The 57,671-nt window shown below is 41.1% G+C and carries 54 protein-coding genes and 1 tRNA gene (1 of these 55 running past the window's edge); 27 read left to right on the plus strand and 28 right to left on the minus strand.

The annotated features are described in order from the left end of the window. On the minus strand, nt 1–806 hold an 806-nt coding region (locus EC846_RS02755; RefSeq protein ID WP_123774090.1), incomplete at its 3' end, for a thioredoxin family protein. Nucleotides 807–1,036: 230 nt separating this feature from the next. On the opposite strand from EC846_RS02755, the gene EC846_RS02760 reads away from it, so the two are divergent. Together EC846_RS02760 and EC846_RS02765 are read left to right on the plus strand one after the other, a co-directional pair. Continuing rightward, a complete protein-coding gene (locus EC846_RS02760) occupies nt 1,037–1,255 on the plus strand; it encodes a DUF1653 domain-containing protein (protein WP_004772684.1) in 219 nt (72 codons plus the stop codon). 36 nt (nt 1,256–1,291) lie between these two features. Continuing rightward, complete coding sequence (locus EC846_RS02765) at nt 1,292–1,879, plus strand: O-methyltransferase (protein WP_123774091.1); 588 nt, start codon at nt 1,292–1,294, stop codon at nt 1,877–1,879. Here the strand turns inward: EC846_RS02765 and EC846_RS02770 are convergent. Continuing rightward, a complete protein-coding gene (locus EC846_RS02770) occupies nt 1,856–2,905 on the minus strand; it encodes a helix-turn-helix domain-containing protein (protein WP_123774092.1) in 1,050 nt (349 codons plus the stop codon). The two genes, EC846_RS02765 and EC846_RS02770, sit on opposite strands and share 24 nt — an antisense overlap. Nucleotides 2,906–3,026: 121 nt before the next feature. On the opposite strand from EC846_RS02770, the gene EC846_RS02775 reads away from it, so the two are divergent. Beyond that, nucleotides 3,027–4,220: an alkane 1-monooxygenase gene (locus tag EC846_RS02775; RefSeq protein WP_123774094.1), complete on the plus strand. Its 1,194-nt coding sequence runs from the start codon at nt 3,027–3,029 to the stop codon at nt 4,218–4,220. Between the two features lie 54 nt (nt 4,221–4,274). Here the strand turns inward: EC846_RS02775 and EC846_RS02780 are convergent, their stop codons facing one another. Beyond that, entirely contained in the window at nt 4,275–4,484 is a 210-nt protein-coding gene (locus tag EC846_RS02780) for a KTSC domain-containing protein (protein ID WP_003652651.1), read from the minus strand. A 253-nt stretch (nt 4,485–4,737) separates the two neighbouring features. Then, nucleotides 4,738–5,301 (minus strand): alkyl hydroperoxide reductase subunit C, encoded by a 564-nt coding sequence (ahpC, locus tag EC846_RS02785; protein WP_004772679.1) that lies wholly within the window; start codon nt 5,299–5,301, stop codon nt 4,738–4,740. A gap of 593 nt (nt 5,302–5,894) precedes the next feature. On the opposite strand from ahpC, the gene EC846_RS02790 reads away from it, so the two are divergent. The 3 genes from EC846_RS02790 (at nt 5,895) to EC846_RS02800 (ending at nt 12,176) form a co-directional block, all read left to right on the plus strand. Then, nucleotides 5,895–7,055 (plus strand): sterol desaturase family protein, encoded by a 1,161-nt coding sequence (locus EC846_RS02790; protein WP_123774097.1) that lies wholly within the window; start codon nt 5,895–5,897, stop codon nt 7,053–7,055. Between the two features lie 114 nt (nt 7,056–7,169). Then, entirely contained in the window at nt 7,170–11,024 is a 3,855-nt protein-coding gene (gene hrpA / locus EC846_RS02795; protein ID WP_123774099.1) for an ATP-dependent RNA helicase HrpA, read from the plus strand. A gap of 45 nt (nt 11,025–11,069) precedes the next feature. Then, nucleotides 11,070–12,176, plus strand: a complete 1,107-nt coding sequence (locus EC846_RS02800) for a beta-ketoacyl-ACP synthase III (RefSeq protein WP_123774101.1) — start codon at nt 11,070–11,072, stop codon at nt 12,174–12,176. A gap of 64 nt (nt 12,177–12,240) precedes the next feature. On the opposite strand, the gene lipA is transcribed toward EC846_RS02800, so the two are convergent. After that, nucleotides 12,241–13,254, minus strand: coding sequence for a lipoyl synthase (gene lipA / locus EC846_RS02805; RefSeq protein ID WP_004772671.1), 1,014 nt, complete (start codon nt 13,252–13,254; stop codon nt 12,241–12,243). 190 nt (nt 13,255–13,444) lie between these two features. Here lipA and sthA point away from each other — a divergent pair, with 190 nt between their 5' ends. Both sthA and EC846_RS02815 read left to right on the plus strand, forming a co-directional pair. Further along, nucleotides 13,445–14,860, plus strand: a complete 1,416-nt coding sequence (gene sthA, locus EC846_RS02810) for a Si-specific NAD(P)(+) transhydrogenase (RefSeq protein ID WP_004772670.1) — start codon at nt 13,445–13,447, stop codon at nt 14,858–14,860. A gap of 80 nt (nt 14,861–14,940) precedes the next feature. Next, nucleotides 14,941–15,414 (plus strand): DUF3465 domain-containing protein, encoded by a 474-nt coding sequence (locus EC846_RS02815; protein WP_123774103.1) that lies wholly within the window; start codon nt 14,941–14,943, stop codon nt 15,412–15,414. A 28-nt stretch (nt 15,415–15,442) separates the two neighbouring features. Here the strand turns inward: EC846_RS02815 and EC846_RS02820 are convergent, their stop codons facing one another. The 12 genes from EC846_RS02820 to EC846_RS02875 form a co-directional block, all read right to left on the minus strand. Next, nucleotides 15,443–15,856, minus strand: a complete 414-nt coding sequence (locus EC846_RS02820) for a hypothetical protein (RefSeq protein ID WP_123774105.1) — start codon at nt 15,854–15,856, stop codon at nt 15,443–15,445. A gap of 51 nt (nt 15,857–15,907) precedes the next feature. Next, entirely contained in the window at nt 15,908–16,360 is a 453-nt protein-coding gene (locus EC846_RS02825; protein ID WP_004772668.1) for a DUF962 domain-containing protein, read from the minus strand. 139 nt (nt 16,361–16,499) lie between these two features. After that, nucleotides 16,500–17,111, minus strand: coding sequence for a septal ring lytic transglycosylase RlpA family protein (locus EC846_RS02830; protein ID WP_004772666.1), 612 nt, complete (start codon nt 17,109–17,111; stop codon nt 16,500–16,502). A gap of 290 nt (nt 17,112–17,401) precedes the next feature. Then, nucleotides 17,402–18,403: a lytic murein transglycosylase B gene (mltB, locus tag EC846_RS02835; RefSeq protein WP_123774107.1), complete on the minus strand. Its 1,002-nt coding sequence runs from the start codon at nt 18,401–18,403 to the stop codon at nt 17,402–17,404. Nucleotides 18,404–18,422: 19 nt separating this feature from the next. Next, a complete protein-coding gene (gene rodA / locus EC846_RS02840; RefSeq protein WP_004772663.1) occupies nt 18,423–19,565 on the minus strand; it encodes a rod shape-determining protein RodA in 1,143 nt (380 codons plus the stop codon). Nucleotides 19,566–19,730: 165 nt separating this feature from the next. Next, nucleotides 19,731–20,390: a hypothetical protein gene (locus tag EC846_RS02845; protein WP_004772661.1), complete on the minus strand. Its 660-nt coding sequence runs from the start codon at nt 20,388–20,390 to the stop codon at nt 19,731–19,733. Between the two features lie 35 nt (nt 20,391–20,425). Further along, on the minus strand, nt 20,426–21,241 hold the full coding sequence (queF, locus tag EC846_RS02850; RefSeq protein WP_123774108.1) for an NADPH-dependent 7-cyano-7-deazaguanine reductase QueF: 816 nt from the start codon (nt 21,239–21,241) through the stop codon (nt 20,426–20,428). Further along, nucleotides 21,238–22,011, minus strand: coding sequence for an ABC transporter permease (locus tag EC846_RS02855; protein ID WP_123774110.1), 774 nt, complete (start codon nt 22,009–22,011; stop codon nt 21,238–21,240). The genes queF and EC846_RS02855 overlap by 4 nt, the downstream gene beginning before the upstream one ends. Then, nucleotides 22,008–22,943, minus strand: coding sequence for an ABC transporter ATP-binding protein (locus EC846_RS02860; protein WP_004772655.1), 936 nt, complete (start codon nt 22,941–22,943; stop codon nt 22,008–22,010). The genes EC846_RS02855 and EC846_RS02860 overlap by 4 nt, the downstream gene beginning before the upstream one ends. Nucleotides 22,944–23,081: 138 nt before the next feature. Continuing rightward, nucleotides 23,082–23,157, minus strand: a tRNA-Arg gene (locus tag EC846_RS02865). Between the two features lie 120 nt (nt 23,158–23,277). Further along, a complete protein-coding gene (locus EC846_RS02870) occupies nt 23,278–23,847 on the minus strand; it encodes a hypothetical protein (protein ID WP_123774112.1) in 570 nt (189 codons plus the stop codon). 138 nt (nt 23,848–23,985) lie between these two features. Beyond that, nucleotides 23,986–24,678, minus strand: coding sequence for a putative quorum-sensing-regulated virulence factor (locus EC846_RS02875; RefSeq protein ID WP_047428111.1), 693 nt, complete (start codon nt 24,676–24,678; stop codon nt 23,986–23,988). A 247-nt stretch (nt 24,679–24,925) separates the two neighbouring features. On the opposite strand from EC846_RS02875, the gene EC846_RS02880 reads away from it, so the two are divergent. Next, on the plus strand, nt 24,926–26,161 hold the full coding sequence (locus tag EC846_RS02880; protein ID WP_123774114.1) for an alpha/beta hydrolase family protein: 1,236 nt from the start codon (nt 24,926–24,928) through the stop codon (nt 26,159–26,161). A gap of 26 nt (nt 26,162–26,187) precedes the next feature. On the opposite strand, the gene EC846_RS02885 is transcribed toward EC846_RS02880, so the two are convergent. Further along, entirely contained in the window at nt 26,188–26,889 is a 702-nt protein-coding gene (locus EC846_RS02885; protein WP_123774116.1) for a hypothetical protein, read from the minus strand. Nucleotides 26,890–27,091: 202 nt separating this feature from the next. On the opposite strand from EC846_RS02885, the gene glyA reads away from it, so the two are divergent. Continuing rightward, nucleotides 27,092–28,345, plus strand: a complete 1,254-nt coding sequence (gene glyA / locus EC846_RS02890) for a serine hydroxymethyltransferase (protein WP_004772645.1) — start codon at nt 27,092–27,094, stop codon at nt 28,343–28,345. Nucleotides 28,346–28,394: 49 nt separating this feature from the next. Here glyA and EC846_RS02895 read toward each other — a convergent pair whose 3' ends face one another. The 4 genes from EC846_RS02895 to yiaA all read right to left on the minus strand — a co-directional run bounded on the left by EC846_RS02895 (nt 28,395) and on the right by yiaA (nt 31,297). After that, a complete protein-coding gene (locus EC846_RS02895) occupies nt 28,395–28,643 on the minus strand; it encodes a YfhL family 4Fe-4S dicluster ferredoxin (RefSeq protein ID WP_123774118.1) in 249 nt (82 codons plus the stop codon). A gap of 1 nt (nt 28,644) precedes the next feature. Continuing rightward, entirely contained in the window at nt 28,645–30,012 is a 1,368-nt protein-coding gene (gene yegQ / locus EC846_RS02900; protein ID WP_123774552.1) for a tRNA 5-hydroxyuridine modification protein YegQ, read from the minus strand. A 148-nt stretch (nt 30,013–30,160) separates the two neighbouring features. Next, a complete protein-coding gene (locus EC846_RS02905; protein WP_004772639.1) occupies nt 30,161–30,589 on the minus strand; it encodes a hypothetical protein in 429 nt (142 codons plus the stop codon). A 240-nt stretch (nt 30,590–30,829) separates the two neighbouring features. After that, nucleotides 30,830–31,297, minus strand: a complete 468-nt coding sequence (gene yiaA / locus EC846_RS02910) for an inner membrane protein YiaA (protein WP_047428096.1) — start codon at nt 31,295–31,297, stop codon at nt 30,830–30,832. Between the two features lie 327 nt (nt 31,298–31,624). Between yiaA and prfA the strand changes: the two genes are divergently transcribed. Beyond that, nucleotides 31,625–32,713 (plus strand): peptide chain release factor 1, encoded by a 1,089-nt coding sequence (gene prfA, locus EC846_RS02915; protein WP_123774120.1) that lies wholly within the window; start codon nt 31,625–31,627, stop codon nt 32,711–32,713. Continuing rightward, a complete protein-coding gene (gene prmC, locus EC846_RS02920; RefSeq protein WP_004772633.1) occupies nt 32,713–33,531 on the plus strand; it encodes a peptide chain release factor N(5)-glutamine methyltransferase in 819 nt (272 codons plus the stop codon). Before prfA ends, prmC begins: the two co-directional genes overlap by 1 nt. Here the strand turns inward: prmC and EC846_RS02925 are convergent. Further along, nucleotides 33,528–34,160 carry an FMN-binding negative transcriptional regulator gene (locus EC846_RS02925; protein ID WP_123774122.1) on the minus strand — a complete coding sequence of 211 codons (633 nt, stop codon included), beginning with the start codon at nt 34,158–34,160 and terminating at the stop codon, nt 33,528–33,530. The two genes, prmC and EC846_RS02925, sit on opposite strands and share 4 nt — an antisense overlap. A gap of 13 nt (nt 34,161–34,173) precedes the next feature. Continuing rightward, on the minus strand, nt 34,174–35,235 hold the full coding sequence (locus tag EC846_RS02930; protein ID WP_123774124.1) for an AraC family transcriptional regulator: 1,062 nt from the start codon (nt 35,233–35,235) through the stop codon (nt 34,174–34,176). A 143-nt stretch (nt 35,236–35,378) separates the two neighbouring features. Between EC846_RS02930 and EC846_RS02935 the strand changes: the two genes are divergently transcribed. Both EC846_RS02935 and EC846_RS02940 read left to right on the plus strand, forming a co-directional pair. Further along, a complete protein-coding gene (locus tag EC846_RS02935) occupies nt 35,379–36,149 on the plus strand; it encodes an SDR family NAD(P)-dependent oxidoreductase (RefSeq protein WP_004772629.1) in 771 nt (256 codons plus the stop codon). 163 nt (nt 36,150–36,312) lie between these two features. Next, the gene (locus EC846_RS02940; protein ID WP_123774125.1) at nt 36,313–36,879 is read left to right on the plus strand and encodes a hypothetical protein; all 567 of its coding nucleotides are present in this window, start codon (nt 36,313–36,315) and stop codon (nt 36,877–36,879) included. A 45-nt stretch (nt 36,880–36,924) separates the two neighbouring features. On the opposite strand, the gene EC846_RS02945 is transcribed toward EC846_RS02940, so the two are convergent. Beyond that, nucleotides 36,925–37,500 (minus strand): flavin reductase family protein, encoded by a 576-nt coding sequence (locus EC846_RS02945; protein ID WP_123774127.1) that lies wholly within the window; start codon nt 37,498–37,500, stop codon nt 36,925–36,927. 451 nt (nt 37,501–37,951) lie between these two features. Here EC846_RS02945 and EC846_RS02950 point away from each other — a divergent pair, with 451 nt between their 5' ends. Both EC846_RS02950 and EC846_RS02955 read left to right on the plus strand, forming a co-directional pair. Then, nucleotides 37,952–38,968 carry a lipase family alpha/beta hydrolase gene (locus tag EC846_RS02950; RefSeq protein WP_123774128.1) on the plus strand — a complete coding sequence of 339 codons (1,017 nt, stop codon included), beginning with the start codon at nt 37,952–37,954 and terminating at the stop codon, nt 38,966–38,968. A gap of 78 nt (nt 38,969–39,046) precedes the next feature. Next, complete coding sequence (locus EC846_RS02955) at nt 39,047–40,078, plus strand: lipase secretion chaperone (protein WP_123774553.1); 1,032 nt, start codon at nt 39,047–39,049, stop codon at nt 40,076–40,078. 202 nt (nt 40,079–40,280) lie between these two features. Here the strand turns inward: EC846_RS02955 and EC846_RS18610 are convergent, their stop codons facing one another. After that, nucleotides 40,281–40,496: a hypothetical protein gene (locus EC846_RS18610; RefSeq protein WP_416332307.1), complete on the minus strand. Its 216-nt coding sequence runs from the start codon at nt 40,494–40,496 to the stop codon at nt 40,281–40,283. Nucleotides 40,497–41,142: 646 nt separating this feature from the next. Here EC846_RS18610 and EC846_RS02960 point away from each other — a divergent pair. The 6 genes from EC846_RS02960 to EC846_RS02985 all read left to right on the plus strand — a co-directional run bounded on the left by EC846_RS02960 (nt 41,143) and on the right by EC846_RS02985 (nt 45,203). Then, entirely contained in the window at nt 41,143–41,871 is a 729-nt protein-coding gene (locus EC846_RS02960) for a HesA/MoeB/ThiF family protein (protein ID WP_227610468.1), read from the plus strand. Between the two features lie 56 nt (nt 41,872–41,927). Further along, nucleotides 41,928–43,226, plus strand: coding sequence for an ABC1 kinase family protein (locus tag EC846_RS02965; RefSeq protein ID WP_004772617.1), 1,299 nt, complete (start codon nt 41,928–41,930; stop codon nt 43,224–43,226). Between the two features lie 26 nt (nt 43,227–43,252). Further along, on the plus strand, nt 43,253–43,633 hold the full coding sequence (gene folB / locus EC846_RS02970) for a dihydroneopterin aldolase (RefSeq protein WP_062846206.1): 381 nt from the start codon (nt 43,253–43,255) through the stop codon (nt 43,631–43,633). Next, nucleotides 43,590–44,024 carry a 2-amino-4-hydroxy-6-hydroxymethyldihydropteridine diphosphokinase gene (locus tag EC846_RS02975; protein ID WP_123774130.1) on the plus strand — a complete coding sequence of 145 codons (435 nt, stop codon included), beginning with the start codon at nt 43,590–43,592 and terminating at the stop codon, nt 44,022–44,024. The genes folB and EC846_RS02975 overlap by 44 nt, the downstream gene beginning before the upstream one ends. Nucleotides 44,025–44,064: 40 nt before the next feature. Beyond that, nucleotides 44,065–44,616 carry a DUF2799 domain-containing protein gene (locus tag EC846_RS02980; protein ID WP_123774132.1) on the plus strand — a complete coding sequence of 184 codons (552 nt, stop codon included), beginning with the start codon at nt 44,065–44,067 and terminating at the stop codon, nt 44,614–44,616. A gap of 134 nt (nt 44,617–44,750) precedes the next feature. Then, nucleotides 44,751–45,203: a hypothetical protein gene (locus EC846_RS02985; protein WP_123774134.1), complete on the plus strand. Its 453-nt coding sequence runs from the start codon at nt 44,751–44,753 to the stop codon at nt 45,201–45,203. A 72-nt stretch (nt 45,204–45,275) separates the two neighbouring features. Here the strand turns inward: EC846_RS02985 and coq7 are convergent, their stop codons facing one another. Then, complete coding sequence (coq7, locus tag EC846_RS02990) at nt 45,276–45,911, minus strand: 2-polyprenyl-3-methyl-6-methoxy-1,4-benzoquinone monooxygenase (RefSeq protein WP_005258021.1); 636 nt, start codon at nt 45,909–45,911, stop codon at nt 45,276–45,278. 3 nt (nt 45,912–45,914) lie between these two features. Beyond that, complete coding sequence (locus tag EC846_RS02995; RefSeq protein ID WP_123774136.1) at nt 45,915–47,234, minus strand: MFS transporter; 1,320 nt, start codon at nt 47,232–47,234, stop codon at nt 45,915–45,917. A 162-nt stretch (nt 47,235–47,396) separates the two neighbouring features. Between EC846_RS02995 and EC846_RS03000 the strand changes: the two genes are divergently transcribed. The 5 genes from EC846_RS03000 to EC846_RS03020 form a co-directional block, all read left to right on the plus strand. Continuing rightward, nucleotides 47,397–50,108 (plus strand): autotransporter assembly complex protein TamA, encoded by a 2,712-nt coding sequence (locus EC846_RS03000; RefSeq protein WP_123774138.1) that lies wholly within the window; start codon nt 47,397–47,399, stop codon nt 50,106–50,108. A gap of 48 nt (nt 50,109–50,156) precedes the next feature. Continuing rightward, nucleotides 50,157–54,662, plus strand: a complete 4,506-nt coding sequence (locus EC846_RS03005) for a translocation/assembly module TamB domain-containing protein (protein WP_123774140.1) — start codon at nt 50,157–50,159, stop codon at nt 54,660–54,662. A 136-nt stretch (nt 54,663–54,798) separates the two neighbouring features. Then, nucleotides 54,799–55,269, plus strand: coding sequence for a DUF4124 domain-containing protein (locus tag EC846_RS03010; RefSeq protein ID WP_123774142.1), 471 nt, complete (start codon nt 54,799–54,801; stop codon nt 55,267–55,269). A gap of 104 nt (nt 55,270–55,373) precedes the next feature. Continuing rightward, a complete protein-coding gene (locus tag EC846_RS03015) occupies nt 55,374–55,733 on the plus strand; it encodes a hypothetical protein (protein WP_004772604.1) in 360 nt (119 codons plus the stop codon). Between the two features lie 259 nt (nt 55,734–55,992). Then, nucleotides 55,993–57,671, plus strand: the 5' portion of a protein-coding gene (locus EC846_RS03020; protein WP_005230954.1) for a bifunctional aconitate hydratase 2/2-methylisocitrate dehydratase. Its footprint extends 961 nt past the window's final position; the window shows 1,679 of its 2,640 coding nt (coding positions 1–1,679); the start codon lies at nt 55,993–55,995; its stop codon lies beyond the right edge, outside the window.

The raw sequence follows: 57,671 nt of genomic DNA on the forward strand, positions 1-57,671 counted from the left end.
GCAAACTTAGGGCCTACTGTTTTTTGCACCGTGGTAAAGTTTTCAATATCCATGGTATCCATCACCTGACCGCCAAAGCGTTCAGCCACGATACCTGTTTTAATGCCTTTACGTGCTGCATAGATTGCTGCTGTACCACCTGCAGGGCCACCACCAATCACCAATACATCAAACGCATCTTTGGCATTGATTGCCGCTGCATCTTTCTCAGCAGAGTTGGTATCTAATTTGGCAACGATTTCTTCCAAAGTCATACGACCTTGACCGATATGCTCATTGTCCTGAAATACCATAGGTACAGCCAAAATTTTGCGTTCTTCCACTTCATCCTGGAAGAAAGCACCATCAATCATGGTCGCTGTGGTATTTGGGTTGTTAATCGCGATCAAGTTGAGTGCTTGCACTACATCTGGACAGTTATGGCAGCTCAATGAAACAAACACATCAAAGTTTGCAGTCAAGTTTAAGCCCTTGATTTGAGTCAAGACTTCATCAGACACTTTTGGCGCATAACCAGAGACTTGTAACAATGCCAAGATCAAAGAGGTAAACTCATGTCCCATCGGTAAGCCAGCAAAGAATACACGCGGTTGTTCACCTGCTTTCGCTACACCAAAGCTAGGACGGCGAGCGTTTGAACCGTCAAAACGCGCCGTAACCTGATCAGAAAGTTCCGCGATTTCAGTCACCAGTTCTTTGATTTTTTCTGCTTTATCCGAGTCATCTAAAGCAGCAACCAGTTCGATCGGACTTTCTAAACGTTCTAAATAAGCTTTTAATTGAGTTTTAATATTTTGATCTAACATGTATTTCTCCAAACCCTAAGACTTTTAAATCAGTAAATTCATTCAATGAGGCTATAGTACGTAAAAACTATAAATAGGTAAAACAGTATGTTTTTATTATTTTGATCGGTTTTTTGAATTTTTAATTTATCCGTTGAATTTTGAAATGTATCTTTCGATAAAAAAATCAGTACAATCAAACTTGTTATACAACTGCAATCATTGCGTGGCATAAATAGAGGATAAGCAATATGGCATTACAGCGCGGCATCTATCAACATTATAAAGGGCAACTTTATCAGGTCTTTCATGTTGCTCGTCATAGTGAAACTGAAGAGGAGCTGGTCGTGTATCAATGCTTATATGGCGATTATTCAATGTGGGTACGCCCATTGGCAATGTTTACTGAAACGGTTCAACTGGCTGATGGACAAATCCAGCCCCGTTTTAAATTGATTCAAGCGACCTAAGCGTAATTTGCCGACTTGGCATTTGGGGAGTCAGAGATGACCAGTAGTGTATTCTTACAACGTATTTCTGATTTATATGATCAGTTCAAGCAACATGATGCTCAACAGTCTGATCGTCTGAGTCGCTATCGGAATATTGAAGCTGAGTCGGCAAAATTATTGGCAATGTTGATTCGTTGCCAGCAATCAAAACGTATTCTGGAAATCGGCACTTCTACTGGTTATTCAACCTTATGGTTGGCTGAGGCTGCCCAAGCAGTAGATGGCAACGTTCAAACTGTAGAAATTGATCCTTTACGCAGTGCTCAAGCGAAAAAATATGCAGAAGAATTTGAGTTAGAACAGCAAATTGATTTCTGGGTGGGAGATGCCGCGGATTTTCTGGCGCAAGCCAGTGAACCGTTTGATTTTATTTTACTGGATGCAGAGCGCATTCATTACGTCAGTTACTGGGCCGATTTAAAGCGTTTATTACAAAACGCGGGCAGTACCTTGATTATTGATAACGTAATTTCTCATGCTGCCGAAGTAAAAACCTTTCTGGAATTGATCAAGAATGATGGACATTACATGAGTACAACTTTGCCGATTGGAGCGGGCTTATGTATGGTGATCTTGAAGTGAATTGATTTTATCTTGGTGGTTTAAGCGATAAGCTTGTGGACTACAACCCACCACTTTATTAAAGGCACGGGTAAAATTGGCAGGGTTGGAATAACCCAATTCATAAGCAATCGCTGTAATGGTAAAGCAAGAATTCTCTAACAAATCAATGGCACGTTCAGTACTGATCTGCTGTTTTAATACCTGAAATTCAACACCTTGCTGCTGCAAATAGCGTTGCAGCGTTTTTGTAGAAATATTCAGGACTTTGGCACATTCAGTTAAGGTGGGGACTTGATTGGCTTGTCTGAGCATCATACTGACCCATTCCACAATTTCACCTTGATGATAAATCTTCTGGATTTGTTCCTGACAGCGTTGTTCAACTACTTTTAAACTATGCGCATCCGCCAAAGGTAAGGGCAGTGCAAGTTGTTGCTGGTCAATAACGACACGGATTCCTGAGAGCCAAGTGTAGTTAAAATGAAAATTGGCTTTGATTAAAGAGAGATAACGTTCTTGGTAACTCGGTTCAGGGATACTCAGATAAATTTGATAACGTTGCAACTGCTGACCAGCCAACTCGAGCAGACTGTAGTAAAAGGCTACCGCAATGGCTTCGATATGAAAGGCTAAACATTGTTTATTCATTTGCAAGATCGGTTCAAATAACAGTTCAACCTTTTGTTGATGGGCTGGCAACTGAATGCTGAGCTTAAAACTTGGCATAATCAATCTAAAATACTGGGCAATTAATTTGAGCGCATGCTCCAGATTCGGACTGGTCATCAGCGCATAACCCACCAGACTATGCGAGCTGAGTTTAAGATTTTTACCCAGTTCAAAGGCCAGATCTTGGGTATTGGGCAGACTTAAACCAATTTCAATAAATTGTTCAATCTGTTGAATGGACAACAGTTCTGTTGTTGCCAGTTGTTGCTGCAAAGCGATCAACACGTCATTGCTGTATTGATGAGTCGCGATCAATATTTCAATCAGTCGTGAATAATAACGTGATGGAATAACAGGAATCTGCTGCTTCTGCACAATAAAAACTCAGTAAAGTCTTAAAATGATAATAGCAAGTCTTAAAATGATAATATAGGGTTGCTGCAAAAGGACACAATCAATTCAAGCAAAACAGATGTGTTTGATTGAGGGAATTCTAATGAATATGCATACACAGCTTGATGTAGCGCAAGCAACGACAACATTTAAAGATAAAAAACGTCATTTGTGGTTATTGGGTTTGGCGGTTCCTGCGATTGCCATGAGTGGCTTGGCGGGTTATCAGTTTGGCCCGAAAAAAACTAAAAAATTCTTTGCTTCATTTGGCCCGTTATTTTTACATGGCGTGATTCCAACGCTGGATAAATTCATTGGTGAAGATACGGAAAACCCACCCGTAGAGGCGATTGCAGGTCTTGAGGCTGATCCGTATTACGCACGAATTGTGAAACTGTATATTCCACTGCAATATGCTGCAAATCTTTATGGGGCTTATCTTGCTAGTCGTAAAGATACCCCAGTCGCAGATCAGGTGTTATTGGGAACCTTGGTGGGCATGGTTAATGGCATTGCGATTAATACCGCACATGAGTTGAGCCACAAAACAGGGCGTCTGGAACACTATCTTTCGCATTTGGCTTTGGCGCCATCGGGCTATAACCATTTCCGAATCGAACATCCTTATGGACATCATCGTCGTGTTGCGACACCTGAAGATCCTGCATCGTCCCAATTTGGCGAAAGCTTCTGGAAATTTTTACCACGTACTGTGGTTGGCAGCTTTAAATCGGCGATCGAGATTGAAAAGAATCGCTTAGAACGCAAGAAACTGCCTTTTTTCTGTAAAGAAAATGAGTTGATTCATGGTTGGGCAATGTCGGCTGTGTACCATGCGGCGATGTTGAGCAAATTTGGTCTGCGTTCTGTGCCTTTTCAACTGACGCAAGCGGCTTATGCGATTACCTTGTTCGAGTCGGTAAATTATATTGAACACTATGGTTTGAAGCGTGAGAAAAAGGCCAATGGTCAATACGAAAGGACGTTGCCTGAGCATAGCTGGAACAATAATAATGTGGTGACCAATTTGTTCTTATACCAATTACAGCGCCACTCTGATCATCATGCCAATCCAACCCGAAGCTTTCAGACCTTACGCCACTTTGAAGATGCGCCGCAGTTACCAGCAGGGTATGGCGCAATGATTTTGCCCGCATTTATTCCATCATGGTGGTCAAAAATTATGGATGATCGTGTGGTACAGCACTATCAAGGCAATCTGGACAGAATCAATGTCTATCCCGAGGCCAAGCAGAAGATGTTAGACAAATATATTGAGCAGCAAGATGTGGCTTAAATGAGTCAGCGTTAAATAACAGATCAGCCCATAAGGGCTGATTTTTTCTATGCTTTAAGCTGAAATACAGAGTCGTTTAAAGTGCAGATCAAATTCAAGATATTTATGCACAAAGGCCGTTTTATCATTGGTGCGAAGCAAGTTATTGTAGATAAACTCTGGAACGGGATGGTAAAGCTCGCCTGAGCCATTGCTATAAAAGATTTTTAAATAGCGTGAAGAAACATCGTATTTCCAAGAGGTTACAACAACAGATTTTTCCATATATTCGTCCCCATATTGATTTGATCTTTTAGTACATATTTAACAACTCTGGTGTTCTATGATTTGACAGTACTCCAACTCCAATCATCTGACAATTGATAAATGAGACTGGCTATAAACTTATAAGTATAAGAATTGTAAAAAATTAGCTATAAAATTTAGGCGGGAGTAAGAGAGTATTTTTAAAGAAGGCAGACAAAAAGAAACCACCCTAAAAAGGGTGGTTTCTGACCATTGGGTCTAATCTAAATAATTAGATTTTACCAACTAAGTCGATAGATGGAGCAAGCGTAGCTTCGCCTTCTTTCCATTTAGCTGGGCAAACTTCACCTGGGTGAGCGTGAACGTATTGAGCAGCTTTTACTTTACGAAGAAGTTCAGATGCGTCACGGCCGATACCACCAGCGTTGATTTCAACGATTTGGATTTTGCCTTCTGGATCGATTACGAAAGTACCACGGTCAGCAAGACCAGCAGCTTCGATTAATACGTCGAAGTTTTTAGAAAGCGTCCAAGTTGGATCGCCGATCAATGGGTATTGGATTTTACCAATAACGTCTGAAGTGTCGTGCCAAGCTTTGTGCGTGAAGTGAGTGTCAGTAGACACGCCATAGATTTCAACGCCTAATTTTTGGAATTCAGCATAGTTGTCAGCAAGGTCGCCTAACTCAGTTGGACATACGAAAGTAAAGTCAGCTGGGTAGAAGAATACAACAGACCATTTGCCTTTAAGATCTGCTTCAGATACGTCAACAAATTGACCGTTGTGGTACGCAGTTGCTTTAAATGGTTTAACTTCAGTATTAATTAAGCTCATCATTGTCTCCATGATTGAGGTTTTATTGAGAGGCTAACGCCTTACTTGTTTACGAGGTCTAGAATAAATAATTTTTAGTTATTGGGGAAATAGTATTTTTACATGACTAAAATCGGAAAATTGAATAACTCAATCAAAACGACTTTCACCCAAAGATTTCTGCTCTATTTGACGACATAAAAATGAAGCAAACATGACAAAACATCTGAAAACTAATGTGCATAACAACATGAAGTCTACGCTGTTAAAATTCAAGGGTAAAATTGAAAAAATCTAAAAATATATAAAAAACCAAGATATACGCTTAAACTTTCTCCAATATTTACGGATGCTTTAGAGAATGAAGGATATAGACACCAATGGGATGAAACTGCACAAAATGTTATGTATTTATGTTCTTGTTGTTGAGTTAAGAATAGGAATAGCTGCCAAGACAGGAGGCTGATCATAGATTGATCTTGTGGTTCAATAAGTGTTTGTCTAAAATGAGCTGTAACTCTTTGAAATACTAAATAGTATCTATTTGAGAAAAATTATAATGTGATATGTATCAGCATGATGTGCTGACATCCAGAGTGAAATTTATACCGACAATGACTGATCAATTAAGAGCTAAATTTGAAAATCTGGAACTCAATGCGGGTTTGGGAAAAATTAGTGCATTTATTTCCCTGTCTTTAGGCCTACTTTGCCTGTTTGGTGCATTGTGTTTTCTGTTTCCTTCGGTGATGACCACACCTGAGTTACGACCATTTTACGCAAAAAATTATGATGTATTTTATTTTAGCCTCATGGGCGGCATTATTCTGAGTGTCGGTTTTGGCGCGTTTAGCTCCATTATTCGTCAGAACCGCTATGGCTTTTATGGTTTATGTTTTGCTCTGGTCGCTGCGATTTTAGGTTGTGGTGTGATCAAGGCGCCGATGTTACCCAGCGTGCCTTTTTATGCAGGAATTGATTATTTTGTCCTCACGCTGGTGATTCTGGCGCTGATTTTTATTCCTCTGGAAGGTTTTTTTGCCAAAAATCCCGAACAGAAAATCCTGAGAGTCGGCTGGGTGACGGATATGAAATATTTCATGTTCAGTCATATCGGCATTCAACTATTTAGCTTTTTAACTGTAATGCCGATCCAGTACTGGATTACTCATTTGCCGAATAACCCGATCGTACCTTATGTGCAGGCTCAGCCAATCTGGTTGCAATTTATTGAATTGCTGATTGTGGTGGATTTCGTGGTGTACTGGCTACATCGTGCCATGCATGAGGTCAATTTTTTGTGGCGTTTCCATGCCATTCATCATTCTACGGAATATATGGACTGGCTGGCTTCTTCACGCCTGCATGTGGTTGAAGTGTTGATGACCCGCTTTATTGCAACGTTGCCGATATTTTTATTAGGTTTCCATACGTCTGCTGTATTTGCCTATCTGATTTTTATTTCATTTCACGCGATTTTTATTCATTCCAATGTGCGTTTCCGTTTCCCATATTTACGTTGGTTGATTGCTACACCTGAGTTTCATCATTGGCATCATTCATCTGAAAAGCCTGCAATTGATAAGAATTATGCTGCATTTATCCCATTTTATGATGTGCTGTTTAAAAGTGTGTATATGCCGAATCATCTGGCAAGTGTTTATGGGACAGTGGGCTATAAAATCCCGAATAGTTTTGTGAAACAGTTCACTTGGCCGTTTAAAAAATATGTCAAACGCTTGCGGAAACGCTTCGACCAGTCACCGAAACCCTAAGCTGAATGGAGGGGACTGTATCAAGATCAGCAGGAGATTGATGCAGTTTCTTTGCATAGCAAGGCTTTAAGGCGTAAAATAGCCGATTAGTTTATTTTTCAGGAAAGCTGTTCAGTGCAGAGTCATTTAAATGTAGATCAATTGGTTATGGCACGTGACCGTCACCGTTTAAATCGACTGCGCAAAGATAAAAAAACACAACCAGCAGACATCGAAAAACTGTTTGAACAGTCTAACCACAAGGTCAAGCAACGCCTTGCACGCCTCCCAACGATTAAACTCAATCAGGATTTACCTGTTACTCAATATGCTGATCGTTTGATTGAAGCGATTCAAAAGCATCAGGTTATTATTGTGGCGGGTGAAACGGGTTCGGGTAAAACTACACAGCTTCCACAAATTGCTATGCTGGCAGGGCGTGGTCTTACGGGTATGATTGGTCACACCCAACCACGTCGTCTGGCTGCGCGTAGTGTTTCGCAGCGTATTGCTGAAGAGGTCGGTGAAAAACTCGGTGAATCTATCGGTTTTAAAATCCGTTTTAACGAGCAGGGCTCACAAGACTCGATTGTACGTTTGATGACCGATGGTATCTTGTTGGCTGAGCTGACCAATGACCGGTTCTTATCAAAGTACGACACCATCATTATTGATGAGGCACATGAGCGCTCACTCAATATTGACTTTATCATGGGCTATCTCAAGCAGCTTTTACCGAAGCGCCCTGATTTAAAAGTGATCGTCACTTCAGCAACGCTAGATGTAAATCGCTTCAGCCAGTATTTCTATGACGCACCGATTTTTGAAGTCGAAGGTCGTAGTTTTCCCGTTGAAGTGCGTTATCGTCCGATTTCAGAACTAAGCATCGTTGGCAGTGACGATGATGAGTTTGATGACTTCGAAGAAAATTTACCGCGTGCCGTGGTACAAGCTGTCGAAGAATGTTTTGCTGATGCGGAAAGCAAAGGCCATCCTGAGTATGCCGATATTCTAGTTTTCGCCAGTACGGAACAGGAAATTCGTGAATTACAGGAAACCTTACAGAAGTATGGCCCTCGTCATACCGAAGTGTTGCCTTTATATGCACGTTTGGCACTGGCTGAGCAGCAAAAGATTTTTAGTCCAAGCGGTAAAGGTCGCCGTATCATTATTGCGACCAACGTCGCTGAAACAGCACTGACAGTTCCGAATATTCGCTATGTGATTGATAGTGGTTTTGCACGTATTTCGCGTTATAACTATCGTTCGCGGGTTCAACGTCTTCCAATTGAAGCAATTTCACAGGCTGCTGCCAACCAGCGTAAAGGTCGTTGTGGTCGTATTGCGGCGGGTGTGTGTATTCGCTTATATAGTGAAGAAGACTTTTTAAGCCGTCCTGAGTTTACCGAGCCAGAAATTAAACGAACCAACTTGGCCTCTGTTATTTTGCAAATGCAAAGCCTTGGTTTAGGTAGTCTTGAAGATTTTGATTTTATCGAGCCACCTGATTTTCGTTTGGTCAATGATGGTCGTAAACTGCTGATCGAGTTGGGTGCACTGAGTGAGCGCAAGAATGATTTGACCAAAGTCGGCCAGATGATGGCTCGTATGCCGATTGATCCGCGTTTAGCCCGTATGATTATTGGTGGGGCTCATTTTGGCGTACTCAAAGAAACGTTGATTATTGTCAGTGCCTTGGCAATTCAAGATCCGCGTGAACGTCCTGCCGATAAACAAATGCAGGCCGATCAGAAGCATGCGTTATTCAAAGAAGCGGATTCAGACTTTTTATTCTATTTAAAGCTTTGGAATACGATACAAACCAGCCCGGATACGCAGACGGAAAATAAGCGCCGTCAATTTGCACGTCAGCATTTCTTAAGCTGGTTGCGTTTGCGTGAATGGAAACAGACCCATCAGCAACTGGTCGAGCTGGCAGAAGGATTAAAACTGAGTTTTAATGAAAAGGGCGCTAATTATGAAAATTTACACCGCGCTTTACTGACTGGTTTACTTTCATTCATTGCCAATAAAACAGATGAACGTAATACCTTTATGGCAGTACGCCAGCAGAAAGCCAAAGTGTTCCCAGCCAGTACCTTGCATAAAACCAATACCGCTTGGGTCATGGCCTTCGAGATGGTCGAAACCTCTCAGGTCTATCTGCGTACTTTGGCAAAAATTGATCCTGAATGGATTTTATTAGCTGCGCGTGATTTATTGAAGTACCACTATTTTGAACCGCATTGGTCAAAGAAAGCGGGTATTGTGAATGCCTATGCACAGATTTCGTTGTTTGGTTTAATCATTGAGCCGAAGCGTTTAATCAACTTTGAAAAGGTCGATCAGCCTGCAGCACATGAAATCTTTTTACGTGATGCTTTGACCACAGGTAATCTTGGAATTACACCGCCATTTTTAAAACACAACCTCCTTAAACTTGAGGAAGTTGAGCGCGTTGAAGATAAGTTGCGCCGTCGTGATTTAGTGGTCGATGAAGAAACCATTTATCAGTTTTATGCAGCGAAAGTGCCTGAGGAAATTGCCAGCCGTCGTAGTTTTGAAGATTGGCGTGCAACCGTCGAACCTGATCAGCCACGTTATCTATTTGTCGAAGACGATGCGTTATGGATGAATGATCGTCCGACCACGCAACAATTTCCTGACTATTTGCATAGTGGGCAATTGCGCTTGGCTGCTAGCTATCGATTTGACCCAAGCCATGATGAAGATGGTGCAACGGTTAAGATTCCTGTACAGGCATTACCGCAAGTCGATGAAAAGCAATGGTCATGGGGAATTCCAGGCTGGCGTCAAGACTTGATCGAAGCATTACTGAAAGCTTTACCTAAAGATAAGCGCCGTAATCTGGTGCCAATTCCTGATACTGCGAGAAAGCTGATGCAGGGCGTAGATGCAACGCATTTACGTGAACATCTGTTTAGTTATCTGGCTTTTGCTTTACGTGGTGAGCAGATTACGGAAAAAGATTTTTCTTTTGAACGGATTGATCAGTATCTAGTGCCTTTTATTAAGGTGCTGGATGAAAAAGGCAAATTGATTGCACAAGGGCGTGATCTGGATGAGCTAAAAGCACGCTGTCGTGTTGAAACCCATCGCCCAGTGAAACAGCAAAAAGGTGAATTTAAAACCTTCCCTGACAACTTTATTTTTGAAGCTTCGCAAAAAGTCACGGGTGTCGTGGTCAAGCAATATCAAGCGTTGGTACCAACCAAGCTTTTTGTCGAGCTGGATGCGAAAGATGAGTCGGGTGTGGTGATTCAAACCTTCAATGATCAGGATGAAGCGATCAAGCAACATCGTGAAGGGGTGATTCGACTGGTGCATATGCAGTTGGGGGATTTAATCCGTCAATTGAAAAAGCAGATTTCCAAGCCGCTGGCTTTGGCTTATTCGCCTTTAGGTGAGCGGGCAAAACTGGAACAAATGCTGGTTTATGCAACGTTGCAGGTTTCGATTCAGGAACTACCAAAAAATGCCGATGAGTTTCAACAGTTATTGACTGAAACCAAAAAGCAGTTTTTAGCAAATGGTCAACAGACATTAGCTGATTTAACTGAAATATTTACCCAATGGCAGCAAATTCGCCGTGAATTGCTGGTACTTGATCAAAGTATCTTTGGTCGCAGTGTGGATGATATTGAAGATCAGCTTGATTTAATGTCGTTGGCAGACTTTGTTTATAGTCAGTCACCTGAGATTTGGCAGGAATACCCGCGTTATTTGAAAGCACTGCTATTGCGTTTAGACCGATTGCCAAATAATCTACAACGTGATCTTGCTGCAATTGATGATGTCGATCCATGGATGGACAAAGTATTTAAATTTAAAAAAGATCCTAAAATCAAAGAATTGTATTTGATGTTGGAAGAACTCAGAATTTCCTTGTTTTCTCAACCGATGAAGACAAAGCTGCCTATTTCACCAACTAGATTACAAAAACTATGGGATCGATTAGCAATCGGTTAAACTGAGAAATATGAAAGTTAGAAGCATTCTTTACAGGAGTTTTACATGGGCATCCGTATAACAGGTACTGGGTTATTTCACCCAACCGAATCTATTTCCAATGAAGAGTTGGTTGAAAGTTTAAATGCTTATGTAGAACAATATAACCAAGACAACGCAGCTCAAATCGAAGCGGGCGAAATCGAGGCTTTACGTGGTTCAAGCCCTGAATTTATTGAAAAAGCATCAGGGATTAAACGTCGCTATGTAGTCGAAAAATCAGGTATTTTAGATCCAACACGCTTGCGTCCACGTTTGCAGGAACGTAGCAATGATGAGCTTTCACTTCAAGCAGAGTGGGGCGTGATTGCTGCAAAACAGGCGATGGAAAATGCAGGTGTAACCGCTGAAGACATCGATGTGGTGATTTTAGCGTGTTCAAACATGCAACGTGCTTATCCTGCGGTTGCGATTGAAATTCAGTCTGCACTTGGGATTCAAGGTTATGCTTATGATATGAATGTGGCATGTTCTGCTGCAACATTCGGTTTGAAGCAAGCGTATGATGCAGTGAAATGTGGAGCTCGCCGTGTGTTATTGCTCAATGTTGAAATCACGTCTGGTCATTTGGATTATCGTACCCGTGATGCCCACTTTATTTTTGGTGATGTTGCGACAGCGTCAATTATTGAAGAAACTGAAACAAAAACAGGTTTTGAAATTTTAGATATTCATTTGTTTACTCAATTCTCAAATAATATCCGTAATAACTTTGGTTTCTTAAATCGCAGTGAAGATGCGGTTGTAGATGACAAACTGTTCTGTCAAGACGGTCGTAAAGTATTTAAAGAAGTTTGTCCGCTTGTTGCAAAAATCATTTCTGCACAATTAGAGAAACTTGAATTAACCCCTGAGCAAATCAAGCGTTTCTGGTTGCATCAAGCCAATGCCAACATGAATGAACTGATTTTAAAATTGGTTGTCGGTAAAGATGCTGATCTTGAGCGTGCACCGATCATCTTGGATGAGTTTGCCAATACTTCATCTGCGGGTGTCATTATTGCGATGCATCGTACTGGTGAGCAGGTAGATAATGGTGAATTCGCTGTGATTTCTTCTTTCGGTGCTGGCTATTCAGTTGGCTCGATTGTGGTACAAAAGCATATTGCTTAAGCCTTTGTGCTAGAGCATAAAAAAACACCACGATTGTGGTGTTTTTTTATTGCCTTATGAAACTTTAAGCTTCAATCGCTTGAACTGCAATTTTCTTGGCAGGATCTGCTTTACGACGTACAGCTGGTACTGGTTCACCATGATATTGACGATCAGCAAAGTAGCTTGAACGAACCATTGGCGCAGACCAGATATTTCTGAAACCGAGCTTACGGCCATGTTCAGCATAACGCTCGAATTCTTCTGGTGTAACAAAACGGTCGATTGGTGCATGTTGCTTAGACGGTTGCAGATATTGACCAATGGTCACGTAATCCACATCGTGTGCACGAAGATCATCTAGTAATGAAATTACTTCTTCTTCGGTTTCACCAATACCCACCATCAAACCACATTTGGTTGGCACATCAGGGCAGTATTCTTTAAACATTTTTAACAGGTTTAAAGAGTGCTGATAGTCAGAACCTGGACGCATCGCTTTATAAAGACGAGGTACAGTTTCAATATTGTGGTTGAATACATCTGGCGGACATTCAGTCATGATACGTAAGGCGATATCCATACGACCACGGAAGTCTGGTACCAGAATTTCCAATAAGGTTTTTGGACTTAATGCACGCGCTTCTTTGATACAGTCAACAAAATGTTGAGCACCACCATCAAGAAGGTCATCACGGTCAACCGAGGTAATCACGGCATATTTTAAGCCCAGATTAGAAATGGTTTCAGCCATGTGACGAGGTTCATCAGGGTCCAATGCATTTGGACGACCGTGTGCAACATCACAGAATGGACAGCGACGGGTACAGATATCGCCCATGATCATGAAGGTTGCTGTACCACCACCGAAGCATTCAGGCAGGTTAGGGCAAGCAGCTTCTTCACATACGGTATGCAGTTTTTGTGAACGCAAGGTTGTTTTGATACGCTGAACTTCTTCTGGAGCGGTCATCTTGACTCGAATCCAGTCAGGTTTGCGAGGTACTTCAACCGTAGGGATAACTTTTACAGGAATTCTTGCGACTTTTTCCGCGCCACGAAGTTTTATACCCTGTTCAGGTTTACGGTGTTCAGACATATACTTCCTACAGCCTTTGATTTGAGATATGTGAATATTATAGTCAAATTTACTGCATTAAAGCAGGAAAAGTGGTATTCATTTTGAAAATGTAAATATATAAAAATATATAGTTGTGAAATACATCATCTCGCTGCATATTGGTTATCATATAGAGAGCAAAAACGGTTAAGAGACAAAGGAGCTTTGAATGCCACGTAAGAAAGAGGTCGTTGGTGGGAATATTGTTAAATATGATGCAGTAATTCTCGGTTCTGGCCCAGCTGGCGAAGGCGCGGCAATGAAGCTTGCAAAAGCAGGTAAAAAAGTTGCAATCGTTGATGTTCGTGATCAACTCGGCGGTAACTGCGCACATGTAGGAACAATTCCAAGTAAAGCTTTGCGTCAAACAGTTTCAAGTATCATTCGTTATCAACGTGATCCAATGTTTCAAAAAGTCGGTGAATGGAAACAATTCACCATGAAACAGGTATTACGTAATGCGCATAAAGTGATTCAACAGCAAGTTGACACGCATACACGTTTCTATGATCGCAATAAAATCGAAGTCTTTCATGGACGTGCTTATATTCAAGACAAGAATACGGTTCTGATTTTTGGTCAGGATGGCATCAAAGACACCATTATTTGCAAGCAGATTGTGATTGCAACGGGTAGCCGTCCATATCAACCAAAAGGTTTGGACTTCAATCACCCGCGTGTATTTGATTCAGACAAGATTCTTGATCTCGATTATGCCATTCAGAAAATCATCATTTATGGTGCAGGCGTGATCGGGTGTGAATATGCGTCGATTTTCATTGGATTAGATCATAAGGTTGATCTGATCAATACGCAGCAAAAGCTTTTAAGCTATCTGGATGATGAAATTGCCGATGCATTGTCATACCACTTGCGCGAACAAGGTGTGTTGATCCGTCACAATGAACAGATTGACCGCTTAGAGACTTTTGATGATCACGTAGTTTTACATTTGCTCAGTGGTAAGAAGATCAAGGCAGATGCGATCTTGTGGTGTAATGGCCGTTCAGGCAATACCGATGGTTTAGGCCTTGAAAATGTGGGCTTAGTGCCAAATGGCCGTGGTCAGTTGATGGTGAATGATCAATATCAGACTGAAGCAGAAAATATTTTTGCGGCAGGTGATGTGATTGGCTGGCCGTCATTGGCATCGGCGGCGTATGACCAAGGTCGTTGCGCAGGTGCGAACATGGTGGGCGAGAAAAATGTGAAGCCAATCCGTGACGTTCCAACGGGTATTTATACCATTCCAGAGATTTCATCGATCGGTAAGACTGAGCAAGAATTAACAGAAGAGAAAGTGCCATACGAAGTGGGACAAGCCTCTTTCCGTCATCTGGCGCGTGCGCAGATTACAGGCGATACAGTTGGTGAATTAAAGATTCTATTCCACCGTGATACTTTAGAAGTATTGGGTATTCACTGCTTTGGTAACAATGCCGCAGAGATTATCCACATTGGACAGGTCGTGATGCATAGTCCAAACAATACTTTGAAGTACTTTGTTGAGACCACATTTAACTATCCAACCATGGCTGAAGCCTATCGTGTTGCGGCGTTGAATGGGATGAATCGTTTGTTCTAAGCTAGCCAGACATTGTATGATCCAAATGCCAATCACCTCGATTGGCATTTTGCTATCTTGAGTTTAAATAAAAGGGAAATATGAAAAATCAAAAAAATAATCTGATCATTATTGCCATCGTCTTGTTAGTCGCGGCTTATTTCGGTCTGGATCTTAAGCAAAAACAAAATACTGGTGCTGGCGTTCAGACTTCCAATACAGGAAATACGGTTTCTGTCGATGATCAACAGAAGATCATGCAAGCTTATCAGCAGCAACGCAGTAATGTTCAAGTACAGGCTCAAGGAACGGTGAAAGCCATTTTGCCTGACGACAATGAAGGCTCAAGACACCAGAAAATGATTCTTAAACTGGATAACGGTTTAACCGTCCTCATTGCGCACAATATCGATTTAGCACCAAGAATTGAGGGGCTGAAGAAGGGTGATATCGTTGAGTTCTATGGTGAATATGAATATAGCCAGAAAGGTGGTGTCATTCACTGGACGCATCATGATCCACGCGGAAAACACATTGATGGATGGCTAAAATATCAAGGAAAAATGTATCGATAATATAAGAGGGTTAAGGAGAAATAATTATTTATTCATCCCAGAAATCTCGATCAAATGGTTTAAATTGAAGGGCATCTTTCTTTGAGATGCCAAATTCATTCATTAAATTGATATAAACTCTCTCAACATTTTCAAGTGCTGACTCTTCAATTGGACCATATATTTCACCATTTTTCATAATAAGTGCGTAAATATAGTCAATTGAGCCGCCAAAACACTCATATTCAATAAAAAGCCATTGTCTAACATGATTAATATTCATTGCTCTAAAAAGAGCTTTTATTTCATCTGGTGACGATGGCGTTTTAATTGATGGGGAGAGCTTTATCCCAATGCCATGGAATGGTTCTTTGATATCTTTCCAAGTAGCCCCGTCAATAGGATAAAAAGGGCTTTTCATTTGCTCGGTTAATGCAAAAAAACCTACAAATTGATATGACATTTAAATCCTATTCCTGAATATTTAGAGGTTTGTTGTATGATGTGCGCTAAATTAGCTTGTAAGCGCCAATTTTTGACGAATTTTCCATTTAGGTAGGACTTTAGCTAAATAAGCGTCCATGCACCATACAGGGCCAATCAGAAGGAATTGTAAGTCTTTAAAGAAAGAAGGCTTCTTACCTTCAACTTTATGGCCATAAAATTGACCGATCCATGCGATCACAAATACCCCAATATAGAATCCTACACCGACTGGCAAGATCACAATCAGCCATGCCATCACTGCCAGTAAGGCTGCCATCGCAATCGCCAGCATAATATCCAGACGTGCATAAAAAACTAAAGTTAAAACCAGCAATAAAGCTGTGAGTAAGGTGCTAAAGTGCGCAAGGATACCAATAATTGAAAATAAGATTGCAGGTACACAGACCCAGTGAATTTTCTTGTTGGTCTGGTTTTGGTGGCTATCACTATATTCATCAAACCATTCGTCTATCGATTTCACAATGCGTTCCTCGCTGTATTCATTTTTATTGCTTCAATATAACCAACAAGCGAAGAGGGCGTAAAGTCCTAAAAAAGAGAATCGATAAAAATAAAAAAAGCCGCATGAGGCGGCTTTTTTTGAATGCTGTGGTTAACGCTTAAGAGTTAGGACCATCAACACGTTCGATGCTTACATTGCCAGTACCAGCGCTAGACATACCCAATTGCTTTGCAGCACCGTAAGATAAGTCTAATACACGGTTACCATGGAATGGGCCACGATCGTTTACTTTCACAACAACACTTTTACCATTGTCTTTGTTTGTTACACGGATGTAACAGTTCAAAGGAAGGCTACGGTGTGCAGCGGTCATGGCATTCATATCGAATGTTTCACCACTTGCCGTTTTACGACCATGGAATTGACGGCCGTACCATGAAGCAACGCCACTTTGGCTGAATTTACGAACGGTGTTCGAAGCAACAGTATTCAGTTTTTCAATCACTGAAGGCTCTTCTTCAGGGATATCGATCTTTGCAGCAATCGTCTGGCGACGTACTTTGTCACCTGAACTCTCAGTGATTGAAAGACTATTAACGTTAGAGAAACGAGAATTAAAATTTTGAGAATCTTTGCTTAGAACGCGGGCAGCCAAATTAGAACCATCCACATCATTTGATAATGATGAAGACTGTACCATTTCAGCATGTAACGGGCTTAAACTTAAGCCTGCCGTCAGCGCTAGAATATATTTTAGCGAAAACTGCATTGTATAAACTCCTAGAGAACATGCTTTTCTATTTCAGTAAAAACTGCCTGAAATATAGTGCACATGTCTAATTATTCACTTTTGCAATTACTTTTAACTTGCGGCGATAATATTCATCGCTTACGAAGTGTGTCTAGTCTTTAACGATAAATAGTTACAAAAAGGGCAAAAACTTACAGTTTCTGGTTAAATAATAATCAATTTTGTAACAAAAAATGAATTTTGCTGGTTCTGTGTTCGTTTTTTATTAAAAAATTATTGACTTTTCATAATCTTGTAAAAAAGCTAGCCTATCGGCTAGCCACTTCTGTACCTAATAACCATACTGCTGTCGCATACATACGGCTTCTGTTGTAGGTGGTAATCACTTGAAAATTTGGATAAGTAATATAGTAGATCGGACCAAATTTATCCTGTAATTGAATGACATTGACCAGATCAAGATCATCAATTTTTACCAAAGGGTTAACAGGTGTAATTCCTAGTCTTTTCAGCTCGCCATAAGGTGTTGGTTGGGTTAGATCCTTGGCAATAATGCTATCAGGATTGTTGCCTGAGTAACGTGCAGGGAAGCCAATTGGACGATCACGCTCCCAACCATACTGAGCTAAATAGTTTGCAATTGAACCAATCGCATCAGCAGCAGAATTTCTGAGATCAATATGTCCGTTACCGTCGTAGTCCACCCCGAGTTTCTGGATGTTACTTGGCATAAATTGTGGATAGCCAATCGCACCTGCATATGAGCCAACGATGCTGTTGGTAGGATAACCTTCTTTATAGGTCCAAGAAATCAGGGCAGCGAGTTCATCACTAAAATAGTCGGCACGACGTGGATAGCCGAATGCGAGGGTTGCTAGTGCATCACGTGTGATGAAAGAGCCCTTATTTGCGCCATAGCCAGTCTCTACACCCAGAATACCTAAAATGACTGCTTTAGGGACGCCATACTGCTGTTCTGCGCGATTGAGGACATCTTCATATTGGTTTTTAAAACGAATGCCGCGTTGAATAGTGCCTTCTGCTAAGAACATTGAACGATAGTCATACCAAGGCTTACTTTCGCCAGGACGCGTCATGATATTTAAAATGTTAGGTAAATTACGTGCGCCGCTCATTGCAGCGTCAATTTGTTCGCTGCTTAAGCCGTAAGTTGTCATTGCTTTTTGTTTAAAAGCAAAGTAATTCGGGTGATTATAAAATTCATTTGCTTGTGCCCAATTACTGCTCAAGAATAAACCAGCGCTTAAAGTTAAAAATTTAAAAGTTTTATTCAAAGTAGGAAGAAACATAAGTTTATAAAATTCCTCATTATCGATGTGTATGAATAGACATAACCAGTCCAAAAGTTGACATAAGGGTAATAATTGCAGTTCCGCCATAACTCATGAACGGCAAAGGCACACCTACTACAGGTAAAATACCACTGACCATGCCTGCGTTTACAAATACATAAACAAAAAATGACAAACCAAAGGCACCAGCCACTAAACGACCATAGTTATGGAAGCTTTGCAGGCCAATCTGGAACGTCCTGAAAATAATTGCACAATAAAGAAGAATCAGCAGGGTAACACCGATTAGACCAAACTCTTCTGAATAAGCTGCAATAATAAAGTCTGTATGGCCTTCAGGTAAAAAGTGTAAGTGCGACTGAGTACCTTCAAGAAAGCCTTTACCCGAAAAACCACCTGAACCAATCGCTGTTTTGGACTGGATAATGTTCCAGCCTGTACCCAAGGCATCTGCTTCGGGATTAAAAAGTGTTAATACCCGTTGACGTTGATAGTCATGTAATAAAAATTCCCATGCAATCGGAATAATGATACCAGCCGCACCTGCTGCTGCCGCAATCAACTTCCACGATAAGCCGCTGAGGAAAAGTACAAAAATACCGCTGGCGAGTACCAGTAAAGAAGTGCCTAAGTCGGGTTGTTCTGCAATGAGGAGAAAAGGCACCACAATTAGCATCAAAGACAGAATGACCTGAGAGAAGCTAGGAGGGAGGGCTTTGCGAGACAAGAACCATGCAACCATCATTGGCATGCCGATCTTCATAAACTCACTTGGCTGCACACTCCCGAAGCCCGGAATATCAATCCAGCGTTGAGCCCCCATACGCACTTCACCAAAGACCATCACTGCGATCAGGCACAACACACCGAACACATAAAAGTAAGGTGAAAATGCCTGATAGACTTTTGGTGGAATCTGGGCCAAACCAAACATCACCGCAAAGCCAATTCCGAAACTCATCGCCTGTTTGGTAACCAGTCCTACATCTTGTGCAGATGCACTATATAAAACAGTCAGGCCGAGTATGGCATTGAGGATCAAAAACAGGCAAAGCCAAGGATCAAGGTGAAGTTGTTGCCAACGGGAAAGTTGATTGGCTGTGCTCAAGCCATCACGTGGTGCTTGACGCAAAAATTTGTATTGTGAGCTTGGAGACATGCGATTCTAAATCAAGTAAATCAACGCTTCGCGCATGCTAACATAATCGCCGATTTAGACAATGCAAATTTAGAAATTGTGACATTTATAAGCGGTTAATTTTGCATAAAATCGGCATAAAAAAAGCGACGATTTTACAATCGCCGCTTTCTGCTGAATTTCAGCTTATTTTTGTACCAGTAACTGATCGAAATGTTTGGTAAACACTTCGAGTTCAACTTGGCTTAAGCTTGGAATCAATTTCTTAATCACAATATGAACTGCGGTTTCAACACCACTTGTTGCAACGCTAGCAACGCCACGTTTAACCATACCAAGACCAAGCGTCTTGTTATATTCTGTCATAAAGTGGTGGATCAGCGCATCGGCAAATGTTTTAAACTGTTTTGTTAAAGCATCGCGTTGCTCTTTACCATTTCCAGCAGCTACTTCAGCAAAGCTCTTTTTCATGTCAGCAACAAGGCTATCTGGTAATGCTGTACCGATACGTTGTTTACCGTCATTATCAATGAATAGGCTCTTTTCCATAAAGGCTAAAGATTCAAGCACCTGTTCATTTGAAGCTTTGCCTAGAAGCTGTTTCATGAGGGTTTCAACAATGCCGCGAATTTTAATCGCAAGACCTTCGGTAGTATCTCGTTTGTCACTTGGTGGAAACTGCTGAACCAGGTGAACCAACATGGTGTCAATTAACTCATCAGTAAGCTGTAGAGAAATTTTGTCACGTAAAGGGTATTGAGGCTCTTTACTGTCACGATTGGCTTGTGCAAGTTGAATATCCTGACTCAAACTTGCTGACGGAAGAATACCGAAATAACTGGTCATTGAAGAACGTCCTCTATATATCAAATTTATTCGTTTTATTGTCGTGCCAAGCGAATTGGCTCGGGCATCCATGACAAATCTGATACTCGGCATGGGTTAATATCCAAGCCCCCGCGGCGAGTATAAGTTGCATAGACCATCAGTTTTTCTGGCTTCAAAAGTTGCCAAATGTCGGCAAATATTTGCTCAACACATTGCTCATGGAAACCATTATGCTGACGGTACGAGATAATATAAGCTAAAACGCTGCGATAACAAGGCTTTTTACCTTGCAAACGAATAAAAACCGTCCCCCAATCTGGTTGACCTGTAACAGGACAATTACTTCTTAAAAGATGAGAGTAAAGCTCAATTTCTACATTTTCTTCAGCAGACGTATCTAATTGCAACAACGTTGAATCAGGATGTTCGGAAAGACGTTCAGGAATCAAATCATCAATGCAAATGCCTTGAGGTTTTGAAATCTCTAAATCATCGACTTGAAACAGGTGTAATTCAACTTTTGCACCTGCTGCTTTTGAAAGATCCTGTTCAACTGCTGCAATAAAGGCTTCTTTCGACTCAAATTGAGTGAAGTTCATGCTGTTGAAATAAAGCTTAAGTGACTTCGATTCAATTAAGTTGGGTGAGCTTGCCGGCAGCGTTAAACGGCCAATCGCCACCTGAGGTAAACCCAGCTGATTCAACCATGAAATTTCAAAAACATGCCACCAGTCTTTGCCTTGAGTAATGCCTTCAATATGCGCATATTGTTGACGAGACTCAGCACGAGCAATTGGAAATAAAACTTCTGGCTGATATTGAGTCGGGTATTGGGTGTCTTTACCCAATAAAGAAAGTTCAACACTCATTCACGCATTCCTGAACCACGAGCTAATAAATGATATGCAATTGCATAGAGGACAACACAACAGAGGGTCACAACACCTAAAGAGAAGGCAACATTGACGTCACTGTGCCCTAAAATGCCGTAACGGAAGGCATTGACCATATATACAATTGGATTAACTAAAGAGACGTTTTGCCAAAAAGGGCTTAATGCACTGATGGCATAGAATACACCACCTAAATAGGTGAGTGGGGTCAATACGAAAGTCGGGATAATCGAAATATCATCGAAAGACTTTGCATATACGGCATTAATAAAGCCACCCAGAGAAAACAATAATGACGTAATAATGACGGTATATATTGTCACAAATAAATTATAAATTTCTAAATGAGTAAAGAATAGGCTCATGATGGTCACAATCAAGCCAACCAGTACACCACGGCTGACCCCACCAATCACATAACCCCACAGGATTAAATGCAATGGCACAGGACTCATAATCAGTTCTTCAATACTTTTCTGGAATTTGGCACTAAAGAAACTTGAAGAAACGTTGGCATAGCTATTGGTAATGACGGCCATCATGATCAAACCGGGCACGATGAATTGCATATAGCTAAAGCCACCCATTTCACCAATACGGGAACCGACCAGATTCCCAAAGATCACAAAGTACAAACTCATGGTGATCGCTGGTGGCAGCAAGGTTTGTGGCCAGATCCGCATAAAGCGACGAATTTCTTTAAAAACTAAAGTCCAAAGCGCAGTTTTTAATTGACTGAAGTTCATTCATTCGCTCCTGCAAGATTCTTCTCGACCATTTTCACGAATAATTCTTCCAGACGATTCGATTTATTCCGCATACTGTTCACTTGAATGTTTTGTGACTGCAATATCAGGAACAGGTCATTCATACTGTGGGCTTTGTCCATAGTCACTTCAAGTGTCACTGGATCAATCAGATTAAATTTGAAACCAATAATATTGAGATCAAAACCACTAATCGGTTCAGCCAAATCACAAATGAATGATTCTTCATTCAGCTGATTGAGGAAGCCTTTCATGGTGGTATCTTCTTTAATCACGCCACGATCGATAATCGCAATGCGACGACACAACATTTCGGCTTCTTCTAAATAGTGCGTGGTTAGAATGATTGACGTACCGTTCTCATTCATTTCGGTAAGAAAGTCCCACATCGAACGACGAAGTTCAATGTCAACACCAGCGGTTGGCTCATCAAGAATCAGCAGCTTTGGCTCATGCATCATGGCACGTGCAATCATCAAACGGCGTTTCATACCGCCTGAAAGCATACGTGATTGAATATTACGTTTTTCCCATAGGCCAAGCTTTTCTAGATAATGTTCGGCACGTTGTTCTGCCAATTTTTTAGGAATGCCGTAATAACCAGCTTGGGTCACTAAAATATCGAAAGTTTTTTCGAATTGACCAAAGTTAAATTCTTGAGGAACAACACCAAGACATTGTTTTGCTTGAGAAGGATGGGTATCTAAGTTATGTCCAAAAATCTCAACTGAACCAGATGTTTTTTTGGCTAAAGAGCTAATGATACTGATCGTCGTCGATTTTCCTGCACCATTAGGGCCTAATAATGCATAAAACTCACCTTCAGGGACGGTTAAATTAATACCTTTTAACGCCTGAAAACCATTACGATAAGTTTTGGACAAATCGCTCAACACCAAAGCATCAGTCATAAACGTCTCACGTTGTTAAATAGAACGGGTATTTTGAGCGATATGAATAAATAAACCAAGTAGAAAAATAGGTTTATGGCGTGTTAAAAACAGAACGATTATAGAAATATGAGAATTTGGGTAAAAAAGAAGAAGCAATGGTGCGCTCAGCGGGACTCGAACCCACGCCACAGGCTTCGGAGACCTGTACTCTATCCAGTTGAGCTATGAGCGCATGCGTGCCACATCATAGGCAAAAAACACAGGCAGGTAAATATATACCTTTGAATAAAGCGATTTCTTGTTTATTAAAACATCAATTTTATTCTCGACTTAGTCAAATTTTGGAATAAAACTATAAATGCTGTACTGAATAATTGATTAATTTCAACGTTTGATTCAACTGACTTGGTGGAATCCGTGATTCTTGTAATGACGTAATCCATTGCATCTGACAGGCTTTCAGTTGCTGTAAAGAATGAATCGACTGAATTTTCTGGATTAACGGGCGAGCCATCAGACCACAATAGCTGGTCAATGTCTGAATCATGACTTGCTGGATTTCAACAAAAGGAAGTTTTTCCAGTTCAACTGTTTCTTCAACCTCTAATGCAGTTTGAATTATGTCTTGTTCTTGAACTGGGAGTGATTGAATAGGTAGAGCTTCTTCAAGAATTTCTGTCGTTAATACTGTTTTTGTTGCTTCTTTATTTATTGGTGGAGATGTGTGTTGTGCCAATAGGCCCATCTCGATTAGCTGTTGCACCAGTTCCGTGGGTGCAATTCGATCCTTATAATCTTGATCCAGTTCTTTAAAATCTTCGTGATCAATTAAAAGCAACAAACGACGTTGACGGGCAGTTAAAGCTATATGACGTTCCTGTAACGCACTTTGCCCAAGTTCAGTTTTAAAAAAATGTGACATCTCTTAATTTCCCCCTAATCAAGATAAGACGGGGATTAAGATAGAGTTGAAAAATGACAGTAATATTAACAATTTATTAAATATCACTGCCTTTTTTTGATAAAGAAGGAAAGTTGCTAAATGACTTTCCTTTTGAAATTATTTAACTAATTTTGCTTCTAAAGCTTTGCGTAAATAAGGATCTAAATCGTCCTGACGCATCAGCCATTGAATATAGTCGGCAGGAAGATCCTGAATGGCAGTGCCTTTATGTTTCCCAAAGGTGATACTTTTTGGAATACGGGCTTCTTCGGAGGCAATATAAAGTTGCTCAATATCTTGGATGTTGAGTTGATGGATGATGTGCATCAAGATATTGGCAGTTAAGATAATGTCAGCGTCTGCACGATGTGCACCTTTAAGCATTTCACGTGCTTTATCACTGCCTTTAGAAATGAGATAGATGAGGGCAGAGATATTATGTGCTTCAGCATTTTCCCAGACATGGCGTGCCAGTGCCAAAGTACAAATTGGCTTTAATTGAGATACATCGACACCGCAACGCGCAATAGCGGCAATATCATAGTCAACGTTATGACCAATAATATAGGTGGTTTGAGCTGGAAGCTGAAACTCATTATAAAAAGGTTGTCCCACCAGATCGGATTCTAAAATATGGTGTACTGCCATGGCCGCATAAGAAATCGGTTGTCCAACCTGATAAAGTTGGTCAAAGATCTGCTTTTTATCTAGACTGAGTTTTCCATTTTCGATTTCAATTGGAGCGTAGGCGATTTCAATCGGCAAACCATTCAAAGTATGCGTTTCTGTATCTAGGATGATGGCTTGCATGAAAGTCGACCTGATCTGAGTTGAGAATGCCAATATCTTACAAGAAATTTATTTGAAACAGGATTGAATCAGTCAAGGTCACTTTATTTTTTTTAAACATAAAATTGAGTTTGGATAAATTAACATCGAAAATTGAAAAAATACTTGAACAATTTGATATTAAGCGCATTCTTATGGAAGTAATTGCCTTAGTAAAAGATGTGCTAAGGATTAAAATGAAAAAGATAAAAAAACAGGGAAACATGACATGAATATGAAATTGTTAACGGTTGCGCTCATCAGTTCAAGCGTGTTGCTTAGCGCGTGTAATGACGATGATAACAATATTTCGTTTGTACCTAAGCCAGACATTCCAGAAAATAATATTAAAAATCCAGTTGTGGGGATTCCAGTAGCATATACCAAAACAGATTTTAGCGCGGTGGCTGCTGAAAGTTCCGTAATGACTTATAAAATGTTGGGACAGAATGGTAAGGAAACGATGGCAACCAGTCTATTGTTTGTACCGGGTGGGCCCACACCTCAAGGAGGATGGAAAATTGTTGCATGGGCACATGGTACGACAGGGGTAGCAGATCAATGCGCGCCGAGCCGTAACGCAACTGGCCCTGAGGTTGGAAATATGATTACGCAGTTACTTGCAGCAGGTTATGTGGTGGTCGCGCCTGATTACGAAGGCTTGGGAGAACCGAGTGGCCGAGAATTGCATCCATTTTTGAATGTTAAGAGCGAAGCATTCTCTATTACCGATGCTGTAGTTGCTGCACGATATTATTTAGCTGGACAAGGTAAAGTTGTATCTCGTCAATGGATGACAGTGGGGCATTCACAAGGCGGTCAAGCAGCATTAGGCGCAGCGCAATATCAAAGCCGTGCCAAGCTGGATTATAAAGGAACGATTGCTGTTGCACCTGCGTCTAATTTAGCGGCTATTTTGGTCAATGGGAATGCATCTGTTGAAAATGCACCTTTGCCGCAAAAAATTGAAATGTATGCACAACTGGATACATTTACGGCCTTAATTACCGCTGGACTACGAAACCTTGAACCAAGCTTTAGCTATACCAATGTATTCCAGTCGCCAACGGATGGGATCGCTAACAATGCAGAAACTGATTGCTTTGATGTGCTAGGTAAAAAGTTTGGAGATGCCATGCAGAAATATGCACTGAGCAATGGTAATTTAACCAATTATCCTCGCACACAAACCAATTTTATGGCTGTACCATTGGTCAAAACATTCCTAGAAAAGGATTCACAACCCGCTCAAGTGAAGTTGAATCAGCCTGTCACGATTTATCAAGGTGCACAGGACACAACCGTTCCTAAAGCAGCAACGGATGCACTTGTAGCGCTAGCTCAGAGTAAAGGGTCAAGCATCCAGTATATTACGAATGCACAGTGGAATCACGGTACAGCTTATGACTTGAATATCAGCAATATTGTCGGGGATGTAAAAGCGGCGATGCCTGCGAGTAATTAAGTCACTGGGAATAATTTAATGGTAAATTATTCCCGAATTTTACTTTCTAGATAAGCAATATCTGGACATAGTGTTTTGGTTGGCTTGTGTTCATAAAGCTCTGCCCTAAAATCAATTTTTTCAGGTTCATTAAAACCGAAAGTTTTATAAATTTGCATACTTTCGTGAACAGCTTTTTTATATAACAGACTAACTGAAAAATATGCCAGTAAACCCAAGGTTCCACTGATAAGAATAGAGGAGATAATTGCTATAAACATTTCTCCCGTAGATTCGCTATTAAATAAAAAGAAAGTATTTACTAAAAGGCCTATTATAAGGAATGCCATACCAATCGTTTTTTGTCTTCTTTTTAAACCTTCTAGAGTGAAGCCATGTTGAGGAAGCGAGTAAATTAAATTTTGTTCTGGGTGATAGATTGCATAGGCAGGGCTTATGTCAGTGAAGCTCTCTGCATCAATAACAGCATATAACTCATCACCTTCTTGAAAAAAAATATATTCAGCAACGCCCATTACTGTGCGTTGGTCAATCATAAAACTATATATTTTATATTGTTTATTTATCTTATATGCTAAAGCACGAGCATCAAAATCGAACAATTTGTCTATAAGTATCTGTGCCAACAGAGCTTGATCTTGTTCTATCTGAGTTTCATAATTTCGATTTCTGATACAGTAAAAATCATATATTTTTAAATGCTGAATGTTCCCGTTAATGCGTATCATTTTATCTAGATAATTAACTATAAACTCCAATGATAAGCTTAAGGAAAAATCTTAATCAACCAAAAGCTAGATTTTGATAGATATAAGCAATTTTTATTGAGAAATGAGTAAACTTCATTCTGCTTAATTACAAACTTCGTGCTACAATACGCACCAATCTTTAGCACGGCTTAAAAGCCCTAATTTATAGGACCCTCCGCTAATGTTTGCCAATATTTCTATTGCTGAATTTGATCCAGAATTAGCTCAAGCGATTGCTTCTGAAGGCGTACGCCAAGAAGCACATATTGAGTTAATTGCATCTGAAAACTATTGTTCACCAGCTGTGATGGAAGCACAGGGATCAAAACTTACTAACAAATATGCAGAAGGCTATCCTGGCAAACGCTACTACGGCGGTTGTGAATATGTTGACGTGATCGAGCAACTTGCAATTGATCGCGCAAAAGAATTATTCGGCGCTGATTACGCAAACGTTCAACCACACGCAGGTTCTCAAGCGAACTCAGCTGTTTACCTAGCGCTTCTTAACCCAGGCGATACTGTATTGGGTATGAGCTTGGCGCACGGTGGTCACTTGACGCACGGTGCAAAAGTAAGCTTCTCTGGTAAAACATACAATGCGATCCAGTACGGTTTAAACCCAGAAACGGGTGAAATCGATTATGAAGAAGTTGAACGTTTAGCTTTAGAACATAAGCCACGCATGATCGTTGCTGGTTTCTCTGCATATAGCCAAGTTGTTGACTGGCAGCGTTTCCGTGACATCGCAGACAAAGTAGGTGCATACCTTTTTGTTGATATGGCTCACGTTGCAGGTCTTGTGGCTGCTGGCGTATATCCAAACCCAGTACAAATTGCAGACGTAACAACCACAACGACGCATAAAACACTTCGTGGTCCACGTTCTGGTTTGATCCTTGCTAAAGCAAACGAAGAAATCGAGAAAAAACTTCAATCAGCTGTATTCCCTGGCAACCAGGGCGGTCCGTTGATGCATGCGATTGCGGCAAAAGCAATCTGCTTCAAAGAAGCAATGTCTGATGAATTCAAAACTTACCAACAACAAGTTGTGAAGAATGCTCAAGCAATGGCTGAAGTATTAATCGCACGTGGTTATGATGTTGTGTCTGGTGGTACAGAAAACCATTTATTCTTATTGTCTTTAATCAAACAAGACGTAACGGGTAAAGATGCTGATGCATGGTTAGGTGCTGCACATATCACTGTAAACAAAAACGCGGTTCCAAATGATCCACGTTCTCCGTTTGTGACTTCTGGTATCCGTATCGGTACACCAGCAGTGACCACACGTGGTTTTGGTGAAGCTGAAGTTCGTGAACTTGCTGGCTGGATCGCTGATGTGATCGATAGCAAAGGTGATGAGAAAGTTATCGCTGATGTGAAAGCAAAAGTTGAAGCAGTTTGTGCAAAATTTCCAGTATATGCAAACTAATTTGTATAGCTAAAAAAGCGCCGTCAGGCGCTTTTTTTATCGCTGTCTTTTATACAATTTGTAGATGTTTAAACTTTTGTAAAAGTTCAGCTTGAGTTTCAGGGTGCTGCAGATCGGGTTTAATACAGTCAATCGGACACACCGCCACACAAGTGGGTACTTCATAAAAACCGACACACTCGGTACAGCGGAGTGGGGCGATTTCATAGACTTTTGCACCTTCATCGATCGCTTGATTGGGGCATTCAGGCAAACACATATCACAATTGATACATGCATCTGTAATCAGCAAAGCCATTTTAATCTGCCGAATAGGCTAAAGCTGCTGAATGCAATTGCTCAGCAGCATCAGGTAAATTACGGATCAGCAGCGCATAAGCAATATCAATCTCTGGAGAGAGGGGAATTTCGACAATGTGGCCTGAGCCTTTGGCATTCTCAATCGGATTGCCTTTAAGGTCTCGCATCTGTTCCAAGATAAAGCTGATATTACCTTTTGGAGTCATCAGTTCCAGTGAATCGCCGACCAGAAAGCGGTTTTTGACTTCGATACGAATATAGTCGCCATTGCGCTCCATCACTTCACCACAAAATTGTTGATAGTCAAAGTGAGATGAACCATCCGTATAATTCTGATAATCGCGATGCACATGACGGCGTAAGAAGCCTTCGGTATAACCTCTATTGGCCAGACCTTCCAGTTGGGTCATTAAGCTGGTATCAAATGCTTTGCCAGCAAGTGCGTCATCTATGGCCTTACGGTAAATCTGTGCGGTGCGTGCACAATAAAAATAGGATTTGGTGCGACCTTCAATTTTGAGTGAAGCCACCCCGATTTTAGTAAGTCGATCAACATGCTGCACGGCACGTAAATCTTTTGAATTCATGAAATAAGTACCATGTTGATCTTCTTCAGCCGCAAACATATCTTCATCGTTGCGTTGTACTAAAACAGTGTGTGCTGATGAATGAGATGTTGAGGTTTGAGAACAACATGTTTTTTCTGAATGGATCTGTTGAACAGGGATCACATCACCATTGGCATCTTCTTGTGCGGCATGAATTTTGTAATCCCAGCGGCAGGCATTGGTACAGGCACCTTGATTGGCATCGCGTTTATTCATATAGCCTGACAATAGGCAACGTCCTGAATAGGCCATGCACAGTGCGCCATGTACAAAAACTTCCAGCTCAATGTCTGGGACTTGTGTCTGAATTTCCTCGATTTCTTCGATCGACAATTCACGAGACAGAATAATGCGGCTTAGACCATAATCCTTCCAGAATTTAACCGTTGCCCAGTTGATGGCATTGGCTTGTACCGATAGATGAATCTGCATTTCGGGGAAATGTTCACGTACCATCATGATCAAGCCTGGATCAGACATAATCAATGCATCTGGTTGCATGGCAATAATCGGTTCGATATCTCGGATAAAATTTTTAAGCTTGCTGTTATGAGGCTGGATATTGACCACCACATAAAACTTTTTGCCTAAGGCATGCGCCTCATCAATCCCCATTTTTAAATTGTCATGGTCAAACTCATTATTACGTACACGTAAGCTATAACGAGGTTGACCTGCGTAGACCGCATCTGCGCCATAAGCAAAGGCATAGCGCATATTTTTAAGGGAACCAGCAGGAGAGAGTAATTCGGTATTCATCATGCAATAAAAGGCATATAAAAAATAGGGAATTATTCTAAAAAGTTCGAAACAATGATTCAACCTAGCATTTTGCTCAGGATTTTATCGATAAGCGGGAAAGGTTGCGGGCATAAAAAAAGCACCCGAAGGTGCTTTTTCTAAGAAATTAGTGATGACGATGCTTTCTTTTTTTCTTGTATTTTTTTGACTGGTGATTGTCATAATAACGGTCTTGACCGACTTTGCGGCCTAAAGCAGAACCACCTGCGGCACCCGCAGCAGCGCCGATATAACCACCTGTCGTACCACCGAGGTTTTTACCGACAGTATAACCACCCACACCACCTAAACCACCACCAATGGCAGCTTCAGTACGTGTGCGTTTGCTACTTGCAGCCGCTGCACCACCAGCGCCACCAAGTGCAGAGCCAATCATTGCGCCGTTATTGCCACCGATTTCTTTACCAAGTGCAGTACCAACGACACTACCGAGTGCAGATGTTGCTGCAACACGAGTTGCGTTATCAGCATGAGCGACAGTAACAAGTGATGAAGTTGCAAAGATTGCACCACATAACCAAGCGTTTAATTTCATTTTTTGACTCCGTGTCCGCAATAAATCGGACGTCTTTCTAATGGCAGCAAATGTAACAAAGTTTGAGAATGAAAGTGTGGAGAAGCTGGCCTAAATTATTACTCTTTGGTGTCTGGATTGTAATCTTTTGTTTTGTATTAGGTTTTTATAAAATATATAATGATTTAAAAACAAATGGTTAGGATTTTATTGTTGAGGATAAGGCTTAAATATTTTTAAGCCTTTATTTCAAAATAAAACTTAGTCCTGTTGTTCATCTTTTACAGAATTATCTTCTAACTTGAGTTGACGCGGGTTAAATTCTGTTTGGAGACGTAAATAATTTAGATCGCGAATATTCTTTTGTGTGGCGACGACACCAAATAGACTTAACAGGAAGGACATAATATAAAAGCCTTTCTCACTCATTGTCAGTTCGGCGTTCCATAAACTAATCAATAAAAGCACGATACACACTGCCATTGAGGCCCAGCAGAGTCCGTAGTAAATGGCAGTCACAGGAATTTCTTCAAGTTGATCTCGTACCGTTTTTTGCAGGGATGCTGCCGAGAAAAGACCATAGAGTAAAATGACCAGATAATAGCCTTTTTCATGGAGTGGCATATTGGCATTCCACAACCCAATCATAAAGCCAACGGCACCTGCAATTAAGGCAACCCAGCTTGCTGCAATAAAGGCAGAGGTAGGACGATTAATAAAATTATTCATAGTTTATCCTGTTGTTTTATCATTCTATTTATCCTTCATTATTTATAGCTAAGCACTCGGCAGAGAACAAGCTGTAAAAACTAAAACTGAACAATTTGTGATGAAACGAGGGTGGAATAGTAAGTTCCACAGTTTCACTATGTCTTTTAAGCAGCAGAGTCTGTAAACTATGCGCAATTTTTTGATTTTGCTCGTGCTTCGTAGGGGCGCCATTGTCTTTCCATGCCTTGTTTCTGTTGTTTTAGCCGATAACGTAATGCATGGCTGAAAGGTCAACAAACCCTATTTTGATCGCACTGAGTCTTTAGATTTTGAGATATTCCGCCCATGAAAGCATCACTCCGTTTAAGACTCGATCAACTTTGTGATCGTCACGAAGAGCTGACTGCATTACTCGCTGATGTAGAAGTAATTTCGGACAATAAACGTTTCCGTAAATTGTCCCGTGAACATAATGATTTAACTGAAATCACCGAAGTTTGGAGTAAGTATCGTCAAGCGGAAGAAGATATTGAAACTGCCGAAATGATGAAATCAGATCCTGATTTCAAAGATATGGCCGAAGAAGAAGTCAAAGAAAATAAAGCACTTCTGGTCGAGCTTGAAGATCAACTTAATGTGTTGATGATTCCTAAAGATCCAAACGATGCCAATGCAGCTTATCTTGAAGTGCGTGCGGGAACGGGCGGTGATGAGGCTGCGATCTTCTCGGGCGATTTATTCCGTATGTACAGTAAATACGCTGAAACCCAAGGCTGGCGTATTGAGGTGCTTTCTGAAAATGAAGGTGAGCATGGCGGTTATAAAGAGATCATTTGCCGTATCGATGGTGAAGGTGTGTATGGTCGCTTGAAGTTTGAAAGTGGCGCGCACCGTGTACAACGTGTCCCTGCAACTGAATCGCAAGGACGTGTTCATACCTCGGCATGTACAGTTGCTATTCTTCCAGAAGTCGATGTAGATACCACAGTTGAAATCAATCCTGCTGATTTGCGTATTGATACTTATCGTGCATCAGGTGCGGGTGGTCAGCATATTAACAAAACTGATTCTGCGGTACGTATTACCCATATTCCGTCTGGGGTTGTGGTGGAATGTCAGGAAGAACGTTCACAGCATAAGAACAAAGCCAAAGCGATGGCATTATTGGTTTCACGTCTGGAAAATGCCAAGCGTGCAGCAGCAGATGCAGCAACATCAGAAATGCGTCGTGATTTGGTAGGTTCAGGTGACCGTTCAGAGCGTATTCGTACCTATAACTACCCGCAAGGTCGTATGACTGATCACCGTATTAACCTGACTTTATATAAGTTAGATGCAATTATGGAAGGTGATTTAACCGAATTACTGGACAGCTTGCATCGTGAATATCAGGCTGATCAGCTGGCGATGCTTGCACAGGAAAATGGCGGCTAATGAATATTGCTCAAGCGTTAGAGATTAAAGGTGAAATTGATAGCTATGAACGTCAGGAGGCTGCATGGCTACTTGAGCATCTTCTTGGTATTAATGCGCTGGAACTCAAATTACGCCTTGAGCAAGAATTAACAGACATGCAGGAACAGGCTTATCTGGATGGTCTTGCTCGTATTGAGCAGGGTGAGCCATTGGCCTATGTCACTGGTTCACAGCCATTTTGGACCTTAGACCTAAAAGTTACCCATGACACTTTGGTACCTCGTCCAGATACTGAGATTCTTGTGGAAACAGTGTTGAAGCTGCCACTGGATCAGCAAGCCAAGATTGTTGATTTGGGTACGGGAACGGGTGCAATTGCTTTGGCACTTGCGAGTGAACGTCCGCAATGGCAAGTCATGGCGACTGATATTTATGAGCCAACTTTAGCGGTTGCTCAGGAAAATGCGGTTCGGCATGGTCTGATGCAGGTGAAATTTGCTTGTGGTGCTTGGTTTGAAGCACTGGATGAGCAGCAGTTTGATTTAATTGTGTCGAATCCACCGTATATTGATCCAGAAGACGTGCATATGCAGAAGCTCAAGTCTGAACCTGAGCGTGCCTTGATTGCGGATCGTCAGGGAATGGCAGATATCGAAATCATTATCGATCAAGGTAAAAACTGGCTCAAACCAGAAGGCTGGATTGTACTTGAACATGGTTATGACCAAGGTGAAGCTGTTCGTCAGGTCTTCGAGCAGCAAGGTTTTGAGCAAATCCAGACCATTAAGGATTATGGCGGCAATGATCGGGTCAGTTTAGGTCAAAAGTCTGCTTAATCTTTAATATATTGCTGTACGGCTTTTGCTAAATTGTGACTGCCGTGTTTTTCAAGCCCATCAACCACGCCTAAAGCATCTAATTTTTCCCGATTTTGACTCAATTTAAATTTGCCTGTGATCTCGGTTATCTGAATTTCAATGCCCACAATTCCTTGCAATTGCTGAGTAATATATTCGGCAGGTGCATCTGACATTTTCCATGGAACAGGCTGTTTCGCTTCATGTGTACGTGTCAGTTTTGCCAAAATGCCGCGCAATGCTTTTTCATCAGATAAGAAATTAATTTTGCCTTTAACATGCACCACCTGATAGTTCCATGTCGGTACATGTTGATGATGCTGTTGTTTGCTTGGATACCAGTTCGGTGAAATATAACCTTGCTCACCTTGAAAGATAATCAGGACTTCTGTGCCATTTGGGATTTGCGTGTGCAATGCATTTTTTTTGGCAATGTGTGCAATCAGTGTCGCTGTTTGATTTTCTTCATCGAGTATCAGTTTAAAAGGCAGATGATGGGCATCCAAGCCTTCTGAACTGTGGCTGATAAGGGTCGCAAAAGGATAATCCTGAATCAGCTGATAGAGTTTTTGAGGGTCTTTTTCTTCAAAAATTTCAGGTAAATACATGGTTTAATTCCTTTTACTCATCAAGTAAGTTCAGTTTATTTTTCTTTAATGGAGAGGTTTTGCGATAACTGCCTGGACTGACACCACTCCATTTTTTAAAAGCACGGTGAAAAGCACTGGGATCATGAAAGTTGAGGTCATCGCTAATACTTTGAATTGAATCATCCGTTTTGCTCAGCCTTTCAATTGCAATATCACAGCGAATGTCATTCTTCAGCTGCTGGTAGCTGACACCTTCCTGTTTTAAACGACGTTGGATGGTGGCTGTCGACATATTGAGCTGCTGCGCAATATCTTTGAGTTCGGCCCATTCCGAAGGTGGTTGTAGTAATAATTGCCGACGTATTTGTAGACTCAGCGAATTTTCATTCTTAAAACGTACAATCAGGTTGTAGGGCGTATGTTTAAGAAAATCATTGAGTGCCTGTTTGTCTTTTTTGATTTTATGTTTCAGATAATGTGCATCAAATTCGATGCTGTTTTGCTCAGCATGGAAGTGGATATTTTCACAAAAACGGACACGATAATCCTGTATTTCGACAGGCGGATGGCATCTAAACGTCATTTTATGAAAGTGAATGCGCTGATCGCTGAGCCAGCACATTAAGCTGTGAACCAGCATCAGAAAGGTCGAGTAAGTAAACATCCGCTTTGGTTGTTCGCGATCATGCAGGATCAGATAAGCCTTAGTACCTTTCTGAACCAGTTCACCGCGAATATCATCCAGAATCAGCGCTAAAAACTTTAAAATTTCTTTAATTGCCTGTTCCAGCATCTCAGTATTAAAGGCAAGCTTTGCCAGTAATTGATAGCTGCCACGGCGCATGGGATGGGTATCCATACCGAGAAACTCATCATTCATACTCTCCGCCAGCTCTACCCATAATTGGGCACACTGCGCGACAGGAACACGAGCTTTGCTTGAGGTTAACAACTCAGCAGAAATGCCAGCCCGATTGGCAATACTGACAATATTTAAACCGCGACTTGCAGCAACGCTTAATGCTTCCCGAATTAAAGCATTTGAAATTGTATCCTTGGCCGCATTAAGATCGTGAGTGTAGTTTTTGGTCATATCAGCATGAAATACAGGAGAATAAATAGATCGACTGCTCAAAAGTCGCATTAACTTTGCTACTTTTTGAAATTGTATCGGAAAAAAGTTGCCTTTAGGCTTAGTTATAAAAATTTATATCTTTAATTTGATAGGAAACGTAAATGAAAATTCAGGGAAAACATTTTGTTATTACAGGCGGTGGCTCTGGTCTAGGTGCAGCAACAGCTGAACATTTGGTTGAAAAAGGTGCTTCAGTCACTTTGGTCGACATGAATGTTGAAGCAGGACAACAACAAGCACAAGCATTGGGAGCACAGGCAGAATTTGTAAAACTGGATGTGACCGATGAAGCAGCTGCGGAACAGTTTTTTAAAGATGTACTTGCCAAACATGGCAGTGTATATGGCCTGATCAATTGTGCGGGCATCGGCCCCTCGGCAAAAGTTGTGGGCAAAGAGGGCGTACATGATTTGGCAATGTTCTCGAAAACGTTACACATCAATGTCACAGGCACATTTAATATGTTGCGCTTTGCGGCGGATGCCATGAGCAAGAATACCGTTGCGGAAGGTGATGAAGATCGAGGTGTGATCGTCAATACAGCTTCGGTTGCAGCCTTTGATGGACAAATTGGGCAAGCAGCATATTCTGCATCGAAAGGTGCCGTTGTGGCGATGACTTTGCCGATTGCACGAGAACTTGCTCGTCATGCAATACGCGTGATGACCATTGCACCGGGTATTATGGAAACCCCGATGTTAAAAGGTTTACCGCAGAACGTACAGGATGCCTTAGGGCAAATGGTGCCTTATCCTTCACGTTTGGGACGCCCAGAAGAATTTGCTCGATTAGTGGCACATATCGCGGAAAACTCATATTTAAATGGTGAAGTGATTCGTCTGGATGGTGCGATTCGTATGGCGCCAAAATAAGCTTTTAAAAAAACTGAATCAATCTACAGAACAGTTGCGAGCTTGGTGCTTGCAACTGTTTTTTTATCTTCGTTCTCAAATTTTATATTGTGTGTTGATGGGTTTGACTCTAAGGTAAGAAACAGCTTCTTGATAAGAATAACGATAGCTCAAGGATTTAGATATGAAATATAGACTGATGATTGCTGCATTATTTGGCCTGAGTCTAACGGGTTGTGTCGGTAATATGAATCCAACAGGTGGAAATTCATCACCGAATTATCCCTATTATAAAACTCGCGAAGCGCGCATCGTTAAAAAAATTCAGGTGCCCGTCGGTACAACCTTGGTTTATGAAACCCAGTTTTTAAAGGAAGGCGAGCAAGATAAAATAATGTCTGAGGATAAACTCAAAGATATTCGTTTTCCTCAAGATCAACCGATGATGTGGGGTGGCGTGCCTGTCAGCATGATTTCGAAATTTTTTAATTCAGAAATGCATGGTTTTTCTGTGTATGCCGATTTTCAACAACTTGATGCAAAGCAGCGCAGTCGATTTGCTCAATTGTGGCAGAGTTGTGATGATGATTTAGGGATTACAGTCAAAGACACCACGGACTGGTCTTTTAATAAAGCCAATATCGCCGATGTAGAAAGCTGTAGTGTCAATTATCAACGTTATTTTAAAGACAATCAGAAACAGCAGCAGTTTCTAGATACCTTGTATCGTGAAATGATGAAAGCTGAATAAATAAGGCAGGCAATGCTGAAAAATCATTGCCTAAGACCTTGCTGATTATTTGGCTTTAACTTCATCACCAATCAAATAAAAGGTTCCACCCGCAATATAGTGCAAGCTTCGCAACTCTTTTGCAGCGTCCTGAAAATGCCAATGTCCATCTCGGAATACGCGAGAGTCGGCCCATGCTGCAACCACAGATCCAATAAATAAATCGTGTGCTTGCTGGTTATGCGGCTCTGGAATCACTTTGCAAATCAACCATGCCAAACTGCCTGTGACCAGCGGGACTGGATAGGGATCCTGATAAAACAATTCCGTTTTGCAATCTGCCAGTTTGGTGGGCTGATCAAATTTACTAATCGTACCGAGTTGGTGCACCATATCAATTTGCGCATAGCAGGGCACCTGCAGTGCAAAATAACCACTTTGCTCAACCAGTTGTCGTGTCTTGGTGCTTTTGTCTAGAACAACAGTGACTTTGGCTGGCGTAAGTTCTAGTGCACAAGCCCATGCAGCGGCCATCACATCAGTGTCTTGTTCATGCTGAGCAGAGACCAGAACGGTAGGGCCATGATTTAATAGACGGTAGGCTTTGGGAAGTTCAACGGCTGTAATGTCTTGAGCACTCATACGCGATCCAGCAGGATGATAAGACTGGTTATTGTTGCATAATCTCTGGAAAAATAAGATTCAATTTTTCTGCATTTAACATGTTCACTACAGCAAAAAAGGCAGCATGATTCTGTGTTTTTTTGTGTGAAAATTCAAAGCAGATATAAAGTTCTCATATACATCGATGCTTATATTTTCATTGTGTCTCGCGTAGAACCTTTTTAAGAATGCGTAAAGTGGAAATCCATGCCATTCGCTTTGGATATGTACATTCATCGGAATTTTATCAATCAGTCGTAATTTTGGCCTGAATTGTTATGATTTTGGCGCAGTTTGCTTTAGTCTAAAAATCAAACAATATTAAAGGAGGGCGATTGGATATCCCTTTTGTATGCTAGGAATGATTCCACATACAAAATTATAGGACTAACACTTTGTAATAAAAATGAAAAATGCTCGGAGCAAAAACGTGAAAAAGAAATATTTAAATGCTATAGCGTTAATGGCAGGCATGTTTATTAGTAGTGGAACCGTTGTTCATGCAGGTTTGTTTGATTTTCTATCACCTAAAGCCTCATGGCAAAACTGTAATGTGAACGGTTGCTCAGTCGGCGGTAGTACCAATGTTACCTCCAGTTATGCAAAAACCAAGTATCCTATTCTATTGGCACACGGTATGGCTGGATTCTCAGCGGTTGGCCCATTGCAATACTGGAACGGGATTACTGAAGATCTGGTTGGAAACGGGGCCAATGTATTTGTTGCACAGCAAGCTTCTTTTAATTCATCAGAAGTACGCGGTGAACAACTACTGCTACAGGCAAAACAGGTGCTTGCAATTACAGGTGCTGAAAAAATCAATTTAATTGGCCATAGTCATGGCTCACAATCGGTTCGTTATGTAGCAAGCTTATTGCCGAATAAGATTGCTTCAGTAACAGCAGTAGGAGGTCCAACTAAAGGTTCAGATGTTGCAGATGTGGTCGATTCAGTTGTTAAATCACCTGCTGGCCCAGCACTTGCACCTATTATTGCGGCAGGCGTAAATGCCTTCTTCTCATTGGTCGGCATTGGTTCTGGTCATTACTATGATCAAGATGCAATTGCAGGATTAAACTCACTCACGACCAGCGGTTCAGCAGACTTTAATAAACGCTTCCCAGCAGGTGTACCAACCACAGCGTGTGGATCTGGTGCCGAACTGGTGAATGGTGTTCGTTATTATTCATGGAGTGGAACCAGCCCATTTACCAATGCAGCTGATCCGATGGACTATGCTTTAACAGCGACCTCTTTACTGATCTCAGGTGAAAATGACGGTTTAGTACCACGTTGTTCGAGCCATTTAGGCACGGTCATTCGTGATAATTATGCATTTAACCATTTGGATGAGGTAAATCAGGTATTAGGTCTGGTAGGGTTTTTGCAAAATCCAGTCACGCCATACCGTGCACAAGCCAATCGTTTAAAAAATCAGGGGTTATAATAAATAAGCTAAAGGGGCAGCATTTGCTCCTTTAGCTAAAACGGATTGAAAAATAAAGGATAACTAGAGCAAGGGATGATGAACGGTAAATTTTTAAATAATAAAACCATCAGTTTGTGTGTAATTATCGGTTTATTGCTGATATTGGCTTTGATTTACTGGATATTTAAGCCCGATGCACAAACGACTTCGCATCCATTGAACCAGCAGGCTCAAGCACAGTCCTCAGAGCATAATTTTGCTGGTGCAACACAAGATCATCAAAAAGGAAAATTACCTGTTCTGGCGGCTTCATTACAAGGAACCGAGATTGATTGTCCAATTCAGGTAGATGCCAACGGTAAACTTGTACTGACAGTTGGAATCCGTAGTTGTTTTGATTATTTCTTTTCAAGTCTGGGCGAGAAAACCGAAACGGAATTGATCGCTGATATTCGTCAATATCTAACAGCGACGCTACCTGATACGGCTTCAAGTTATGCGATTTATTTGTTAGATCAATATGTGGCGTACAGTCATACCCTCAAAAATTTAAAACCCAATGGTAATTTTAAAACGGGTGATATTGAAGGTTTTCAGAAAGTCCTTGATCAGATGTATAAAGTCCAGCAGCAGTTTTTTAATGCAGCTGAGATCAATGCCTTGTTTGGCAATGAACGTAAATTAAATCAGTTTAATATTGAGCAGATGCGTATCCATGCCAATAAGACTTTAACTGCACAGCAAAAAGCAGCTGAATTGGCAAAACTGATTGATCAGCTTCCTAGTACGATGTCGGATGGTGTTCGGGTTTCTATGCAATTTGCTGAGTTACAGCAATTGACGCAGGAGATCCGTGAGAAAGGTGGTTCTGCACAAGAGCTTCGTAATATGCGTGAAAGTCTGTTAGGGCCAGAAGCTGCAGATCGTCTCGAAAAGGTGGATCAGGAAGAGGCAGGCTGGCAAACACAGGTCAATGGTTATTTGGCTGAGCGCGACCAGATTTTAAAAAGTGATGCGAGTGATGCCAGTAAACAACAGTCGATTAATCAGTTGCGGAATCAATCCTTTGGAACTAAAGAGGATGTGTTAAGAGCGCAATCTTATGAAATGATGCATGATCGGAAGTAGTGTTTTTAAGTGTATTTGAATTTTAGAAAATAATGGATGATAGATAAATTTATGGCTAAGGTATTTTTGAAATCTTGTTGCCTGACCTGACCATAGCAATGATGGCCTTAATCGTTCAAAAAAATTAAGGTCATTTTTATATGGGTGAACATAATCTACCTATACGGTAGTCAACCCGACTAACGAAGCTTTCAAACAATTCTTAGACTTCTAAACTACCTATACGGTAGTCAACTTGGCCGTTTCTGAATTGATGAAGTTGCTCACCTTCTAAACTACCTATACGGTAGTCAACAAAACATATACCATGTTTTTGCCTTCCAATTCCTTCTAAACTACCTATACGGTAGTCAACACCATTGAACATGGTTTCCGTATAACCACTTGCTTCTAAACTACCTATACGGTAGTCAACCATGGTGCAAATCTCCCCAAGAACACTTTAGACTTCTAAACTACCTATACGGTAGTCAACCTCTTGCGCGCTTGGGAAAATCCAGTCAGAGACTTCTAAACTATCTATGCGATAGTCAACGCAATGGAATTATGCTACGAATATTTGAATAACTTCTAAACTATCTATGCGATAGTCAACCATTAGAACCAGGTGTATATCCGTTACCAGCTCTTCTAAACTATCTATGCGATAGTCAACCTAAGGGAATTTTAGCTTAGCTTTTTTTGTAACTTCTAAACTATCTATGCGATAGTCAACAATCAATACAGGCTTGGCGTCAGAAACAACTTCTTCTAAACTACCTATACGGTAGTCAACTATAAAATATAATAGATAACTTACGTTAAAACATAAAGTTATAATTAAAAAAGGATAAATACCTAAAGTTTTTAGTCGATATTATAAGTTTTTGATTTTATTCAGCTATTAAAGTTCGATCGAATTGTTGGGGTAAAAACAAAGCTTGGTCGAAAGAAAATGCGTTTAGATAAAATTTATTACTTTCCTCAAGTCTTGCATCGACTTAGAATCAGCACTATCTTGAAGATAAAGAAGTAGCCACGTGTCAGACCATTTTGAAAACGAATTTGAGCTTAGTAATGAGGAAATGCATCTCTATAGTCGTCAGATTTTATTAGATGGTTGGGATATTGAAGCACAAGAAAAACTAAAACTTGCCAATGTACTGATTATCGGCGCAGGTGGAATCGGCTGTACCAGTGCCGAGCTGCTGGCTCGTGCTGGAGTGGGAAAAATTACTATTGTCGATGCCGACACCATTGAGATGAGTAATCTACAACGCCAAATTGCATTTACCTCAAATGATTTAGGCCGATACAAAGCCGAAATATTGGCAAAACATCTACAAGCCATTAATCCACATATACAAGTCCGCTATCAAAATATACGTTTCGATGAAACGAATGCTGATGACTTCGTACAGCATCAGGATGTAGTGTTAGATGGTTGTGATAATTTTACCACGCGCTATCTGGTGAATCGTGTCTGTAAAACACACCAAGTGCCACTGATCAGTGCTTCAGCGATTGGTTTTGAAGGGCAGATGTTTATGGTTGAGTCAGATTCAGCTTGTTATGAATGCCTATTTCCTAAAGAAGAGCATGCCAATGAAGGCTTGCGCTGTGCTGAGTCTGGTGTATTGGCAACTACACCTGTAATGATAGCGTCATTACAAGCACATCACACTTTGCTGTTTTTAGGGTTAGGTTTGACGCCACTTAAGCAAAAACTGTTGCTCTGGAATGGCTTAAACCTGTCGCAACGCATTCTTAAATTTGAAAAAGATGTAAATTGTCCAGTTTGTCAGGCAACTTGATCGGTAAAATGAGCAAAATTTGCTAAACTAATGCCATCTGTGAGGCAAGAAAGATTATGAAAAGAAATATTTTATTCGATGGATTACGCTCTGTTGCACGTATTGGTGAAACAGTGGTGGTTGCAGCACAAGCAGGTGTGAAATATGCAACTGAAAAACCAAGCAATGCCAAGCTCATGCGTGAGACCTTTGAGTCGCTTGGTTCGACTTATATTAAGTTGGGCCAGTTTATTGCCAGTACGCCGTCTTTATTCCCGCGAGAATATGTTCAGGAATTTCAGGGCTGTCTAGATCAAACGCCAACTTTACCTTTTAGCTATATTCAAAAGGTCTTGGCTGAAGAATTTGAGGGTCGAAATCTCAATGAAATTTTTAGTTTTATTGATGAAAAACCATTGGCTTCTGCTTCGATTGCGCAAGTGCATCCAGCAAGATTGGTAACAGGTGAAGATGTCGTTTTAAAAGTTCAGAAACCTGGCGTTGAAACGATTCTTTATACCGATTTGAATGTGGTGCATTGGGCAACCAAGTTACTCGAAAAAGCAGTGCCTAAAATCAAATTTGCTTCACTGTCTGAAATTGTAGATGAAATTAAGACACGCATGGTACGTGAAGTTGATTTTATCGAAGAAGCACAAAATCTGGATGACTTTATCCAGTATCTGAATATCTCAGGCAATCAGGCTGCGACAGCACCAAAGGTGTATCACCAGTTTTCAACCCGCCGTGTACTAACCATGCAGCGTTTATATGGTGTGCCATTGACGGACTTTGACGTAGTCAAACAATATGCTAAAGACCCAACCCAAGTTCTGATTACGGCTATGAATACTTGGTTTGGTAGCTTGATGTTATGTAAGAGTTTCCATGCAGACTTACATGCAGGCAACTTGATGTTGCTTGAAGATGGTCGTATTGGCTTTATCGATTTTGGTATTGTCGGTCAGTTAAAACCAGAAGTCTGGACAGCATGTATGGCATTTATGGATGCGTTGCAGCACACCAACTACGTTGCGATGGCTGAGAATATGCTCAAGATGGGCATGACGCATCAAAAAATTGATACGCAAGTATTGGCCGATGATCTCGAACGTTTGTTTAGTGGTGTATTGCTGGCAGATCCACAAGAAATTCTAAGTTCGAATCCAGCAGACCTGAATGATATCATGATGGATATGGTGGCTGTGGGCGAACGTCATGGCATCAAATTCCCGCGTGACTTTGCGTTATTATTCAAGCAAATGTTATATTTTGATCGTTTCATGCGTGTTCTTGCGCCATATACCGATATTTATGCTGACCAACGTCTGAAAATGGTTCACAATATTGAACCTGCTTCTTTTTTAAAGCATTAATTTATTTATCGGTTCAATAGGTCATTATGGATGCCATTATTATTGAAGGGTTAAAAGTTGATACTGTGATCGGCTGTTTCAACTGGGAACGCCAGATTATTCAACCTTTAATGCTAGATCTCACCATTCATAATGATCTTAGTCAGGCTGCAAACTCGGATGAGCTGGAAGATACGCTCAACTATGCTCAAATCTGTGAGCTTGCAGCACAAGTGATTCAAACAGCAAAACCAAAACTGATTGAGCATGCTGCTCATTTGGTTCTTGAGTGTCTATTTACGACTTTTCCTTCTATTGAGTCGATCACGATCACGATTCGTAAACCCGCAATTATTGCTCAAGCTAATGCAGTAGGAATTCGCCTTGAACGCAACAGAAACAATTTTTGCGCTCGCACTGGCGAGTAATCTCCAGCAGCAACAAAATTTCACTTTTGCTTATGAGCAAATTGCTCAACTCGGTAGAGTGGTGTTTTCTCCGATTTATGAAATTCCATGTCGAGATGGGATCGGGGCTGATTACTGGAACTCGGCCTGTCTATTAACAAGTCAACTGAGTATTGATGAAATTACTGAACTGTTAAAAAGGCTGGAACAACAATCAGGGCGTACTCGTCCTTCGCATCAGATCACGCTGGATATTGATGTGATTGCTTGGGGACATACCTTAGAAAATATGCAGTTTAATCCTAAAAAATTACCTTTAGCGTTGGATGTGAAAATTCCTCTATTTGATTTATGGCAACATGCTGATCTAAGCTATGATCAAAAGGCGAACTATCCTGTCATTACAATGTAATGTATTTGAATGTAATCGCATAATAATTAGGAACATTTTCATGAAAAATATTTTAATTTTATCGACTTTGATGGTTTTACTTTCTGGTTGTGCAGCTATGAGTGTTGAGCAATGTAAAACTGCCAACTGGTTAAGCGTGGGTGAAAAAGATGGTTCGGCTGGGCATGAATCACGTTTAGATAAGTATTATTCATCTTGCCAGAAAGCCAATGTTGTCCCTAATCAGAGTCTCTATGAAAAAGGCTATCAACAAGGTCTAGGCTATTATTGTCAGCCTGAAAATATTTTCAGTGAAGCGTTAGAAGGCCGCGGGGATTTCCGAGTTTGTCCTGTTGAAAAACGCCAATCATTACGACCTTATTATCAGGCTGCCAACGAATATTATCAGGCCGATTCGGAGTTCAGCCGTTCACAGAATGAGATGAATCGGTATTTAAAAGAGCTGGAACGTACCGATCTTTCTTCTAAAGTTCGGGATGATTATAAGAAGCGTTTATATGATCTACGGATCAATAGCAGCAGCGTACAATCGCGTTATCATGACGCCGTACGAAATATGGAACGTTTCAAAGTAGAACATGGTCTAAATTAAGTTGAAAATATGGTTTTAAACAGCCTGTGATTTCGGTCACAGGCTGTTTGCTTTTGGGATTAAACATTTAAATTACAGACCCATGCCGAGATCAATGTTTAAATATTTAACTGATCAATCGCAAGGGATGCATCATGCAAATCAAATTTATTACTGTCGGACTGATGGCATGTGTTGTCATGAACTCTGCTTATGCCATTGATGCCAAATATAGAGAACAGCTCGAACGTTCAGGCTGTACGCAACTGAGTGAAGCGCAAGGTTGTGATATTAATAAAACAGCAGAAGAAAATATGAAGGTTGGATTTACAGCGCCAGATGCAGTTGCGGCGCCTGAGAATGGTGTCAATCAACCACAATGGATTGCTGAAAGATCAGATGGAACAACCTTGGCAACCATTCGAATTGACCAGCAACAGCGTGTCTGGGTGAATGATACCAGAGTAGCCGCAACTCAAAAAAATGGTCAGTTTGAGTTTAGACAAGGCAAAATTAACTATACGATTTTTACGGATCTGGAAAAGCAACCACAAAGTTTCTGGTCTGACCGTTATTCGACAGATAAAGGGAAAATTGTATTTCGCTGATCTTTTATAAGAGTTTTATGAAAAATTGAGCAGAAAAAAGGGAATTATGAAGTCATAATTCCCTAGACGAGTTTATAAATAATAACTAGTTTTTGTCATTAATTTTGAAATTGCGGTCATGGTAATGCGTACAGGCACGGGTAAATCAACTCCACCTGCATTCAATGCGGTATCACGATGATGCAATTCGTCTTCATTCATCTGTTCAAGAATTTTACGTGAACGATCATCATGCGCTGGCAATTGCTGGAGATGTTCTTGTAAATGCTGGCTCACCTGACGTTCAGTTTCAGCGACAAAACCTAAGCTGTATTTGTCGCCTGCAATGCCTGCAATCGCACCCATGCCATAAGACAATCCATACCAGATTGGATTCAATACACTGGTATGGCTATCCAGTTCTTTTAAACGATCTTCACACCACGCCAAATGATCTTGTTCTTCGATCGCAGCATGCTGCATTTCTTCACGAACGTGTGGCAGCTTTGCCGTCAATGCCTGTCCATGATAAAGCGCTTGAGCACACACTTCACCACTGTGGTTAACGCGCATTAAGCCTGCAACATGGCGTGCATCACTGACACAGAGTTGTGAAGGTTCATCACTGGCTGGATTTGAGCGTTGAGCACTGGTTGCTCCAGGTACCAGACTACGTAAAGCCTGATCAAAAGAATTAATAAGTTTATCGAGACCTGTGTATTGACGCATATATTAATCCTCTAAAGTATTGGGCGCATTTTCCAATAATGGTTTGAGTCGTTTTAATAACCAGAATGAGAAAATTGCACTTAAAACAGCAGTAATGGTGAATAAGATTTTAATATCAATTTTTAAAATGCTTAAGATTAAAATTGAAAAAACTGCCGAAGAGACCATAAATACAGCATTTAAGATATTGTTTGCTGCAACAACACGCGCCCGGTGTGAGCGTGGTGAGTAGGCCTGCATCATGGCATAAAGAGGCACGATATAAAAACCGCCGCTAATCCCGAGTAACGTAACGGCAAGCATAACGTGATAATAGACGGCACCTTGCGTAAACATATCTTTTAACGTGAGCAGGTCACCAGTACGTTCAGGTACAAATGTCAGACTTGCTGCAAGATACAACGCAAAAACAGTTAAGCCAATCGCACCATAGGGCACCATTTTGATATTGATTTCGGTACCGCCGATTTTTCTGCAAAGTAAAGAACCAACACCAATACCAACCGAGAAGAAGGTCAGAAGCAGACTCACCACATTTTCAGAAGCATGTAAGTTTTGCTGTGTGAGTTGTGGAATCTGGGTCAGGTAGGTTGCACCATAAAACCAGTACCAAGAATTGCCTAGCAAAATTACAAATACGATGGGGATGCTTTTGGCATATTTAATAGTTTGAAAACTGGTACGCAAAAAATTCCAGTCAATTTTAAGATCTGGTGCAGCGACTTTTTGTGGCAGAATAAAACGACTACACAAATAGCCTAAGCAAGCAATAGTCACCACAGTTACACTGATCCAGAGCAGATTACCTTCAGAAGAAGCAATTACCGCACCACCAAGAATCATCCCCAGTAAAATCGCAATCGATGTACCTGACTGGAATAAGGCATTACCAGACATCAGCTCTTGTGGCTTTAAAATTTCAGGCAGAATTGCATATTTGATCGGCCCGAAACAGGTGGAATGTGTTCCCATTAAAAATAGGGCAAATAAAAGCAGCCAAAGATTGCCTAGCAAAAAACCTGCTGTACCAATCAACATGATGACAATTTCTAATATTTTAATGAAGCGAATAAGCTGTGAGCGTTCGTATTTATCTGCAATTTGCCCAGCTGTAGCTGAAAAGAAGAAGTAAGGAAGAATAAACAGTAACGCCGCTAAATTATTTAAAGTACTGACGGGCGCGCTTTGTTGTTGAATCCAACCATAAGTGATGACTAACAGAAGCGCTTGTTTATAAACATTATCATTCAGTGCTCCAAAAAATTGCGTGAAAAACATCGGGGCAAACCGACGTGATGTCATTAAGCGCTCATCTTGTTTCATCGTGTGTTCACTTCATTGTGATTTATAAAAAAATGTGACGAACTGTAAAAATGTGATGAAATGCATGTATGATATCACTGTCTGATTGGATGAAAAATCAAAGATTTGAAGTTGTTTCAGCCATCAAAAATGATAAATTAAAAAATAAGTTTAGAGTTCTACATGCCATCTAAATCGAAGTTTAAACAGTCAACACTGGTTCATTCTATGCATTTAATTTTTAAAATGCAGGGTTTTCCTAAACTTATTTGTAGTGGTTTTTTAATTACTTCTTGTATATCAATTACTTATGCGCAAGATCAAATTTTAAACCCGACTGAAAATCAGACAGCAGATCAGGCCGAACAACAGGCCAATGCGGCAACTGCTTTGATGAAGCAGCAACAAGCGCTTTTAAATGATCAAGAAAATTCGTTGTCTGTGCAGGACAGTTTGACGGCTTTAAAGCAGCAAGAACAGTCTGCAAATCAGATTGATGAGTTAAAACCGATTCAGTTGGATGATAATTTAGAGAATTTGCCGGTGATTCCTGTGGATCAATCGATGGCAAATGAAATCTTTCGTGTCGCAGAAGACGCAAAGAATGAAGCAAAGAACTATCGCGAAAATACCGCTAAAACCCCTGAAGTCTCGGTAAGTGATGTTTCTCAATCTGAATTGACTGAAATTAAAAGTGCGCCTGTCAATATTGATCAGTTGATGCGTGATATCCAGACTGACAGCAAGATTGTGGTAGAAGCCAATGAGGCGGGACGAACCTTACCTGAATTTCAGACGCAAACAGAGCAGACTGCTGAAAAAGAAGGTTTCTTTAAAAGAATCTGGCATCGCTTGCGTCCAGAGAATCTGCTGAATACAGATAAAGTGCCTCGTATTACGGCTGATGTTACGGGCGCACCGCCAATTCTGGCTGCAAATATCAAGGCCAAGTTATCCAGCTTTACTCAGGAATCTTTTGAAGAGTTTAATGTTGCTTTGCCGCAATTACGTGCTTTGACCAATCAGGCAGCACAAGCAGTGGGTTATTACAATGCCACTTATACTTTTGTGAAAGAAAGCGAGAGTAAAGTTAAGGTTGTTGTGGTGCCGAATGAACCCGTCAAAATTAAAGAACAAAATATTGAATTTACGGGTGCGGGTGCAAACATTCCTCAATTCCAGGTGATTCGTTTGATTCCAGAGCAGGATGAAGGCGATATTTTTAACCATGGAAAATATGAAGAGACAAAAAACAAAATCACGACTGTTGCGACAGATAATGGTTATTTTGATGCGTTCTGGCGCTTGCACGATGTGAAGATCAGCCAGCCTGAGAAAACCGCAGACATTAACCTGAAATATGAAACAGGTGATCGTTACAAACTGAAGAAAGTAGAATATCGGATGAGTGATCCGAGCAAGCCATTACCTTTAACGCAGAAAGTGCTGGATAGTCTGGCGCCCTGGAATGAAGATGATGACTATGCGTTTTGGCGTGTCAATGCTCTTGCAAATAACTTAACCAATACCCGTTATTTTAACTATACGCTGGTGGATACGATCAAGCCGGATGCCATTCAGCCGCCACTTGAGTTACCGCCAGATTTGCAAGCTTTGGTCGATCAGCAACGTATTCAACAATCACAGTTGTTAAATAGTCAGCAAAAGGCTGATCTTGCACGAGCAAAAATTACCTCGGCGGAAGAAGTCACTCAGGATGTTGTGGATGAGTCGCAATTCTCAGGCGGTGAACAGGCACAGGCTTATTCTTTAGCCCGTTCAATGCCAATGCCAACGCATGATGAAGATGATGAAACGCGTCAAAAACAAGAAGAGCAAGCACGTATCGATCAGAAAATTCCTGTGGTCGTCACTCTGAATGCTGACCGTTTAAATAGTTTAGAGACAGGTATTGGTTATGGCACGGATACTGGGGCGCGTATTCGTAGCCAGTACCGCCGAGCGATTGTCAATAAATATGGCCATTCTTTTGATGCTAACGTCGAGGTTTCTGAAATCCGTCAGTCGATTGATGGTCGTTACAGCATTCCTTATAAACATCCGTTAAATGATTATTTCAACCTTGTGGGTGGTTACGAGCGTGAAACGCGTGATGATATCGGTCCAGATGTTAACTTGCTGACCGAGTCTGCGGTCGTGGGTGGTGAGCGTGTCATCAAAAATCCACTCGGCGACTGGCAACATACTTTTGGCTTGCGTTATCGTTTAGACCGTTTAACTCAAAAAGGCGATGTTGATATTGATGAATTACCTGATGCATTTAAAGTATCTGGTATTGATTCGGAACAAGAATCCTTGCTTCTCGGATATGAAGCTTCTAAAACCAATAGCAATACCCGTTTGAATCCAACCAAAGGGTTTAAACAAACATATAAAGTTGAACTGGGTACAGAATCATTATTGTCCGATGCCAATATGGCGATTGTAAGTGCAGGCTGGCGCTTTATTTATTCACTAGGTGAAAATGACAATCACCAGTTTGTTGGTCGTGGCGATGCAAGCTATATTTTTACCGATGATTTTAATAAAGTGCCTTATAACTTACGTTTCTTTACTGGTGGTGATCAGTCTTTACGTGGTTTTGACTATAAGAGCTTATCTCCAGAAGAAAATGGCTATAAGTTGGGTGGACAAGCTTTAGGGGTTGGTTCATTAGAATATAATTACCAATTTAAAGATGGCTGGCGTGCGGCCATATTCTCGGATTTTGGTAATGCTTACGACAAACAGTTTAGCAATCCAACAGAATATAGTGTGGGTGTCGGTATTCGCTGGAGATCACCAATTGGACCGATTCGTCTCGATATTGCCTCTGGTATTTCGAATGAGAATAATCCGATCCGATTGCATTTCTTTATTGGTCCACAACTTTAAAACTTTTTTATAACCCTTCTATAAAGGGAAAACAATTTCAGGTTGATTATGACGGAAGTAGAACAGCAACTGACACCTCCAGCTGGACCAAGAAAAAATCGGCACATTGTTCGAAATATTGTGCTGATCGTGCTGATCATTCTTTTATTATTGGTCAGCTCTTTAGTTGTAATGATGTCTACGGATAAAGGTAGCCGTTTTCTATTAGATCGCGTGCTGCAAAGCCAGAAAATTATTAAATATGAATATGAAGGCGGTAATCTGCTATCGGGCATTATCCTGAAAAATATTCTGGTGCAATTACAGGCCGTTGATGTTTCTTTAGATCGTGCCGATGTCTCCTTAGGCTGGAGAGCGATTCTAAGTAAAGAAGTACATTTGAGTCATGCCGATGTTCGTAATCTGAAAATTATTAATAAAAAACCACCATCAGATGAACCGTTTGGATTTGATCCGATCAAGCTGCCATTTGTCTTGCGTATCAATGAAGCCAGTCTGGATCATCTGGAAATCCAGACCGCAACCTCAAAGGTTGATTTTAATGATGTTTATTTAAAAGATGCGTTGTGGTCTGAGACCAAGCTGGAATTTGAAGACTCGCGTATGGATATGGGCTATTTAGCCGTCCAGAATGCTTCAGGTCAGATGGATTTTAGTGGTAAATATTCTTTAAATGCCAACGCTGATTTAATTATTCCGTCGTTAAAAAGTCTGGATATTGAAACGATTAAGGTTGCAGCGCGTGGTTCTTTAGATACTTTGAGAGTAGGCGTTGCAACAACCACACCTGATTTGCTCACAGGTCGGGCAACGCTTCATCCTGTGCGTGAACATGTGCCCATGCAAGGTGAGTTATATTTAAAAAATTATCATTTGCCTTTACTAAAAGACCAGAAACTCTTTGCTAAAGATGGCGTGGTCAGATTTAACGGTGATATACAAAAACTGGCCTTAAATCTCGATACGGATTTAAAAGGTGAGCAAATTCCTGAAGGGAAATATACCGCACTGATGGATACTGATTTGACCCATCAGTTAAATATCCGTGATTTTAATGGTCAGTTAATGAAAGGTGCTGTCAGCCTGAATGGTATGGTCAACTGGCATGAGCATGTCTCTTGGGATGTTAAAGGTCGTCTTGATCATCTGGATCCTGAAAACACCACAGTACCGCAGATCGCACAAGACTTTTTACCACCAAAACTTGATGCAAATATTAGCTCTGCTGGTTCATTGGAAAAAGGTTTGGCGCTGACTGCTCAAGTGGCATTTGATAAATATGAGACGTGGGCACTCAAACTTGATCAGGCTGAAGAAAAAAATAATAAAGCTCAGCCTATGCTGCTGGATATTTCATGGAAAGGTATTGATCGTGCCATGCCTTATATTGGCTGGTTGAGTAGTGAGGAAGGTCATACCAATGTGGCACTCAAAGAGGGACAACAGGATATTTATGTTGCAACCACTGTGCGCCCGCATGAACAGGCTTTACTACCAACAGGTAAATATGAAGCGCGACTCGATTTAAAAGACAATCTGTTAAATGTCGAAAATTTCCGATATCAAGCTGAGAAAGGCAGTTTGTCTGGTCTGGCAAAAGTTAAATTGCCAACTGAAAAGCAGCAGTTGTCATGGCAAGCTCAGCTTAAAGCTCAAGATTTCAATCCGCAAACTGTTGCTGCGGCAGCACCTGTCAATTTGTTAAATGGTGATATTAAAGCAAGTGGTTTTGCCAAGCCAAATCAGCAAGTGATTCAGCTTGAACAAATTGATCTGAAAGGCCAGCTTGCCCAAGCCAATCAACAGGAAACCATTGCTTTAAAAGGAAAAAGTACAGCAGCTTTAATTTTCCATGACGAAAAAGCGGGTGGCGGATTCAAAAGCTTTGCTGTGGACTATAACGGCTCTTTAAATGCCTTGAATCAGGGTGATGGTCTATTAAAAATCAATGTCGCAGGAACACCGGATTACATCAAGATTAATGAACTTAAGCATGATGGCGTTGCAGGTAAGGTCTTTGCGACGGGTGCCGTGAATCTTAAAGATAAGCTCGGTTGGGATATCGATGCTTCGCTGGTACGTTTTAAACCACAATATTTTGTTTCCAGTGTCAAAGGTGAAGTGTCGGGGCATGTTAAAACACAAGGTGTCTGGTCAGATAAACTGAAACGGATTGATATTCGTCAGCTCAATGCAGCAGGCTTCTTGAACAATAAACCGATTCGTGGCCGTGGTAATCTCAGCTTATTGCTTGATTCAAATCAGGAAGGTTTTTTACCGCAGCAATTTGAGGCCAATGACCTATTCCTTGCCTATGCACAGAACCAGTTGCAAGCCTCAGGCAATGCACAAAGCTTAAGAATCAAACTGAATGCACCTGCGTTGTACGAGTTATATCCTGGTTTGCGTGGGCGTGCGTATGGCAGCTTAAACGTTCAGTCACAACCGCGATTAAGAGCAACGGCAAACATGGCGGTCGATGACTTTGGATTTAATGATCTGGTCAGTATCAAGTCATTACGTGTACAAGGTGAACTACCGACATCTGAGACTACACCAACACAATTAACTGCGACGTTGACTCAGCTCCGCAATGGTAATCGTGAAATCCAGAATGCCACTGTCAATCTGGCAGGAACACGTAAAGCACATGTCTTGAAAGTAGAGAGTAAAAATCGTCAATCTAATTTTTATGTGCAACTGGCAGGTGGCTTTAATCCAAATAATGACTGGTTAGGACTGGTGCAGAAAGGTAACTTTACTTCACGTAATATCAGCCTAGTGCAAAACCAGAATGCACCGATTATCTATACCGCTGCGAAACAGGAACTCTATGTTGGACAGCATTGCTGGCAGAGTGCCAATAGTCAGTTATGTCTGGATCAGCCTGCACGCATCAGTAAGGCAAGAGGTAACTTCTCACTGATTACCAAGAATCTGGACTTAAAAGACTTTACTGCATTTATGCCAGAAGGTCTGGCGGTGACAGGTCAGCTCAATGGTTATGCTAAAGCCTCTTGGGCAAATGGCAGTCATCCAAAACTGGATGCTCGTTTAGTGACACGTAAAGGTGAAATCGGTCTGGCAGCAGATGATCCGCAAGATCCAGCCACAACTGTGACCTACGATGAATTGAGCCTGATTGCTAAAAGTATCAGTGAGGGAATGTTATTCCGTGTGGATATGAAGACCCCTGATATCGGGACGGGCTATGCCAATGTCATTATTGATCCATTCCAGAATAATATGCCAATGCGGGGCGAAGTGGCCTTTGATGATGTGCAGTTAAAAGTCTTCAAGCCGTTTATAAAAGATGTACGTTCATTGGCTGGCACATTGTCACTGGCTGGAAAAGTAAATGGGACCTTAACGCAGCCACAGATTACCGGTGAAATGCGTTTAAAAAATGGCGCAATCAGTATGATTTCGCTGCCAGTCAATTTAAGCAATATCCAGCTTTATTCATCTATTCGCCAAGACTATGCCACGATTGATGGGGCATTCAACAGCGGACAAGGTGTAGGGCGCTTAAAAGGGAACTTTGACTGGAAGAATGATCCACATTTAAATCTGACATTAAAAGGCGATAACCTACTGATTCGTCAGGCGCCAATGATTACGGCAATTGTAGAACCTGACCTGACGCTGGATGTTTATCCATTTAATCAGCGTCTCAGCTTAAAAGGTAAGATTGATGTTCCTCGTGCGCGTATTTCGATGCCAGAAAGCTCTGCTACAGTTGTGAATCTGTCACCAGATGTACGTGTTGTACAGCAAGGCCAAGATTTACTTGCGACTTTAAAAGCAGCTAAACCGTGGGATATTCGTGCTGATATGACCGTGACACTGGGTAATCAGGTCATCTTCCAGGGCTTCGAAAGTACCATTCCACTGGTCGGACGTTTGCATTTATCTCAACGTGGTCTGGAAACAGCAATGCGTGCCAATGGTGCAATTGGTGTGAGTCAGAAAGTGAAGATTGAAGCGTATGGTCAAAGTCTTGACCTGAACCGTGCGATTGCGCGTTTTAACGGGCCGCTGGCGAACCCAACATTGGATATTGATGCCAATAAACCGGTTCAGGGCAGTATGGTCGGTGTACGGGTAACAGGTACAGCAACCGTGCCGAATATTCAGGTTTATAACGATGCTGGCTTATCTGAACAAGAAGCACTCAATGCCTTACTGACGGGGCGTATTAATGAAGGTAACAGTGGTTTAAGTAATACCGAAGGCTTTAAATCTGATGTCAATAACACCATTGCTGCCGCGGGAATCAGTATGGGCTTAGGTGGTACACGTGCCTTGACCAATCAAATTGGTAGAACCTTTGGTCTAAGTGGTTTGGCACTCGATGCACAAGGGACTGGTGACGATACGCAGGTGAGCCTGACAGGCTATATCACGCCAGATCTGTTCATTCGTTACGGTATTGGGGTATTTACACCAGTGAACAAGTTAACCTTGCGTTATCAAATGAACCGCCGTTTATATCTGGAGGCAAGTCAGTCTTTAGAACGAGCCATCGATATTTTCTACAACTGGCGTTTCTAGCAATACCAATCAAAACCTGTTTTACGAAAGTAAAGCAGGTTTTTTTATTTTAGTTTATTTTGTAATTAGAACGTTGTAAGATAACGATAAGGTGTTGAAAAATATTAATATTTATGAAAATTTTGGGAGAAGTTGAATGAAATCTGTCACTTTAAGTCAGCTTTTGGCAATGCTGAGCTTAGGCGTATTCAGTTTTGGCTTTCAGATTCATGCAAAAGAATACTATAAGTGGGTGGATGCAAAAGGTGTGACGACCTATTCAGCGACACCACAACCCGTTCAGAGACATGAGCCTCAATTAGATTCTGCAAAAAAGACTACAGACTCTACGATGAAAAATCCTTCCATTCCAGCATCGGGACAGAATGTTGCGGTCAACTCCAAGACAACAGCATCTATTCAAACTAAGCCTATAGCTGCCACGACTGAAGGAAATAACACCCTTAAAGCATCATCGGAGATGCTTTTTTCAATCAAAAGCTGTAACGGTGTGCGTTGCTGGGACATGAAAGGACAGTCTTATCATCTAGTCGCAGGAACAACTTATCTTTCTGCAAAGGGTGGCAAGTGTCAAAAGATCGCCAATCAGATGCATTGTAATAAATGATTTGTATGTTTTTATTACGGAAAGCAAGGTTTTAGCCGCTTCCTTTTTGCAAAACAAACAAGTTTGAGTATGATGGTGGGCATCAAATTAGCCGCAGTATGAAGATGAAAAAAGTTTTGTTGATTGCAATAGGTTTAGTTTTGGCTGGTTGTGCTGAGAAAAAGCCGTTAACTCCCGAAGAACAATGGCATGGTTACTGTGTCAGTGTAGGGAATGCTGCGCGCTCAATCACTTTAGATCGTCAAAATGGAATTGACCAAAAGCAGGCAACGGAACATGCGGGTAAAATTGAAGATGAAATGACACGTAAGTTTATCTTTAATATTTTGGATACGGTTTATGCAATTCCAGTCGATGAACTGAAAAAAGATCCAGAAGCATTACGTGAAAATTTAAAGAAAAAATTTATGGAAGAATGCTTGGCTACACCACATGACAAGCTACCGAACTATAAACTTTTTTAATGTGTTCATAAAAAAGACAACATCGTTTGTCTTTTTTTATAGATGTAATTTATTGTTTTATTAGACTTTAACCTTAGACCAAAGCGGTATTTAAAAGAGGGGATCATTTCGCTATAAAATAATGGACATCACGTAGAAATACGGTAGTTGCATTAACATTTGACGCGAAGTCTAGTAAAATTTTGCTGTCCACATTGCTTGTAAAGCTTGTACAAAGCTGGAACTTACAAGTAATTTTTTAAAAAAGAGGAATAACACTGTGCTAGAAGCTTACCGCCAACACGTTGAAGAACGTGCCGCACTCGGAGTCCCACCGAAGCCGCTTGATGATGCTCAAACTGCTGAACTTGTAGCCTTATTAAAAAATCCACCAGCAGGTGAAGAAGCATATCTCGTCGATTTGCTAGAAAACCGTGTTCCAGCAGGTGTTGACCAAGCTGCATATGTAAAAGCTGCTTTCTTAGCTGCCGTTGCAAAAGGCGAAGCAACCTCTCCACTCGTAACCAAAGAACGCGCAGTATACTTACTTGGTACTATGCTTGGTGGTTATAACGTAGCACCGCTTGTTGAGCTTCTTGATAATGCTGAACTTGCTGAGCTAGCTGCTGAAGCATTAAAGAAAACACTTCTTGTATTTGATGCATTCCATGACGTAGCAGATAAAGCAAAAGCAGGTAATGCTGCAGCTAAAGCTGTTTTACAATCTTGGGCTGATGCTGAATGGTTCACAAGCCGTCCAGACGTTCCAGAAGAAATCAAAATCACTGTGTTCAAAGTAACAGGTGAAACCAACACTGATGACTTGTCTCCTGCACAAGACGCTTGGAGCCGTCCAGACATTCCATTACATGCAAATGCAATGTTGAAAAACGAGCGTGATGGTATCAACCCTGAAAAACCAGGTGAAGTTGGTCCATTAAGCCAAATTAAAGAACTCATCGCGAAAGGCAACCAAGTTGCTTACGTAGGTGACGTTGTTGGTACAGGTTCTTCTCGTAAGTCTGCAACTAACTCAGTTCTTTGGTTCTTCGGTGACGAACTTCCACACATTCCAAACAAAAAAGATGGTGGTGTGTGCTTAGGTTCTAAAATCGCGCCAATTTTCTTCAATACAATGGAAGATGCAGGTGCATTACCTGTAGAAATCGACGTTGCCAACATGAACATGGGCGACGAAGTTGTATTGAAAATTGATCACGCTGCTGCAAAAGTAACTGCATTCAAAGACGGCGCTCAAATTTCAGAAGCTGACCTTAAAACGCCTGTACTTTTAGATGAAGTACGTGCGGGTGGTCGTATTAACCTGATCATTGGTCGTGGTTTAACTGCGAAAGCACGTGAAGAATTAGGTCTTGCACCTTCTACATTGTTCCGTACTCCAGTACAACCTGCTGACACTGGCAAAGGCTTTACACAAGCTCAAAAAATGGTTGGCCGCGCATGTGGTTTACCAGAAGGTCAAGGTATCCGTCCAGGAACTTACTGTGAACCTAAAATGACTACAGTTGGTTCTCAAGATACAACAGGTCCAATGACTCGTGACGAGTTAAAAGACTTAGCATGCTTGGGCTTCTCATCTGACTTAGTGATGCAGTCTTTCTGTCACACTGCTGCGTATCCAAAACCAGTTGACGTAACAACTCACCATACATTACCTGACTTCATCATGAACCGTGGTGGTGTATCTTTACGTCCAGGTGACGGTATTATCCACTCTTGGTTAAACCGTATGTTACTTCCAGATACAGTAGGTACTGGTGGTGACTCACATACTCGTTTCCCAATCGGTATTTCATTCCCAGCAGGTTCTGGTCTTGTTGCGTTCGCAGCAGCAACTGGTGTTATGCCACTTGATATGCCTGAATCTGTACTTGTTAAGTTTAAAGGTAAAATGCAACCTGGTATCACTTTACGTGACCTTGTACATGCAATTCCTTA

The organism is Acinetobacter sp. BIGb0102, from assembly GCF_003815055.1.
GTDB classification, from domain to species: Bacteria; Pseudomonadota; Gammaproteobacteria; order Pseudomonadales; family Moraxellaceae; genus Acinetobacter; species Acinetobacter vivianii.

Bases quoted from the DNA above. Each gene is read 5' to 3' on its own strand.
- coq7 (WP_005258021.1), bottom strand. From the start codon at position 45,911: ATGCGTCAATACACAGGTCTCGATAAACTTATTAATTCTTTTGATCAG.
- EC846_RS02760 (WP_004772684.1), top strand. From the start codon at position 1,037: ATGGCATTACAGCGCGGCATCTATCAACATTATAAAGGGCAACTTTAT.
- EC846_RS02765 (WP_123774091.1), top strand. From the start codon at position 1,292: ATGACCAGTAGTGTATTCTTACAACGTATTTCTGATTTATATGATCAG.
- EC846_RS02985 (WP_123774134.1), top strand. From the start codon at position 44,751: ATGCAAATCAAATTTATTACTGTCGGACTGATGGCATGTGTTGTCATG.
- EC846_RS02905 (WP_004772639.1), bottom strand. From the start codon at position 30,589: ATGAAATTAAACGCTTGGTTATGTGGTGCAATCTTTGCAACTTCATCA.
- EC846_RS18610 (WP_416332307.1), bottom strand. From the start codon at position 40,496: ATGGTTGACTACCGTATAGGTAGTTTAGAAGCAAGTGGTTATACGGAA.
- queF (WP_123774108.1), bottom strand. From the start codon at position 21,241: ATGAGTGTTGAACTTTCTTTATTGGGTAAAGACACCCAATACCCGACT.
- EC846_RS02960 (WP_227610468.1), top strand. From the start codon at position 41,143: ATGCATCTCTATAGTCGTCAGATTTTATTAGATGGTTGGGATATTGAA.
- EC846_RS02945 (WP_123774127.1), bottom strand. From the start codon at position 37,500: ATGAGTGCTCAAGACATTACAGCCGTTGAACTTCCCAAAGCCTACCGT.
- EC846_RS02955 (WP_123774553.1), top strand. From the start codon at position 39,047: ATGAACGGTAAATTTTTAAATAATAAAACCATCAGTTTGTGTGTAATT.
- yiaA (WP_047428096.1), bottom strand. From the start codon at position 31,297: ATGAATAATTTTATTAATCGTCCTACCTCTGCCTTTATTGCAGCAAGC.
- EC846_RS02860 (WP_004772655.1), bottom strand. From the start codon at position 22,943: ATGACTGATGCTTTGGTGTTGAGCGATTTGTCCAAAACTTATCGTAAT.
- EC846_RS03000 (WP_123774138.1), top strand. From the start codon at position 47,397: ATGCCATCTAAATCGAAGTTTAAACAGTCAACACTGGTTCATTCTATG.
- EC846_RS02940 (WP_123774125.1), top strand. From the start codon at position 36,313: ATGAAATATAGACTGATGATTGCTGCATTATTTGGCCTGAGTCTAACG.
- EC846_RS02935 (WP_004772629.1), top strand. From the start codon at position 35,379: ATGAAAATTCAGGGAAAACATTTTGTTATTACAGGCGGTGGCTCTGGT.
- EC846_RS03015 (WP_004772604.1), top strand. From the start codon at position 55,374: ATGAAAAAAGTTTTGTTGATTGCAATAGGTTTAGTTTTGGCTGGTTGT.
- EC846_RS03005 (WP_123774140.1), top strand. From the start codon at position 50,157: ATGACGGAAGTAGAACAGCAACTGACACCTCCAGCTGGACCAAGAAAA.
- EC846_RS02885 (WP_123774116.1), bottom strand. From the start codon at position 26,889: ATGATACGCATTAACGGGAACATTCAGCATTTAAAAATATATGATTTT.
- yegQ (WP_123774552.1), bottom strand. From the start codon at position 30,012: ATGAATACCGAATTACTCTCTCCTGCTGGTTCCCTTAAAAATATGCGC.
- EC846_RS02995 (WP_123774136.1), bottom strand. From the start codon at position 47,234: ATGAAACAAGATGAGCGCTTAATGACATCACGTCGGTTTGCCCCGATG.
- prfA (WP_123774120.1), top strand. From the start codon at position 31,625: ATGAAAGCATCACTCCGTTTAAGACTCGATCAACTTTGTGATCGTCAC.
- rodA (WP_004772663.1), bottom strand. From the start codon at position 19,565: ATGTCTCCAAGCTCACAATACAAATTTTTGCGTCAAGCACCACGTGAT.
- folB (WP_062846206.1), top strand. From the start codon at position 43,253: ATGGATGCCATTATTATTGAAGGGTTAAAAGTTGATACTGTGATCGGC.
- EC846_RS02800 (WP_123774101.1), top strand. From the start codon at position 11,070: ATGGGCATCCGTATAACAGGTACTGGGTTATTTCACCCAACCGAATCT.
- EC846_RS02830 (WP_004772666.1), bottom strand. From the start codon at position 17,111: ATGCAGTTTTCGCTAAAATATATTCTAGCGCTGACGGCAGGCTTAAGT.
- EC846_RS02815 (WP_123774103.1), top strand. From the start codon at position 14,941: ATGAAAAATCAAAAAAATAATCTGATCATTATTGCCATCGTCTTGTTA.
- EC846_RS02775 (WP_123774094.1), top strand. From the start codon at position 3,027: ATGAATATGCATACACAGCTTGATGTAGCGCAAGCAACGACAACATTT.
- glyA (WP_004772645.1), top strand. From the start codon at position 27,092: ATGTTTGCCAATATTTCTATTGCTGAATTTGATCCAGAATTAGCTCAA.
- EC846_RS03010 (WP_123774142.1), top strand. From the start codon at position 54,799: ATGAAATCTGTCACTTTAAGTCAGCTTTTGGCAATGCTGAGCTTAGGC.
- EC846_RS02965 (WP_004772617.1), top strand. From the start codon at position 41,928: ATGAAAAGAAATATTTTATTCGATGGATTACGCTCTGTTGCACGTATT.
- EC846_RS02820 (WP_123774105.1), bottom strand. From the start codon at position 15,856: ATGTCATATCAATTTGTAGGTTTTTTTGCATTAACCGAGCAAATGAAA.
- EC846_RS02790 (WP_123774097.1), top strand. From the start codon at position 5,895: ATGACTGATCAATTAAGAGCTAAATTTGAAAATCTGGAACTCAATGCG.
- EC846_RS02855 (WP_123774110.1), bottom strand. From the start codon at position 22,011: ATGAACTTCAGTCAATTAAAAACTGCGCTTTGGACTTTAGTTTTTAAA.
- prmC (WP_004772633.1), top strand. From the start codon at position 32,713: ATGAATATTGCTCAAGCGTTAGAGATTAAAGGTGAAATTGATAGCTAT.
- sthA (WP_004772670.1), top strand. From the start codon at position 13,445: ATGCCACGTAAGAAAGAGGTCGTTGGTGGGAATATTGTTAAATATGAT.
- EC846_RS02875 (WP_047428111.1), bottom strand. From the start codon at position 24,678: ATGCAAGCCATCATCCTAGATACAGAAACGCATACTTTGAATGGTTTG.
- EC846_RS02980 (WP_123774132.1), top strand. From the start codon at position 44,065: ATGAAAAATATTTTAATTTTATCGACTTTGATGGTTTTACTTTCTGGT.
- mltB (WP_123774107.1), bottom strand. From the start codon at position 18,403: ATGTTTCTTCCTACTTTGAATAAAACTTTTAAATTTTTAACTTTAAGC.
- EC846_RS02845 (WP_004772661.1), bottom strand. From the start codon at position 20,390: ATGACCAGTTATTTCGGTATTCTTCCGTCAGCAAGTTTGAGTCAGGAT.
- EC846_RS02930 (WP_123774124.1), bottom strand. From the start codon at position 35,235: ATGACCAAAAACTACACTCACGATCTTAATGCGGCCAAGGATACAATT.
- lipA (WP_004772671.1), bottom strand. From the start codon at position 13,254: ATGTCTGAACACCGTAAACCTGAACAGGGTATAAAACTTCGTGGCGCG.
- EC846_RS02895 (WP_123774118.1), bottom strand. From the start codon at position 28,643: ATGGCTTTGCTGATTACAGATGCATGTATCAATTGTGATATGTGTTTG.
- EC846_RS02880 (WP_123774114.1), top strand. From the start codon at position 24,926: ATGAATATGAAATTGTTAACGGTTGCGCTCATCAGTTCAAGCGTGTTG.
- EC846_RS02780 (WP_003652651.1), bottom strand. From the start codon at position 4,484: ATGGAAAAATCTGTTGTTGTAACCTCTTGGAAATACGATGTTTCTTCA.
- EC846_RS02925 (WP_123774122.1), bottom strand. From the start codon at position 34,160: ATGTATTTACCTGAAATTTTTGAAGAAAAAGACCCTCAAAAACTCTAT.
- EC846_RS02870 (WP_123774112.1), bottom strand. From the start codon at position 23,847: ATGTCACATTTTTTTAAAACTGAACTTGGGCAAAGTGCGTTACAGGAA.
- ahpC (WP_004772679.1), bottom strand. From the start codon at position 5,301: ATGAGCTTAATTAATACTGAAGTTAAACCATTTAAAGCAACTGCGTAC.